Source organism: Burkholderia dolosa (genome assembly GCF_902499135.1).
Taxonomy (GTDB): domain Bacteria; phylum Pseudomonadota; class Gammaproteobacteria; order Burkholderiales; family Burkholderiaceae; genus Burkholderia; species Burkholderia dolosa.
In genome coordinates this window covers 1-42,966 of sequence record NZ_CABVPR010000050.1, presented here as the reverse complement: position 1 = coordinate 42,966, position 42,966 = coordinate 1, and the positions used below count along the sequence as shown (strand labels likewise).

At 65.6% G+C, this 42,966-nt stretch carries 38 protein-coding genes and 3 pseudogenes; 24 read left to right on the top strand and 17 right to left on the bottom strand.

All coding sequences use genetic code 11. The annotated features are described in order from the left end of the window. Positions 1–205 precede the first annotated feature (205 nt). On the bottom strand, positions 206–754 hold the full coding sequence (locus tag BUB20358_RS20605; RefSeq protein WP_006764767.1) for a GNAT family N-acetyltransferase: 549 nt from the start codon (positions 752–754) through the stop codon (positions 206–208). A 38-nt stretch (positions 755–792) separates the two neighbouring features. Continuing rightward, positions 793–1,416, bottom strand: coding sequence for a helix-turn-helix domain-containing protein (locus BUB20358_RS20600; RefSeq protein WP_035972750.1), 624 nt, complete (start codon positions 1,414–1,416; stop codon positions 793–795). 146 nt (positions 1,417–1,562) lie between these two features. Between BUB20358_RS20600 and BUB20358_RS20595 the strand changes: the two genes are divergently transcribed. After that, positions 1,563–1,799, top strand: coding sequence for a ParD-like family protein (locus tag BUB20358_RS20595; RefSeq protein ID WP_035972748.1), 237 nt, complete (start codon positions 1,563–1,565; stop codon positions 1,797–1,799). Then, a complete protein-coding gene (gene map / locus BUB20358_RS20590) occupies positions 1,799–2,605 on the top strand; it encodes a type I methionyl aminopeptidase (RefSeq protein WP_035972746.1) in 807 nt (268 codons plus the stop codon). The genes BUB20358_RS20595 and map overlap by 1 nt, the downstream gene beginning before the upstream one ends. A gap of 172 nt (positions 2,606–2,777) precedes the next feature. Here the strand turns inward: map and BUB20358_RS20585 are convergent, their stop codons facing one another. Together BUB20358_RS20585 and BUB20358_RS20580 are read right to left on the bottom strand one after the other, a co-directional pair. Next, positions 2,778–3,281 carry a GAF domain-containing protein gene (locus BUB20358_RS20585; protein WP_006764764.1) on the bottom strand — a complete coding sequence of 168 codons (504 nt, stop codon included), beginning with the start codon at positions 3,279–3,281 and terminating at the stop codon, positions 2,778–2,780. A 132-nt stretch (positions 3,282–3,413) separates the two neighbouring features. Continuing rightward, positions 3,414–4,331: a LysR family transcriptional regulator gene (locus tag BUB20358_RS20580; protein WP_006764762.1), complete on the bottom strand. Its 918-nt coding sequence runs from the start codon at positions 4,329–4,331 to the stop codon at positions 3,414–3,416. A gap of 109 nt (positions 4,332–4,440) precedes the next feature. Between BUB20358_RS20580 and BUB20358_RS20575 the strand changes: the two genes are divergently transcribed. Together BUB20358_RS20575 and BUB20358_RS20570 are read left to right on the top strand one after the other, a co-directional pair. Continuing rightward, positions 4,441–5,307, top strand: a complete 867-nt coding sequence (locus BUB20358_RS20575) for a pirin family protein (protein WP_035973394.1) — start codon at positions 4,441–4,443, stop codon at positions 5,305–5,307. A gap of 123 nt (positions 5,308–5,430) precedes the next feature. Further along, on the top strand, positions 5,431–5,922 hold the full coding sequence (locus tag BUB20358_RS20570) for a GNAT family N-acetyltransferase (protein ID WP_035972745.1): 492 nt from the start codon (positions 5,431–5,433) through the stop codon (positions 5,920–5,922). 24 nt (positions 5,923–5,946) lie between these two features. Here BUB20358_RS20570 and BUB20358_RS20565 read toward each other — a convergent pair whose 3' ends face one another. From BUB20358_RS20565 to BUB20358_RS20555, 3 genes are read right to left on the bottom strand one after another with little or no spacing between them, the layout of a single operon-like run. Further along, the gene (locus BUB20358_RS20565; RefSeq protein WP_006764760.1) at positions 5,947–6,816 is read right to left on the bottom strand and encodes a cytochrome c oxidase assembly protein; all 870 of its coding nucleotides are present in this window, start codon (positions 6,814–6,816) and stop codon (positions 5,947–5,949) included. Positions 6,817–6,826: 10 nt separating this feature from the next. Beyond that, on the bottom strand, positions 6,827–7,267 hold the full coding sequence (locus BUB20358_RS20560; protein ID WP_006764759.1) for a copper chaperone PCu(A)C: 441 nt from the start codon (positions 7,265–7,267) through the stop codon (positions 6,827–6,829). 8 nt (positions 7,268–7,275) lie between these two features. After that, entirely contained in the window at positions 7,276–7,911 is a 636-nt protein-coding gene (locus BUB20358_RS20555) for an SCO family protein (protein WP_035972744.1), read from the bottom strand. Between the two features lie 292 nt (positions 7,912–8,203). Here BUB20358_RS20555 and otsB point away from each other — a divergent pair, with 292 nt between their 5' ends. Both otsB and otsA read left to right on the top strand, forming a co-directional pair. Continuing rightward, the gene (gene otsB / locus BUB20358_RS20550; RefSeq protein WP_006764758.1) at positions 8,204–8,956 is read left to right on the top strand and encodes a trehalose-phosphatase; all 753 of its coding nucleotides are present in this window, start codon (positions 8,204–8,206) and stop codon (positions 8,954–8,956) included. Next, positions 8,953–10,332, top strand: coding sequence for an alpha,alpha-trehalose-phosphate synthase (UDP-forming) (gene otsA / locus BUB20358_RS20545; RefSeq protein WP_006764757.1), 1,380 nt, complete (start codon positions 8,953–8,955; stop codon positions 10,330–10,332). The genes otsB and otsA overlap by 4 nt, the downstream gene beginning before the upstream one ends. Before the next feature lie 208 nt (positions 10,333–10,540). Here otsA and BUB20358_RS20540 read toward each other — a convergent pair whose 3' ends face one another. Then, positions 10,541–12,373 carry an ABC transporter ATP-binding protein gene (locus BUB20358_RS20540; protein WP_035972743.1) on the bottom strand — a complete coding sequence of 611 codons (1,833 nt, stop codon included), beginning with the start codon at positions 12,371–12,373 and terminating at the stop codon, positions 10,541–10,543. A 568-nt stretch (positions 12,374–12,941) separates the two neighbouring features. On the opposite strand from BUB20358_RS20540, the gene BUB20358_RS20535 reads away from it, so the two are divergent. The 3 genes from BUB20358_RS20535 to BUB20358_RS20525 all read left to right on the top strand — a co-directional run bounded on the left by BUB20358_RS20535 (position 12,942) and on the right by BUB20358_RS20525 (position 15,557). Then, positions 12,942–14,006: a glycosyltransferase family 4 protein gene (locus BUB20358_RS20535; protein WP_006764755.1), complete on the top strand. Its 1,065-nt coding sequence runs from the start codon at positions 12,942–12,944 to the stop codon at positions 14,004–14,006. A 245-nt stretch (positions 14,007–14,251) separates the two neighbouring features. Then, the gene (locus BUB20358_RS20530) at positions 14,252–15,055 is read left to right on the top strand and encodes a hypothetical protein (protein WP_006764754.1); all 804 of its coding nucleotides are present in this window, start codon (positions 14,252–14,254) and stop codon (positions 15,053–15,055) included. A gap of 37 nt (positions 15,056–15,092) precedes the next feature. After that, positions 15,093–15,557: a DUF2214 family protein gene (locus tag BUB20358_RS20525; RefSeq protein ID WP_006764753.1), complete on the top strand. Its 465-nt coding sequence runs from the start codon at positions 15,093–15,095 to the stop codon at positions 15,555–15,557. 152 nt (positions 15,558–15,709) lie between these two features. Here BUB20358_RS20525 and gudD read toward each other — a convergent pair whose 3' ends face one another. Continuing rightward, positions 15,710–17,062, bottom strand: coding sequence for a glucarate dehydratase (gudD, locus tag BUB20358_RS20520; protein ID WP_006764752.1), 1,353 nt, complete (start codon positions 17,060–17,062; stop codon positions 15,710–15,712). Between the two features lie 420 nt (positions 17,063–17,482). Here gudD and BUB20358_RS20515 point away from each other — a divergent pair, with 420 nt between their 5' ends. Further along, entirely contained in the window at positions 17,483–18,244 is a 762-nt protein-coding gene (locus BUB20358_RS20515; RefSeq protein ID WP_035972741.1) for a FadR/GntR family transcriptional regulator, read from the top strand. A gap of 225 nt (positions 18,245–18,469) precedes the next feature. On the opposite strand, the gene BUB20358_RS20510 is transcribed toward BUB20358_RS20515, so the two are convergent. The 3 genes from BUB20358_RS20510 to pdxY all read right to left on the bottom strand — a co-directional run bounded on the left by BUB20358_RS20510 (position 18,470) and on the right by pdxY (position 23,245). After that, entirely contained in the window at positions 18,470–19,618 is a 1,149-nt protein-coding gene (locus BUB20358_RS20510; RefSeq protein ID WP_006764750.1) for a branched-chain amino acid ABC transporter substrate-binding protein, read from the bottom strand. Positions 19,619–19,984: 366 nt separating this feature from the next. Continuing rightward, a complete protein-coding gene (locus BUB20358_RS20505) occupies positions 19,985–22,126 on the bottom strand; it encodes a phosphocholine-specific phospholipase C (RefSeq protein ID WP_035972739.1) in 2,142 nt (713 codons plus the stop codon). 258 nt (positions 22,127–22,384) lie between these two features. Further along, positions 22,385–23,245, bottom strand: coding sequence for a pyridoxal kinase PdxY (gene pdxY / locus BUB20358_RS20500; protein WP_006764747.1), 861 nt, complete (start codon positions 23,243–23,245; stop codon positions 22,385–22,387). Positions 23,246–23,419: 174 nt separating this feature from the next. On the opposite strand from pdxY, the gene BUB20358_RS20495 reads away from it, so the two are divergent. Further along, positions 23,420–24,481 carry an alpha/beta fold hydrolase gene (locus BUB20358_RS20495; RefSeq protein ID WP_006764746.1) on the top strand — a complete coding sequence of 354 codons (1,062 nt, stop codon included), beginning with the start codon at positions 23,420–23,422 and terminating at the stop codon, positions 24,479–24,481. 57 nt (positions 24,482–24,538) lie between these two features. Here BUB20358_RS20495 and BUB20358_RS20490 read toward each other — a convergent pair whose 3' ends face one another. Next, on the bottom strand, positions 24,539–25,537 hold the full coding sequence (locus BUB20358_RS20490) for an LLM class flavin-dependent oxidoreductase (protein WP_174905108.1): 999 nt from the start codon (positions 25,535–25,537) through the stop codon (positions 24,539–24,541). A gap of 630 nt (positions 25,538–26,167) precedes the next feature. Here BUB20358_RS20490 and hpnI point away from each other — a divergent pair. From hpnI to BUB20358_RS20445, 9 genes are all read left to right on the top strand, one after another. Continuing rightward, entirely contained in the window at positions 26,168–27,343 is a 1,176-nt protein-coding gene (gene hpnI, locus BUB20358_RS20485) for a bacteriohopanetetrol glucosamine biosynthesis glycosyltransferase HpnI (protein WP_035972735.1), read from the top strand. 160 nt (positions 27,344–27,503) lie between these two features. Further along, positions 27,504–28,925, top strand: a complete 1,422-nt coding sequence (gene hpnJ, locus BUB20358_RS20480; protein WP_035972733.1) for a hopanoid biosynthesis associated radical SAM protein HpnJ — start codon at positions 27,504–27,506, stop codon at positions 28,923–28,925. Positions 28,926–28,928: 3 nt separating this feature from the next. Then, on the top strand, positions 28,929–29,813 hold the full coding sequence (hpnK, locus tag BUB20358_RS20475; RefSeq protein ID WP_035972731.1) for a hopanoid biosynthesis-associated protein HpnK: 885 nt from the start codon (positions 28,929–28,931) through the stop codon (positions 29,811–29,813). Next, on the top strand, positions 29,810–30,847 hold the full coding sequence (locus BUB20358_RS20470; protein ID WP_035972729.1) for a lysylphosphatidylglycerol synthase domain-containing protein: 1,038 nt from the start codon (positions 29,810–29,812) through the stop codon (positions 30,845–30,847). Before hpnK ends, BUB20358_RS20470 begins: the two co-directional genes overlap by 4 nt. 108 nt (positions 30,848–30,955) lie before the next feature. Further along, positions 30,956–31,513, top strand: coding sequence for a hypothetical protein (locus BUB20358_RS20465; RefSeq protein WP_006764740.1), 558 nt, complete (start codon positions 30,956–30,958; stop codon positions 31,511–31,513). 274 nt (positions 31,514–31,787) lie between these two features. Then, on the top strand, positions 31,788–32,477 hold the full coding sequence (locus BUB20358_RS20460; RefSeq protein ID WP_035972727.1) for an ABC transporter permease: 690 nt from the start codon (positions 31,788–31,790) through the stop codon (positions 32,475–32,477). After that, positions 32,474–33,187, top strand: coding sequence for an ABC transporter permease (locus tag BUB20358_RS20455; protein ID WP_006764739.1), 714 nt, complete (start codon positions 32,474–32,476; stop codon positions 33,185–33,187). Before BUB20358_RS20460 ends, BUB20358_RS20455 begins: the two co-directional genes overlap by 4 nt. 21 nt (positions 33,188–33,208) lie before the next feature. Then, complete coding sequence (locus BUB20358_RS20450; protein ID WP_006764738.1) at positions 33,209–34,003, top strand: ABC transporter ATP-binding protein; 795 nt, start codon at positions 33,209–33,211, stop codon at positions 34,001–34,003. A gap of 22 nt (positions 34,004–34,025) precedes the next feature. After that, positions 34,026–35,066: a GlxA family transcriptional regulator gene (locus BUB20358_RS20445; RefSeq protein WP_006764737.1), complete on the top strand. Its 1,041-nt coding sequence runs from the start codon at positions 34,026–34,028 to the stop codon at positions 35,064–35,066. 117 nt (positions 35,067–35,183) lie between these two features. On the opposite strand, the gene BUB20358_RS20440 is transcribed toward BUB20358_RS20445, so the two are convergent. Continuing rightward, positions 35,184–35,447, bottom strand: a complete 264-nt coding sequence (locus BUB20358_RS20440; protein WP_123806848.1) for a hypothetical protein — start codon at positions 35,445–35,447, stop codon at positions 35,184–35,186. 544 nt (positions 35,448–35,991) lie between these two features. Here BUB20358_RS20440 and BUB20358_RS20435 point away from each other — a divergent pair. The 3 genes and pseudogenes from BUB20358_RS20435 to BUB20358_RS20425 all read left to right on the top strand — a co-directional run. Continuing rightward, positions 35,992–36,804 carry a hypothetical protein gene (locus BUB20358_RS20435; protein WP_146187090.1) on the top strand — a complete coding sequence of 271 codons (813 nt, stop codon included), beginning with the start codon at positions 35,992–35,994 and terminating at the stop codon, positions 36,802–36,804. 322 nt (positions 36,805–37,126) lie between these two features. Further along, positions 37,127–37,722: pseudogene (locus tag BUB20358_RS20430) on the top strand (transposase). Positions 37,723–37,870: 148 nt separating this feature from the next. Next, positions 37,871–38,002, top strand: a pseudogene (locus tag BUB20358_RS20425) (IS630 family transposase); the annotation flags it as partial. A 461-nt stretch (positions 38,003–38,463) separates the two neighbouring features. On the opposite strand, the gene BUB20358_RS20420 reads toward BUB20358_RS20425, so the two are convergent. After that, positions 38,464–39,662, bottom strand: a protein-coding gene (locus BUB20358_RS20420; protein ID WP_165802994.1) for an IS3 family transposase whose coding sequence is annotated in 2 segments (ribosomal slippage) — positions 38,464–39,347 and positions 39,347–39,662 — 1,200 coding nt in all. Because the reading frame shifts where the segments join, the coding sequence is not laid out codon by codon here. A 128-nt stretch (positions 39,663–39,790) separates the two neighbouring features. After that, a complete protein-coding gene (locus BUB20358_RS20415; protein ID WP_134220897.1) occupies positions 39,791–42,319 on the bottom strand; it encodes a hypothetical protein in 2,529 nt (842 codons plus the stop codon). 95 nt (positions 42,320–42,414) lie between these two features. On the opposite strand from BUB20358_RS20415, the pseudogene BUB20358_RS20410 reads away from it, so the two are divergent. Next, positions 42,415–42,582 (top strand): annotated as a pseudogene (locus BUB20358_RS20410) (SOS response-associated peptidase family protein); the annotation flags it as partial. 21 nt (positions 42,583–42,603) lie between these two features. Here the strand turns inward: BUB20358_RS20410 and BUB20358_RS28080 are convergent. Continuing rightward, positions 42,604–42,966: hypothetical protein (locus BUB20358_RS28080; RefSeq protein WP_207771227.1), on the bottom strand; the 363-nt coding region annotated here is incomplete at its 5' end.

Here is a 42,966-nt window from a genome sequence, read left to right as displayed (position 1 = left end):
TTTCTTCTTCATTGGCATATCCATGACTTTTACACCTCATGATATGCCCCGCCCACGAAATCACGGATAGGCCCGGCCGGTTCGCCTCCGGCTCGCGCCTCCAGAAAAAGCCCCGCTTCGGCGGGGCTTTTCTTTTGTGTCGACGCGTATGCGTGTCGCGCGCGATGCCGTTGCGCACGCAACCGCGTGGCGCAACGGCATCGCGTCAGCCGTCCACCGGCTGCATCGGGGTGTCGAGTCTGAGCTGATAAAACGCCGCATCGAGCCATCGGCCAAACTTGAATCCGGCTTCCGCTACCGTGCCCGAATGCACGAACCCGAGCCGCGTATGCAGCGCGATGCTGCCCGCGTTGGTCGCGTCGATGCAGCCGACGAGCACATGCACATCGGCATCCCGCGCACGTCGGATCAGTTCACGCAGCAGCAGCTCGCCGAGCCCGCGGCCGCGATGGTCGCGATGCACATAGACGCTGTGTTCGACCGTGTACTTGAACGCAGGGAACGCGCGGAACGTGCCCCAGCTCGCGAAGCCGAGCAGCGTGTCCGCTGCGTCGACTGCGCCGATCACCGGAAAGCCGCCTGCGCGCTTCGTCGCGAACCAGGCGGCCATCGCTTCGGGCGGGCGCGGCCGGTAGTCGTACAGCGCGGTCGAATTCACGATCGCGTCGTTCAGGATCTCGAGGATGGCCGACGCATGCTCGGCTTCGCTGCAATCGATCAGGCGGACGTCGTCGCGTGGTTTCGGGGAATTCATGGAGGCTCCTTTGGAGTTCGAGCGGCATCGTGCGCGCATCACACGATGCGTACGCCGACCGCGGCCGCCGCATCGCAGATCGCGACGACGTAGCGCGCCGAGTGCGACGACGGATTGCTGAAGATCAGCGGCGCATCGAGCCGCATGGCCAGACAGTCGCCTTCGCGAAGTTCGTGAAGTTCGCTGCCGCACGTGACGTCGATGCGCCCGCGGATCACCCACACTTGCTGATGCATCACGCTGTCGCGGCCGCCCGTGTCGTATGCGACGCGCGCGCCCGGCGGGAAATCGACTTCGACCAGCTGAATCGGCGACGGCCAGCCGGGCGGCGACAGATTGCGCCGCACGTAGCCGGACGCCGGATCGCGCCACTCGGCCTGTTCCGCGCGACGGACAAGCGGCAGCGTCGGCGTGTCGTTGCGATCGCCACTGAACAGCGCGGCCAGCGACACGCCGAGGCCTGCCGCGAGCTTGTCCAGCACGACCGCGGTCGGACTGGCCGACGCGCGCTCGACGAGCGAGATCATCGAGCGGCTGACGCCCGAGCGTGCGGCCAACGCGTCGAGCGTGTAGCCCCGGGTTGCCCGCAAGTCGCGCACGCGGCGCGCAATGCGCTCGTTGATGCTTGCGTCGCCGCCGGGAGGTGTCGTTTCCTCTTGCATAATGAACGCATTTTCCAGCAAGCTGGAATTTGCTGTCAACGACGCAGGCCGAGCGGCTCTCTTTGCCGATCGCACGCCAGCGCTTGCTGCCGCACATCCCGATGTGTAGTATACGAAACGACTACATTTCGTTTAATTGGTGGCATATGGGAATCATCAAGATTTCGGAGAACATGCACGAGCGGCTGCGCTCGACGAGCACGGCGCTCAGCCGTTCGATCAACGCGCAGGCCGAGCACTGGCTGCGCGTCGGGATGCTGGCGGAGTTGAATCCGTCGCTGTCCTACGGCGACATCTGCCGGATGCTGATCGAAGCCGAAGCGCGCGGCGAGGACTTGAGCCCGACCCAGTCGGCCACGCACGGCATCGAGCAGGTGGCGTAATGGCGAAGCGCGGAATCCCGATCCGGAACGACGAAGAAATCGCGAAGTCGCGCGACGCAGCGAAGCTCGCGTCGCAGGTACTGACGATGATCGCCGAGCACGTGAAGCCCGGCGTTACCACCGACGAACTGGACGCGCGCTGCCGCGACTACATCGTCGACGCGCTCGGCGCGATCCCGGCGAACATCGGCTACCACGGCTATCCGAAGACGCTGTGCGCGTCGGTCAATCACGTGGTCTGTCACGGCATCCCGTCGTCGCGGCCGCTGCGCGACGGCGACATCGTCAATCTCGACGTCGCCGTGATCAAGGACGGCTGGTTCGGCGACACGAGCCGCATGTACTTCGTCGGCGAGCCGGCCGAGCTCGCGCGGCGCCTCGTCGCGACGACCTACGAGGCGATGCACGCGGGCATTCGTGCGGTTCGCCCCGGCGCGACGCTCGGCGACGTCGGCTATGCGATCCAGCAGGTCGCACATCGCGAAGGCTTCAGCGTGGTGCGCGAATATTGCGGGCACGGGATCGGCGACATCTACCACGACGAGCCGCAGGTACTGCACTATGGCCGGCCGGGCACCGGCGTGCCGCTGCGGCCGGGGATGATCTTCACGATCGAGCCGATGCTCAACGCGGGCAAGCGCGACACGCACGTGCTGGCGGACGGCTGGACGGTGGTGACGAAGGACCGTTCGCTGTCCGCGCAATGGGAGCACATGGTCGTGGTGACGGAGCAGGGCGTCGACGTGCTGACCGACGACGTGAAGCCGCAGCCGTTCGCCGTGCTGTCCGGCGCGCACGCGGCCTGACGGCAGCGCGAGCCGTATCGCGGTTCGCCGTATCGGGCAGCGCAGCCGGCGCGTGCCCGGCGCGTGCAATCGACAGCCGTGCCGGCGCTTCGCTTCCTTTGCACGCGAGATCCGCGCAACCGCGAACCGCGGCCGCACCACCGCTCGCGGCGGCGCTACCGGTTACAGCAGCTCACCCGCGTGCCTTCTGCCACGCGTGTCCGACGAACACGCGACACAGCGCTTCCATCCCTTGCCGGTCCTCGTCGTCGAAACGCGCGGCGACGGGACTGTCGACATCCCACACGCCGATCAGCGTGCCGTCGTCCGCGATCAGCGGCACGACGATCTCCGACTCCGACGCCGCGTCGCACGCGATGTGACCGGGGAATTCGTGCACGTCGCGCACGACCTGCGTTGCACGCGTCTGTGCGGCCGTCCCGCACACGCCTTTGCCGAGCGCGATCCGCACGCATGCGGGCTTGCCCTGGAACGGTCCGACGACGAGCTCCGTGCCGTCGAAGAAATAGAAGCCGGCCCAGTTCAGGCGGTCGAGCGAGTGGAAGACGAGCGACGAGAAATTCGCGGCGTTCGCGATCAGGTCGCGTTCGGACTCGACGAGCGAGCGCGCCTGCTCGACGAGCGTCGCGTAATGGTCGGCCTTGGAGGCGTGTGGTGCGTTGGACAGCATGAACATGGCTGGAAAGCGTGAAGGTTGTGAGAACGCGCGACGCGCGTACCGAAGTCTACGGCACGCGCGTTCGCTCTGCAGCGTACGACCGCACCCGTCGCGCCGAATGCGATGCATGCGAAAACGGCGGCGATGCGCTCAATCGGGTTCGAGTTCGGCAAACCGCTCGGCGAGAAAATCGAGCAGCGCCCGCACCGCGGGCAGCAGACCGCGTCGCGATGCGAACACCGCGTGCACGATCTCGCGGCGCGGCGCCCAGTCCGGCAGCACGGTCGTCAGTTCGCCGCGTGCGATCTCGTCGCGCACCATCATCGTCGGCAGCTGCACGACGCCGACGCCCGCGATTGCCGCCGCGCGCAGCGCGAGCATCCCGCCGGTCACGAGGCGCGGCTGATGGTGAATTTCGGCCTGTGCGCCGTCCGGACCGCGCAGCCGCCACACGTGCGCGGCCTGCGGCATGCCGTGATCGAGGCTCGGCAGACGTACGAGATCGGCCGGCACGACGGGCACGCCGTGCTCGCGCAGCAGCGCCGGGCTCGCGACCAGGCATTGGCCGCGCTCGGCGAGCACGCGCAGCGCGAGGTCGCTGTCCTCGAGTGGCGGCGGGCGCACGCGCAGCGCGACGTCGATCCCTTCGCCGACCACGTCGACACGCCGGTTCGTCGCTTCCAGATGGATCTCGACGCGCGGGCACGCGGCCATGAACGCGGCGATCATCGCGCCGACCAGCGAGTCGAGCAGCACGATCGGGCAACTGACGCGTACGATCCCGCGCGGCTCCTCGTGCATCAACGCGACGGCCTCGTCGGCGGCGTCGGCCTCGACGAGCATCGCGCGGCAGTGCGCGTAATAGGTCTGCCCGACATCGGTGACCGTGAAGCGGCGCGTCGAACGCTGGATCAGCCGCATCCCGAGTCGCGCCTCGAGCAGCGCGATGCGGCGGCTCAGCTTCGATTTCGGCATGTTCAGCGCGCGCCCGGCCGGTGCGAAGCCGCCGTGTTCGACGACCTGCACGAAGTAGTAGAGATCGTTCAGATCCCGCTCTTTATCGTTCATGAAATGGAACGCTGAGTGCGATTTCCGCAGTCTACCGGACGGTTCGTTCCATCTCTATATTGCTATCCAGGATGCGAAACACGCGTTTCGCCGCAATTCGGAGAAGGCGATGAAGAAGATTCACGGTGTGTACAGTGCGCCGCGCGGGCATTGGGTCGGCGACGGTTTCCCGGTGCGTTCGATGTTCAGCTACCAGTCGCACGGCGCGCATCTGAGCCCGTTCCTGCTGCTCGACTACGCGGGCCCGGCGACGTTCGAGCCGGCATCGGCGCCGCGCGGCGTGGGCCAGCACCCGCATCGCGGGTTCGAAACGGTGACGATCGTCTATGACGGCGAGGTCGCACACCGCGATTCGACCGGCGCGGGCGGCGTGATCGGCCCCGGCGACGTTCAGTGGATGACGGCCGCAAGCGGGATTCTGCACGAGGAATTCCACTCGGAAGCGTTCACGAAGCGCGGCGGGCCGCTCGAAATGGTGCAGCTGTGGGTGAACCTGCCGGCCGCCGACAAGATGGGCGAGCCCGGCTACCAGACGCTGCTGAACGCCGACATTCCGGTGGTCGAACTGCCGGACGGCGCGGGCCGCGCGCGGATCATCGCGGGCGAGCTCGACGGGCGGCGCGGCCCGGCGCGCACGCACACGCCGATCGACGTGTGGGACGTGCGGCTCGTCGCGGGCGGCCATGCGCGGTTTCCGGTCGCGGAAGGGCGGACGCTGGCGGTCGTCGTGCTGAACGGCACGGTGCTCGTGAACGGCGAGACGATCGCCCGCGACGCGCAGTTCGTGCAGCTGAGCCGCGACGGGCGCGACGTCGAGATCGAAGCGAACGGCGACGCGAAGCTGCTGATCCTGAGCGGCGAGCCGATCGACGAGCCGATCGTCGGCTACGGCCCGTTCGTGATGAACTCGCAAGCGGAGATCCGCGCCGCGATCGACGACTTCAACAGCGGCCGCTTCGGACGGATGCCGGCGTGACGGACAGGCCCCGCGCAATGCGGGGCCTTTTCGCATGCGGCGTCGGCTCGCGCGCCGCGCGCGCTTCGGGGCATAATCGTCGGCTGTCGCGCGCCGGCCGGCGTGCCCGAATCAGGACCGCACATGAACGCTTCCGTCCCCGCCGCATCGCCGGGCGCCGCCGATCTCGAATGGCGCTGGAAACCTTTCGACGCGCTGAGCGCGCGTGAAATCTACTCGATCCTCGAAGCGCGCAGCGCCGTGTTCGTCGTCGAGCAGAACTGCGTGTATCGCGACATCGACGATGCCGATCAACACGCATGGCATCTGGCCGCATACGACCGCGCCGGCCGGCTGGCCGGCTATCTGCGCGTGCTGCTGCCCGACGCGCAGCATCCCGACGTGCGGATCGGCCGCGTGCTGACGACCGCCGCGTTCCGTGGCGCCGGCCTCGGCAATGCGCTGCTGTCGCGTGCGCTCGAGCACATTCGCGCGCAATGGCCCGACACGCGCGTGAGCCTGCATGCGCAGGCGCATCTGCAGCGCTTTTACGGCGCGTTCGGCTTCACGCCGAGTTCGGACGTGCACGACGAGGACGGCATTCCGCATGTTTGGATGAGCAGCGAGCGCGCGTGACGCGCGACGCCGGATGCGGCGCGTTCAGCGCGCGGTATGTGCGAGCGCCGCGTCGGCACCGCGCTTCGCGGCCCGCTCGCCGGCCAGCCGCCCGCGCGCGGACAGCCGCAGCCAGTGCCGCAGCGCGATCAGCGCGCCGATCACGCTCATCATCGAACCGGGGATCCACAGCAGCAGCCCGCCGATCTGCTGATCGCGCAGCGGGCTCAGCCACGTAAACGCGCGGCCGCAGATCGAGTAGATCGGATACAGCTCGTGCGGCGTGAAGAAGATCAGCGCGCCGAGCGCGATCTGCGGTGGAATCGCGGCGACGACGATCAGGATCCGCCGGCCCGGCGACAGCCGCGCGGGCGGCGCCGGACGCGGATCGACGACGAGCCACCAGAACAGCAGCCCGTCGATCACCATGCTCCAGTTCATCACGCGGTACAGCCGCCAGTCGAGCATCGCGACGAAGTGGATCGGCGACAGCAGCCAGAAGTAGATGAGCCCGACGAACAGCACGACCGCGACGACCGGATGAAACACGACGTCGAGCGTCGCGCGCAGCGGCGCCCACGCGAGCGCGGGGCGCACGAAGCGCTGCCGCCAGCGAAACGGGATGCCCGCGCGGATCGCGGCGCCCGGGTACGCAAGCGCGATGAAGAACGGCCCGAGATGATGGAGCACGAGATGCTGCGCGCGGTGCATGAAGAACTCGTGCTCGAAGAAGTAGTCGAGCCGCGTGTGCAGCGCGACGTACAGCGCAGTCAGCCCGAACCAGAACGAGAATTGCCGCAGCGGCGACACCTTCGCCTTCTTCACGCCGCGCGCGAACAGCACGGCGGCCGCGAGCACCGCGACGACGACCGTCGGCGACGGTTCCCACGGCTCGAGCCAGTACAGGACGTTCATCGCGCGTGCATTACTTCGCCTGCGCGGGCGACTTCACGGCGAACGGCGCATCGACCGTTTCGCCGTCGGAGAACTTGAGCCGCAGATGCACGGTGTCGCCCGGCTTGATCGCGTGCTTCGGCTCTTCGAGCATGAAGTGATAGCCGCCCGGCGCGATGTCGACCTTGCCGCGCGCGGGAATGGTCAGCTTGTCGACCATCTCCATCTTCTGCGTCGAGCCGTTCGAGACGGTCTGGTGCAGCATCGCCATTCCGTAATCGGGACTGTCGACGTCGACGAGATCGACCGGCTTGTCGCCAGCGTTCACGAGCGTCACATAGCCGCCCGCGGGCAGCTTGTTCGGCAGCCAGCGCACCCACGCATTCTGCGCGGTGATCGCGCCGGCCGCGTAGACGGGAGCGCCGGCGCACAGTGCGGCGAGGAGGGCGAACGTCTTCAGTGTCGTCTTCATGTCGGAAATCAGGTAGTGGGACGGGTGTCGATGATCCGGCGCACATCGGTGGCGATGGCGTCGGGCGAATCGCGGTCGGTCGCGAGCAACCGCGCACGGCCGTTCGCATCGAAGATGTAGACGGCCGAGCTGTGCGTGACTTCGTAGCCGCCGGACGGATCGCGCTTTTCCATTTGATATGCGACGCGATAGCGTTTCGCGAGCGATTCGATCTGGCGCTCGGTGCCGGTCAGGCCGCGCGCGTGCGCGGCGTCGAATGCATCGACGTACGACTGCATCGCCTGCGGCGTGTCGCGTGCGGGATCGACGGACACGAACAGGATGCGCACGTCGTTTGCCTGCGGGCCGAGTTTCGCGAGGACTTCCATCAGCCGCGCCATCGTTTCCGGGCACACGTCCGGACAATGCGTGTAGCCGAAGTAGACGAGCGCGACCTGGCCGCGGAACGCGCGCGCGTCGACCGGCCGACCGTCGCCGCCCGTCAGCGTGAACGACAGGTCCGGCAGGTGGCCGGTCACGTCGGTCAGGTGCCAGCGCGGTTCGTCGCGCGTGCACGCGGCCAGCGCGACGACGGCGGCGAGCGTCGCGGCCGTGCGGATGAAGCGGACGAAGCGCCGGTGCGGCGCGGGACGGGCAGACGGCATCCTGGGGCTCGATCGGACGAAACGGTCGCCGGCCGGCGCGGCGCCATCTGCCGCGCGGCCGGCGGTTGCGACTGTAGCGCAATTCGCGCGCCCGCGTCCTTTCGAAACCCGTACGGCGCGGGTCGACGGGGCAATATGTCGCAGTTCGCGCGCATCGCGGCACGATGCGTGCGGCGAGCCGGTTTCGGCCGGTTTCGCCCATCGCGAAGCGCAGGCGCGGTAAGATGCGCACAATTCCATTCGCACCGCCGCGGCCCTGCCTTCGCGGCCCGTCCCTCACACGATCGAATCGATGCAATCCGTCCCGGCTTCCCTCTCGTTGACCGATACCGCGTTCTTCTTCGACTTCGACGGCACGCTCGTCGAGCTGGCGCCGACACCCGACAGCATCGACGTTCCGCCGTCGCTGCTCGCGCTGCTCGACGCGTTGCGGCGCCGCTCGCACGGCGCGGTCGCGATCGTGTCCGGGCGCGGCATCGACAACATCGACACGTTCCTGAAGATGCACGACCTGCCGGTCGCCGGTCTGCACGGCGCGGAGCGCCGCGACGCGAACGGCGACGTGCAGCGCATCGGTTTCAACGACGAACGGCTGCTGCGCATCGAGCGCGAACTCGCCGCCGTCGTCGATCGTCATCCGGGCATGCTGCTCGAGATCAAGGGGGCAGCGGTCGCGCTGCACTACCGCAATGCGCCGGAGCGCGAGGCCGCGGCTCGCGAGGCGGCCGAGCGTCTCGTCGCCGAGTACGCGGACGCGTACGTACTGCAGCCCGGCAAGATGGTGTTCGAGATCAAGCCGAAGGGCGTCGACAAGGGGCGCGCGCTCGCCGCGTTCCTCGACGAGCCGCCGTTCGCCGGCCGCGTGCCGCTGTTCGCGGGCGACGATCTGACCGACGAGAAGGGCTTCGCGGTCGTCAACGCGCGCGGCGGCCTGTCGATCAAGATCGGCGCGGGCGAGACGTCGGCGCGCATGCGGCTCGACTCGGTGGACGCGCTGCATCAGCAGATCGCGCGTTGGCTCGGCGCAGGGCAGCCGGGCGCATGAGCCGGCTCATCATCGTTTCGAACCGGGTCGCACCGATCTCGGAAGGCGAACCGGCGGCGGGCGGTCTCGCGATCGGCGTCTACGATGCGCTGAAGGAGACGGGCGGCATGTGGTTCGGCTGGAGCGGCGAAGTCGTTGCGGCCGGCGCGCCGCAGATCCGCATCGAGGAGCGCGGGCCGGTGACGTTCGCGACGATCGGCCTGTCGCGGCGCGATTACGACCAGTATTACCGCGGCTTCTCGAACGCGACGCTGTGGCCCGCGTTCCACTACCGCGCGGACCTGATCCAGTACGACCGGCACGAATTCGACGGCTACAGCCGCGTGAACGTGTGGCTCGCGCAGCAGCTCGTGCCGCTGCTGCAGGACGACGACGTGATCTGGGTGCACGACTATCACCTGATCCCGTTCGCGCGCGCGCTGCGTGCGGCCGGCGTGAAGAACCGGATCGGCTTCTTCCTGCATATCCCGTTTCCCGCCGCGCAGGTGCTCGTGAACGTGCCGCCGCATCGCGAGCTCGTCGAGTCGCTGTGCGCGTTCGACCTGCTCGGGTTTCAGACCGAGCCGGACTTGCGCGCGTTCTGCGACTACGTCGAGTTCGAGGCCGGCGGCGGCGTCGTGCGCGACGGCGGCACGGTGCACGTGAGCGCGTTCGGCAAGACGCTGCGCGCGGCTGCGTATCCGATCGGCGTGTATCCGGACGAAATCGCGTCGCTCGCGGAAGCGGGCCAGCATGGCAAGGCGGTGCGCACGCTCGCCACGTCGCTGCATGGGCGTCAGCTGATCATGAGCGTCGACCGGCTCGATTATTCGAAGGGGCTCGTCGAACGGTTCCGCGCATTCGAGAAGCTGCTCGAACATCAGGCGTCGTTCCGCAACCGCGTGTCGTTCCTGCAGATCGCGCCGTCGACGCGCGCGGATCTGCGCGCATACCAGGACATTCGGCTGCAGCTCGAAGCGGAGTCGGGGCGCATCAACGGACGCTATGCGGAGCTCGACTGGGCGCCGATCCTCTACATTCACCGCCAGTACGATCGCCAGCTGCTCGCCGCGCTGTACCGGCTCGCGCGTGTGGGTTTCGTGACGCCGCTGCGCGACGGGATGAATCTGGTCGCGAAGGAATACGTGTCCGCGCAGAATCCGGACGATCCGGGCGTGCTGGTGCTGTCGCGTTTCGCGGGCGCCGCGCGCGAGCTGAACGGCGCGCTGATCGTCAATCCGATCGACATCGACGGGATGGCCGATGCGCTGGCGCAGGCGTTGACGATGCCGCTCGCCGAGCGGCGCGCGCGTTATGCCGACATGATCGCGCAGCTGCGCGAGAACAACGTGTCGGTGTGGCGCGATAACTTCCTGCGCGATTTGCAGCGCAGTTGATGCGCGACACCGGGCCGCGACCGATGCTGCGTGCCGGCGCGGCCACTAAGAGCGGTTAAGAGCGGGCTGCGGACGTGCTTTCGTGCATCCGTCGGCAGGTGCGTCGCGATCGCGATCGCGTCCGATGCCGGCGCTCGGAAGCCCACAATGAAAAAGGCGCGGTGCATTACGCACCGCGCCTTTTCTACGCACGTCGCGCGTATGCGCGTCAGGCGACGCGTTCGCCGGTCGGCGCGGCGCCGTCCGGCGCGACGTGATGGCGGCCCTGCTGCTTCGCGAGCAGATCGCGGTACAGGCCCGGGCGGTTGCGCAGCACCTCGGGCGAGCCGTCGTCGATCACCTTGCCGTTGCTCATCACGATGATCCGGTCGAAATTGCGCAGCGTCGACAGCCGGTGCGCGATCGCGATCACCGTGCGGCCGATCATCAGCCGGTCGAGCGCGCTCTGGATCGCTTCTTCGGACGCGCTGTCGAGCGCCGACGTCGCTTCGTCGAGCAGCAGGATCGGCGCGTCCTTCAGGATCGCGCGCGCGATCGCGATGCGCTGACGCTGTCCGCCGGACAGCTTGACGCCGCGGTCGCCGACGATCGTGTCGTAGCCTTCCGGCATCGCTTCGATGAACTCCGCGCAGCGCGCATCGCGCGCGGCGGCGAGCACTTCGTCGCGCGTCGCGTCCGGACGGCCGTACGCGATGTTGTCGTAGATCGTCCGGTGCAGCAGCGAGATGTCCTGCGGCACGAGCGCGATCGCCTGGCGCAGGCTGTCCTGCGTGATCGTCTTCACGTCCTGGCCGTCGACCTTCACCGCGCCTTCCTGCGTATCGTAGAAGCGCTGCAGCAGCGCGAGCACGGTCGACTTGCCGGCGCCCGACTTGCCGATCAGGCCGACGCGCTGGCCCGGTTCGATATGAAGATCGAAATGGTCGAGGATCGGCCGGCGGTGCGGATACGCGAACGTCACGCGTTCGAAGTCGACGCGTCCGCCCTTCGCCGCCAGCGGCACCGCGTCGGAGCGGTCCGGCATCCCGTGCGGCTCGAGCAGCGTCTTCACGGCCTCGGACAGCCGCGCGATGTGCTGCGTGACGTCGACGAGCGCGACCGCGAGATCGCGCGTGCCGTGCAGGATCGTGAAGCCGAGCGAGCTGACGAGCACGATGTCGCCCGATGTCGCGCGACCCTGGTCCCACAGCCACAGCGCCCAGCCGAGCAGGCCGGCGGACAGCATCGCGGTGATCACCGCGTGCAGCAGGCGCAGCTTCTCGAGATACAGCAGGCTCTGCTGGCGCGCGTCCATCTCGGCCTTCACGGTCGCGCTGAAGCGCTTCTGCTCGCGCAGCGTCATCCCGAACGCGCGCACGAGCCCCATGTTGCCGATCACGTCGACGAGTTCGCCGTCGACGGCCGCCGCCTTCGCCGCGAACGCATGATGGCGGGCGGAGCCGCGGCCCGCGAGCTTGAACAGCACGATCGCGAGCACCGCCGAGCAGCCGAGCAGGCCGGCCGCCATCAGCGGGTTCACGACGATGATCATCAGAATCGCGCCCATCACCGCGATGCACGGCGGCAGCACGTTCCACGCCATCGTGTTCTCGGACGTATAGACGGCGTTCGACGTCGCGGTGATGCGGCTCGCGAGCGTGCCCGGCTGCTTTTCCGCGTAATACGTCGGCGAATGGCCGATCAGGTACTGGAACAGGTCGCGCCGCAGGTCGCCGGTGACCGCGACGAACGCGTGCGCGGCAACCCAGCCGCCGACGCGCCACAGCAGGTTGTCGGCCGCGATGAGCCCGACGAGCAGCGCGAACGCGCTCCACAGCGGGCCCGGATGATGACGCCCGGTCGCCAGCACGTCGATCAGATGCTTGATTGCATATTGCGAACCGAGTGCGCAGCCGACGGCAGCCAGCACGCTGAACAGCACGACGAGGTGCGCGACGGGGTGCAGGCGGATGTAGCGGAACAGGAACGCGAGCGGCCGGTGCGCGTAGCTCGACAGTTTCGCGTTGTGGGCGTTGCGCTGGGCTGGAGTGAGAGATTCCAAAATATGCGTGCGGTGATTCGGTGAGTGAGCATGGCGGCCCGGCTGCGCGGCGACCTTCGCTCGGACTGGCTAATCCGGCATTGTAAACAAGGCCGCGCCTCGCGCTGCGCGAAACTTGCGGCGGCCGGGGGCGCGCGATCGATTTTGGGATAAAATCCGGCATCCCGTCCCGCGTCGCGGGCACCGCAATCTCGATGCCGCGAGCGCCGCAGGAAGACTGGAACGCCGGAAGGGCCTTCCACTCTAGAACGGACGCCCGAGTCCGCGCGTTGCAAAGTGTTGCGCCTTTGTAACAAAGTAAAGAGTTTGAAATGGTGTGGCCCGTATCGGGATAAACCCTAGATAATCAGCTCGGGTTCGATTCCAGGTCTTTTTTACGAACCCCTGTCAACGGGTCTTCGTTTCAAACGTTCTAAGCCTGTCGCGTCGCCGGCGCTCCCTGTCCAGCGCGGTTCGACGTATGCGGCAGGCCGGTTCGTCCGATGATCGGACGACACGCAGCCGCGCCGTTCGTCGGCAGGCTGCCGACCCCATGCCTGGTTTTTAGCCGATTTTTTAGGAGTTACGCATGCGAATCGCCCAAATCGCTCCATTGCACGAAGCGGTTCCCCCGAAGCTTTATGGCGGTACCGAACGAGTGGTGTCCTATCTCACCGAAGCACTCGTCGAGATGGGGCATGACGTCACGCTGTTCGCGAGCGGCGATTCGCAGACCTCGGCCAAACTCGAAGCGGTGTGGCCGCAGGCGCTGCGCCTCGACCCGACGATCCGCGACGTGATGGCGCCGCACATGCTGCTCCTCGAGCAGGTGCGCCGCCGCGCGGACGAGTTCGACGTCCTGCACTGCCATATCGACTATTACCCGTTCTCGCTGTTCTCGCGCCAGCCGGTCCCGCATCTGACGACGATGCACGGCCGTCTCGACCTGCCGGAACTGCAGCCGATCTTCAACGCATTCAGCGACGTGCCGGTCGTGTCGATCTCCGACAACCAGCGCATCCCGCTGCCGCAGGCGAACTGGCTGTCGACCGTGTATCACGGGCTGCCGGAAAACCTGCTGAAGCCGATCCCGAACGTGAAGCCGAGCTATCTCGCGTTCCTCGGCCGCATTTCGCCGGAAAAGCGCGTCGACACCGCAATCCGTATCGCCGAGCAGGCCGGTCTGCCGATCAAGATCGCCGCGAAGCTCGACAAGGCCGACCGCGCGTACTACGAAGAGAAGATCAAGCCGCTGTTCGCGCTGCCGCACGTCGAGTACATCGGCGAAATCAGCGAAGCCGAAAAGACGGAATTCCTCGGCAACGCGCATGCGCTGCTGTTCCCGATCGACTGGCCGGAGCCGTTCGGCCTGGTGATGATCGAAGCGATGGCATGCGGCACGCCGGTGATCGCGTTCAAGCGCGGCTCGGTGCCGGAAGTGATCGACAACGGCGTGTCGGGCTTCGTCGTCGAAGACGAACTGTCGGCCGTCGCTGCGCTCAAGCGTCTGGACACGCTGCCGCGCGAGAAGGTGCGTGCGGCGTTCGAAGCACGCTTCTCGTCGAAGGTGATGGCGCAGAACTACGTGAAGGCTTACGAGGAACTGCTGCGCCAGAAGCGCCGTACGGTGCTGCGCGAAGTGAACGCAAGCTGATTGCGAGCTGCGTGCCGCGGCCGCGCTGCGGCCCGCGGCCCGTCCAGCGACGCCCCGCCGGGTTTCCGAGCGGGGCGTTGTCGCATCTGCAGCGCCGATCTGTTGTATTCTCGCCGCGCCCGGCGCCGTGAACGGGCCGGGAAGCGGTCCGGCACACCATGCTGCCGTCTGTCCAGACGGTAATGTCCCTATAATGGCCGTGCCGCGAAATCCGGCCCCGCACGATCATCGAGAGGAGAGCAGTCTTGGCGAGAACGAAAACCACGCGCGCAGCGCCGGCTCCCGGCGCCGGCGTGATCTTCGCGTTGCGCGCGATCGGTCTCGTGCTGCTGGCGCGCTGGCTGTTCTCGATGTCGCAGATGGGCTATCGCGCGTCGTTGTCCGCGATGGTGTCGTCGCCGTGGGCGTTCGTCTATCTCGTGCTGATCTTTCTGCTGCTCGCGCTGCCGGGCGCCGCCGCGCGTGCGGAGCGGCCGTTCCATCCGCTGCCGCAGTGGCTGCGCCAGGCGCTGCGTTTCTTCGCGCTGATCGGTTTCCTGTTCGCGGTGTGGTCGATCGGCGCGTTCGCGTGGGCGGCCGGCTGGCGCCGCGTGCTGCATGCGGTGACGACGACCAACGGCTGGCTCGTCGCCGCGCCGACCCTCTATGCGGCGATCGTATGGATCTGCCGGCCGCGGCCGCTGTGGCGGACCAACGTGGCCGCGCGCCGTTTCGCGGTCGGCCGCTATGCGATCTCGCTCGACACGCTGACGCGCACCGCGATCGTCTGGATGGAAAGCCGCAAGGTCGGCCAGTACGACGCGCGCGAGCTGTCGGTGCGCTGGCCCGGCCACGCCGCAGCGGGTGCCGGCGAGCCGTCGCGCGGGCAGCCGGCGGCCGTGCCGCCGCGTCGCGGCAACCTGTTTCGGCGACCGAAAGTGGAACTGCTGTGGGATTCGCCGGCAGCCGTCGGGCATAACCGGCAAATCGTGATGCGCGCGCCGCTCGCGACCGAAGGCGACCGCGTCGCCGTGCTCGCGCTCGACGCGGCGCTCAAACAGATCGTCTGACACGGCCTGCGCACGCGCGGGCGACAAGGAGGCTTCGATGATCGTCCGTTGGCTGCTGGCCGCCATTCACCTGAGCGCATTCGGCGTCGCGTTCGCGGCGATCGCCGCACGCAACCGCGCGTTGCGCAGACTCGCCGCATCCGCGCAGGCGGTCGATCTCCGCGGCGTATTCAGGGCCGATACGGTATGGGGACTGTCGGCACTGGTGCTGATCGCGACCGGCGTTGCACGTGCGTTCGGCGGCTTCGAGAAGGGCACCGCGTATTATCTGCACGAACCGCTGTTCCACGCGAAGATGACCGCGCTCGTGCTGATCCTGCTGCTCGAGATCGTGCCGATGGTCGGGTTGATCCGCTGGCGCATCGCCGCGCGGCAGCAGCGGATGCCCGATATCGGCCGCGCGCCTACGTATGTGCGGATCGGCCATTGGCAGGCCGTCCTCGTGATCGTCATCGTGTTTGCCGCGTCGGGGATGGCGCGCGGGATCGGACTCGCGGGATAGCCGGCAGGGCCGGATGCGGCCGGTCGAAGCGCGTATCCCGCGCAAGCTTCGATCAGCCGCGCAGGTGCGGTATCGCGCACGCCGTATCGATACACGCATCGCGCACGCGGTCCGGCGACGCGCCCGCACGCGCGTCGCCCGGCACCCCGAGTTCAGCGCACGAGGCAAGGACGCTTGTTGTCGAATTTCCAGCCCGGAATCAGATACTGCATCGCCGCCGCATCGTCGCGTGCACCGAGCCCGTGCTGCTTGTACAGCTCGTGTGCGCGCGCCACCGCATCCATGTCGATGTCGATGCCGAGCCCCGGACGCTTCGGTACGTCGACGAGCCCGTTCTCGATCTTCAGCGGCTCGCGCGTGAGCCGCTCGCCGTCCTGCCAGATCCAGTGCGTGTCGATCGCGGTGACCTGGCCCGGCGCCGCAGCGGCGACGTGCGTGAACATCGCGAGCGATACGTCGAAGTGGTTGTTCGAATGCGAGCCCCACGTCAGCCCCCAGTCGCGGCACATCTGCGCGACGCGCACCGAGCCCTGCATCGTCCAGAAGTGCGGGTCCGCGAGCGGGATGTCGACCGCATGCAGCTGGATCGCATGACCCATTTGCCGCCAGTCCGTCGCAATCATGTTGGTCGCGGTCGGCAGCCCGGTCGCCCGGCGGAATTCCGCCATCACTTCGCGGCCCGAGTAGCCGTTCTCGGCGCCGCACGGATCTTCCGCGTACGCGAGTACATCGTGCAGATCGCGGCACAGCCGCACCGCTTCGTCGAGCGACCACGCGCCGTTCGGGTCGAGCGTCACGCGCGCGCCGGGGAACCGCTCAGCGAGCGCCGTCACCGCGTCGACTTCGCGCGCACCTTCGAATACGCCGCCCTTCAGCTTGAAGTCGTTGAAGCCGTAGCGCGCATGCGCAGCTTCCGCGAGGCGCACGACGGCGTCCGGCGTCAGCGCGGGCTCGTCGCGCACGCGCGTCCAGTCGTCGGTCGCGTCGCGGCCGTCGCGATAGGGCAGCGCGGTCTTCGTGCGGTCGCCGACATAGAACAGGTAGCCGAGCATCTCGACGCGCTCGCGCTGCTGACCTTCGCCGAGCAGCGCGGCAACGGGGACGCCCAGATGCTGGCCGAGCAGATCGAGCAGCGCCGCTTCGAGCGCGGTCACCGCGTGGATCGTCGTGCGCAGGTCGAAGGTCTGCAGCCCGCGGCCGCTGGCGTCGCGATCGGCGAACGTGCGGCGCACGTCGTTGAGCACCGCGTGGTAATTGCCGACCGGCTGCCCGACGACAAGTGCGCGCGCATCGTCGAGCGTGCGGCGGATGCTTTCGCCGCCCGGCACTTCGCCGACGCCCGTGCGTCCCGCGCTGTCCTTCAGGATCACGAGGTTGCGGGTGAAGAACGGCCCGTGCGCGCCGCTCAGATTGAGCAGCATGCTGTCGTGGCCGGCGACCGGAATCGCTTGCAGGTCGACGATGCGCGGCGTGTCGTGGGAAGGCGAGGCAGTGACGGCGTTCATGGCGGCGATGGCAAAAGTGTGGGCGATGCCGTGCGGCAAAAGCTTTGCCGCGCGCGGCAGGAGGTGCGATCATTCGACAACCGACGTGCGGACTTTGCACTGTCCGCGCGTCGACGGCAACCCGCAGCGGGTAGGGCGACAGGTTCGATGCCGATGGCGCGTCCGCAGCGAAGACGCCGACAACGTGCTTCGAGCGACCGACCATCGCGCGCCGGCAGAACGCTGGACTGCGGACGTCGACGATCACGGCGACGGAGACCGCCACGCGCTCGGCCGCGTGCATGTGTGTCCAGGAGAACCGTCTCGCGATCATCAGTCATCGGATGACTTGTGACGCAGTATAATGAAACATCGGCTTTCGCTCAAACCCCGCGTAAACCCTCGGCTCACATTACGATCATTCAAAAAGGAACCGGCCTCATGTCCGTGCCTACGCTTCCCGCAGTGCCGCGCCGTCGCGCACGCAGCCTCGCACAAGACGTCGTCGACGCGCTGACCGCGCAGATCGAAAACGGCACGCTGCGTCCCGGCGACAAGCTGCCGACCGAAACCGAAGTCATGGCGGCGCAAGGCGTCAGCCGCACGGTCGTGCGCGAAGCGATCTCGCGGATGCAGGCGAGCGGCCTGATCGAGACGCGTCACGGCATCGGCAGCTTCGTGCTCGAGCCGTCGCGTCGCCAGCCGCTCGGCATCGATCCCGCGACGATCACGACGCTGCGCGACGTGCTCGCGGTGCTCGAACTGCGGATCAGCCTCGAAAGCGAATGCGCGAGCCTGGCCGCGCAGCGCGCGAACGACGCGGATCTTGCCGCGCTGCGGCGCGCGCTCGACGCGATCGCGACCGGCTCCGGCGGCGGCCGCGACACCGCGCAGCTCGACTATCAATTCCATCTGCAGATCGCGCAGTCGACCGGCAACCGTTATTTCGTCGACATCATGACGCAGCTCGGCGCGTCGATCATTCCGCGCACGCGCGTGAATTCGGCGCGCTTTGCCGGCGACGATCTCGAGCGCTATGTCGGCCGGCTGAACCACGAGCACGAGGACATCTACGAGGCGATTGCGCGCCACGATCCGGAGGCCGCGCGCGCCGCGATGCGCACGCACCTGACGAACAGCCGCGAACGGCTGCGCCGCGCGCACGAAGCGGCGGAAGCGGAACGCGATACGCAGGCAGGCTGACGCGCAGGCGTGCGCGGACCCGGCCGCATCGGCGATCGCAAAATATCAGTCGTCGTATGAGGTCCGATCCAGTTCAATGCTTCGTGACGCGGCGGCTACACGACGTGTTCCCGCCGGACTTCGATCGATCGGCGCGGGCGGAAAACCCCGCAATGTTCCGCAACGGCCGGCGAGCCGGCCGGCGTTCCCGCCGCGGGCTACCGGCCGCCACGATCGCGCAGCCGATCAGCCGCCCTTCGTTACGATCGTCTTCCACGCGCCGTTCTTCACCTGATACAGCGTCGACATCCCGCTCTTCAGCGAGCCGTCGTTCGAGAACGAAATGCGGCCGGTGATCCCTTCGAAGTCGATCTTCTTCAGCGCCGGACGATAGACCTTCGGATCGGTCGAGCCGGCCGCCTGCATCGCCTTGATCGCGGCCCACGTCGCGTCGTAGCCGAATTGCGCATACGACAGCACGTCGACGCCGAAGCGCTTCTTGAAGCGCTGCTCGAAATCCTTGCCCTGCGGCAGCTCGTCGAGCGGCCGCCCGTATTCCCACGCCATCGCGCCTTCGGCCGCCGGGCCGGCGATCTTGAGGAACTCGTTGTCCTTCACGCCGCCGCCGCCGACGAACTGCGCGTTCAGCCCGAGCTGCCGCATCTGCTTGATGAAGTTCGCGGCGAGCGAGTCGAGCCCGCCGAAGAAGATCAGGTCCGGATTCTTCGCCTTCAGGCTCGTGATCTGCGCGCGGAAGTCCACCGCCTGGTTGCTTGTGAACTCGCGCCCGATGATCGTGCCGCCGGCCGCTTTCACCGCCTTTTCGAATTCGTCGGCCTCGCCCTGGCCGAACGCGGTGCGGTCGTCGATGATCGCGATGCGCTTCGCCTTCGTCACCTCGACCGCGTACTTGCCCGCGTTGCCCGCATTCTGCCCGTCGGTCGCGATCACCATGAACATGTTCGCGAGCCCGCGCGACGTCAGCGTCGGGTTGGTCGCGGCCGGATCGATCACCGGAATGCCGGCCTTGTCGTAGACGACCGAGGCCGGAATCGTCGTGCCCGAGTTGAAGTGGCCGACCACCACCGACACGTTCTGGTCGACGAGCGCCTGCGCGGCTTGCACGCCGATGCGCGGGTCGGCCTGGTCGTCCTGCACGACGAGGTTGAAGCGCGCGGGCTTGCCGGCGATCTGCACCTTCTGCGCGACGGCGTCGTCGAGCGCGAGCTGAACGCCGTTCTGCAGGTCCTTGCCGTAGCCGGCGTTCACGCCCGTCAGCGGCGCGGCGAAGCCGACCTTCACGTCGGTCGTGTCGGCCGCGTGCGCGGCCGGTTGCGACAGGAGAGCAAGTGCGGAGGCAATGGACACCGACAGCAGGGAATGACGAAGTTTCATGTTCGTTCCTCTTGTTCGACATCAGCGGGTGGGTAGCGCACGCAGCCGGACGGGCCGGGCGCGTGCGACGGGCGGGCGGTTCGACCGCTTCTCGGAATCGGGCGGGGAGGTCGGCGTGAAGATCCTCGGAAGCAGCTCCCGTCAGGCCCCGCGAGGAGCCCCGATCGCTCGATATATAGGTCGCCGATATGTGCGGGTCTTGGAGATTTGCCGCGCATTCGATGCGGATTTCCGCATAGCTTCCGCGTGTGCGCGCGCAGCCGGTATCGGGATATTCCCGTCGCGAGCGCGACGGGGGCGGGATGTCGGAGATCGGCGACGGCGGACGGCGCGGCCCGGTGAAAGCCGCGCCGTCCGCCGTGCCGGTCAGTCGGCCAGCGCGTCGGACGCGGCCTGCACGTCGTCGCTCGACGCGCTCGTGCGAATCAGCGGATCGCTCGTGCTCGGGCGGCCCGTCTCGACGTGACCCGCGAAGCGGCGCAGGAAGCCGAGCGGGCGGCCGTCGCTGACCGTCAGGTCGTACCAGCCGTGGCTGCCGCGCAGGTTCCAGTAGTCGTCGACGCGCTCGCCGGGCGCGAGGTCGAACGTGCGCGTGCGGCCGTGCCCGTACGCGTTCGTCACGGTCAGGCGCACGGCCTTGTGGCCGCGGTTCGTCAGGCGCAGCGTGATGTTGCCGTTCGCGACGTCGTAGCCGTAGAGCACTTCCGGATTCGGATTCGCGCCGATGCCCGCCGCGAACGACCCGCGGAAATGGCAGTAGAAGCCGTTCGGGCCGTACACGTCGAGGTCGTACACCCCGAGCGACGGCGCGGCGCTCCACGTGTCGGCGAGCCGCTTGCCGGCCTCGACCGTATACGTCCACGGGCCGTCCGCACGGTTGCGCGACTGCACCTGGAACGCCGCGCCCGCGCGGCCGGTGTTCGCGAAGCTGAGCCGGAACTGGCCGTTCGCGGCTTCGACGCGGCCGTGCACGAACAACTCGTACGGCAGCGCGCGCGCCGGCCGCAGCCCGGGCTCCTGTTTCGGCAGCGCCTGCACGAGCGGCGGCACCGGCACGTAGTCCGGATGGCGATCGCGGTCGGGCGGCGCGTAGCCGCTCGTGTCGGGCAGCTTCGGCCAGCCGGCGTCGGCGTTCGCGAAGTCGAACGCGGACGTGAGGTCGCCGCATACCGTACGGCGCCACGGCGACACGTTGGCCGCGTTGATCGCGTACTGCGCACCGAAGCGCGCCTCGATGAATTGCAGCAGCGACGTGTGATCGAAGGTCTGCGAGCAGACCCAGCCGCCCTTGGTCCACGGCGACACGACGAGCATCGGCACGCGCGGCCCGAGCCCGTACGGGCCGGCCATGTGCGACGCGTCGCCGGCGAACACCTCGTTGGTCGTCGCGACCGTCGACAGCCCGTTCTCGCGCGACTGCGGCGCGAACGGCGGCGGCACGTGATCGAAGAAGCCGTCGTTCTCGTCGTACGTGATGAAGAGCGCGGTCTTGCTCCATACGTCCGGGTTCGACACGAGCGTCTTCAGCACCTGCTCGATGTACCACGCGCCGTAGTTGGCCGGCCAGTTCGGGTGCTCGGAGTACGCTTCGGGCGCGCAGATCCACGATACCTGCGGCAGCGTGCCGTTCTTCACGTCCTGCTGCAGTACGTCGAACAGCGTGCCGCCCGCGCTGACGTTGGTGCCGGTGCGCGCCTTGTCGTACAGCGGGCTGCCGGGCAGCGCGGTGCGGTACTGGTTGAAATACAGCAGCGAGTTGTCGCCGTAGTTGCCGATGTACGGGTTCTGCGTCCAGCCCCACGAGCCGTTCGCGTCGAGTCCCGTGCCGACGTCCTGGTAGATCTTCCACGACACGCCGGCCTGCTCGAGCACTTCCGGATAGGTCGTCCAGCCGTAGCCCTTTTCTTCGTTGCCGAGCACCGGGCCGCCGCCGACGCCGTCGTTGCCGATGTAGCCGGTCCACATGTAGTAGCGGTTCGGATCGGTCGAGCTCGGAATCGCGCAGTGGTACGCGTCGCAGATCGTGAACGCGTCGGCGAGCTGGTAGTGGAACGGGATGTCGTCGCGTTTCAGGTACGCCATCGTCGTCGTGCCCTTGTTCGGCACCCACTGATCGTAGCGGCCCTTGTTCCACGCGGCGTGCATGTCCTGCCAGCCGTGCGGCAGATCCTGCAGGAACTGCATGCCGAGCTTGTCCGCGCCCGGATGGAACGGCAGCAGCTCGGCCGCGCCGGCCGGCTGATGGAAGACCGACTTGCCGTTCGCGAGACGCAGCGGCCGCGGATCGCCGAAGCCGCGCACGCCGCGCATCGTGCCGAAGTAATGGTCGAACGAGCGGTTCTCCTGCATCAGGATCACGATGTGTTCGATGTCGCGGATCGTGCCGGTGCGGCGGTTCGCGGGAATCGCGAGCGCATCGCGGATCACGGGCGGAAACAGGTTCAGCGCGGCCGCGCCGGCGGTGCCGGCGGCGACGCGCAGGAAATCACGACGGTTCGATCGGGTCATGGTCGTTATCGTGCGGAAAAGGGGGGAGCCGATTGGCGGGACATGCGCGGTGCGCGCCCGGGCCGCGCGCACGTCGCGCGACCGAAGGCGAGCCGCGGCGAGCATAGCGGGGATTCGGTGTCATTCATGTGAAGCCGGAAACGTTTGCATGCGAGCCGTATGGCGGCGGGCGTTCGCTGGCCGTGGCCGCATGCGCGCACGCGCCGCGCTGCCCGCTGCGACACGCGGCCCGCGCGGCGCGACGGCTGCGCGGGTGCGTCAGACGTCGGTCACCCACGCGCCGAACCATTCGCTCGGTCGCGCGATCTCATCCTGCGCGGCGATCAGTTCGAGCTCGTAGCGGCGCGCGTCGTAGGTGGCCTTCACGACCGCGTGCACGGCCGCGAGCGTGTGCTCGAACGCGGCGCGCACCGAATCGCCGCGCAGCCTGCGCGCGACGAAGATCGCGCTGGTCAGGTCGCCGACGCCGACCGGATGGCGCGGAAATGCATACAGCGGGCGCTGGCCGATCCACGCTTCGGTTTCGGTGACGGCGAGCATGTTGAAGCGGTCGGCGGGGCTGTTGCGGTCGTGCAGATGCTTGACGAGGACGATCTTCGGGCCGCGGCGGATCAGCGCGCGACACGCGTCGACGGCTTCGGCGACCGTCTCGATGCGGCGCCCGGCGAGCTTCTGCAGCTCGGTATGATTCGGCGACATTCCGTCGGCGAGCGCCGGCATCTCCTGGACGATGAATTCCTCGACGCCGGGCTCGGGCCGCACGCCGCCCGTCTGACCCATCGCCGGATCGCAGAAGTACCACGCGTTCGGATTCATCGCCTTCACCGCGCGCACGATGTCGACGGTCGCGCGCGCCTGCGCCGGCGAGCCGACGAAGCCGGACAGTACCGCGTCGCAGCGCTTGAGCGCGCCGATCGCGGCGATGCCGTCGACGAGCTGCTCCATCTTCGCGGCATCGATCGCGCTGCCGGCCCAATGGCCGTACTGCATGTGGTTCGACAGCTGGACGGTATTGAGCGGCCAGACGTTGACGCCGAGGCGCTGCATCGGGAACACGGCCGCGCTGTTGCCGGCGTGCCCGTAGATGACGTGCGACTGAATGCTGAGGACGTTTTTCATGGGAATTCGCCTGCACGCGTTTCAGGGTCACGTCACACGATACCCGAGTTCGTCGCGCGCGCGGAAGGTGCGCGGTGGCCGACTGTTGCGCGCCGCCGTCAGCACGACCGCGTAGAATCGCGGTGCGCGGCGCGCTTCGGCCGTCCGCGCTCGTGTCCAATCACCGTGATCGCCATGCTTTCGATCTGCAAGATGTTGTCCGTCGTGCGCGCCGCGCTGCTCGGCGCGAGCGTTGCCGCCGCGTGCGCGGCGCCTGCCGCGGCGGCCGCGCCGACGCCCGTCGGCAACGACGGGCCTGCGTACGGCCCGCGGCTGGAAGGCTTCACCTATCCGGAGCCGGTGCGCCGCTACCCGTTCGTGTCGCAACGCGAAACGCTCGAGATGATGTACATGGACGTGCAGCCCGTCCGTCCGAACGGCCGCACCGTCGTGCTGCTGCACGGGAAGAACTTTTGCGCGGCGACGTGGGAGGACACGATCGGCGTGCTGAGCCGCGCCGGCTATCGCGTGATCGCGCCGGACCAGATCGGCTTTTGCAAGTCGTCGAAGCCCGAGCGCTATCAGTACAGCTTCCAGCAGCTCGCGCGCAACACGCATGCGCTGCTCGAGTCGATCGGCGTGAAGTCGGCGACGATCGTCGGGCATTCGACCGGCGGGATGCTCGCGATGCGCTACGCGCTGATGTATCCGAAGGCGACCGACCAGCTCGTGCTGGTGAACCCGATCGGCCTCGAGGACTGGAAGGCGCTCGGCGTGCCGCCGCTGTCGGTCGACTACTGGTATGCGCGCGAACTGAAGACGACGGCGGACGGCATCCGCCGCTACGAGCAGGCGACGTACTACGCGGGCAAGTGGTCGCCGTCGTACGAGCGCTGGGTGCAGATGCTCGCCGGCATGTATCGCGGCCCCGGCCGCGACGCGGTCGCATGGAACTCCGCGCTGATCTACGACATGATCCTTACGCAGCCGGTCGTCTACGAGCTCGGCGCGATCCGCGTGCCGACGCTGCTGCTGATCGGCGACAAGGATACGACCGCGATCGGCAAGGACGTCGCGCCGCCCGACGTGCACGCGAAGCTCGGCCGCTATCCGGAGCTCGCGAAGCGCACGCAGGCGGCGATTCCCGGCGCACAGCTCGTCGAGTTTCCGACGCTCGGACACGCGCCGCAGATCCAGGATCCGGACGCGTTCCACAAGGCGCTGCTCGACGGACTCGAAGCCGTGCACGCGCAGTGACCGCGCCGCCGGCACGTGCCGCGGCGCGTGCCGCCGCGTGCATCGCCGGCGGAATCGTCAGCGCGCTTCGCCCGCGAGTTCGTCGCGGATTTGCGCGGCGAGCTCGAACGAGCGTAGCCGCGCCGCGTGATCGTAGATCTGCGCGGTGACGATCAGTTCGTCGGCGCCGGTCCGCGCGATCCGCTCGCGCAGCTGGTCGCGCACCGTGTCGCGCGAACCGACGGCCGCGAACGACAGCGAGTGCGCGACGCTCGCGAGTTCGAGCTCGCTCGCGTCGAGCACGTCGACCGGCGGCGGCAGCTTGCCCGGCGTGCCGCGCCGCAGGTTGATGAACTGCTGCTGCAGCGACGTGAAGAGCCGCCGCGCTTCTTCGTCGGTATCGGCGGCAAAGACGTTGACGCCGACCATCGCATGCGGCTTCGGCCAGGCGGCCGACGGCCGGTACTGCGCGCGGTAGAGTTCGAGCACGCGCATCAGGTAGTCGGGCGCGAAATGCGACGCGAACGCGAACGGCAGCCCGAGCATCGCGGCGAGCTGCGCGCTGAACAGGCTCGAGCCGAGCAGCCAGACCGGCACGTCGAGCCCGGCGCCGGGCACCGCGCGCACGCGCTGGCCGGCGGCCGGCTCCGCGAAATAGCGCAGCAGCTCGGCGACGTCGTCCGGAAACGCGTCGGCGCTGCCGATCAGATCGCGGCGCAGCGCGCGCGACGTCGTCTGGTCGGTGCCCGGCGCGCGGCCCAGGCCGAGGTCGATGCGCCCCGGATACAGCGACGCGAGCGTGCCGAACTGCTCGGCGATCACGAGCGGCGCGTGATTCGGCAGCATGATCCCGCCCGAGCCGACACGGATCGTCTTCGTCGCGCCCGCGACGTGGCCGATCACGACCGCGGTCGCCGCGCTCGCGATACCGGGCATGTTGTGGTGCTCCGCAAGCCAGTAGCGCCGGTAGCCCCAGCGTTCCGCGTGCTGCGCGAGGTCGACGGTGTTGCGAAACGCCTGGGCGGCGTCGGCGCCGTCGGGAATGGGGGCAAGATCGAGTACGGAAAACGGAATCATCGGAATGGCCTTCGAACGGGAGGGGCGCGGTGATGCGCGTACGCAACAGATGCCGCCGATTTTGCCAAAGGGTTCCCGAACGCGCTGGCGACGCACCGATACCCATGCGCGTGTCAGGGGCGGAAGAGGTGGTCGGGCGATCGTTGCAAAAATCGTGCTAATCGCCGATTAATGATCAATCTTCACGGCGATTGAACGTGTAACCGCATCGACGCACAAATTTGCACGAAACGTCTGATTTTCAACACTGCAATACGCCTGCAAAGTGCTTACGCTAACGTGAACGTCGGGGTGCCGACCCGATCGGCGGACGCCGCAGCTTTGCTGGAATCGCACCAGTCCGTTTCGCACACTACCGAGCGCCAGGTTTCGCGGACTGTTAAAATCCGGCGCCTGTCCATGTTGCGCCGATGTCGGCCATTCGAATCTTCCCGCATCCGCTCAGGGTGTCGCGCGAGGATCTGCGCCCCGCGAAGCCGGGCATGGCCGCTTTCGGAGAAGGGGCCGTGCCTGCCCCTTCACAGACACTGCTGGAACAAGGAGTCGGGTCGTGCCCGCGTTCGTCGCTGTCCGAATACTTCATCACGCTCAATCAGGCTCGGCCGACCGGCGCGCCGGGAGACGTCGCGCATGACGCCGGTTCCGTCGTTCGCCGACTGGCTGCTGATCGCGTTCACGCTCGCGGCGGCCGGCTATGCGCTCGTCGCGGCCTTCGCGCCGCGTCCGCGCACGCCGCGCACGGCCGCGCGCGACGGCTTCGCGCCGGTCAGCGTGCTCAAGCCGCTGTGCGGCGCCGAGCCGCATCTGTACGAGAACCTCGCGACGTTCTGCGCTCAGCGCCATCCGCGCTACGAAGTGCTGTTCGGCGTCGCATCGGCCGCCGATCCGGCGGTCGCGGTCGTCGAACGGCTGCGTGCCGACTACCCGGCGTGCGACATCACGCTCGTGGTCGACGCGCGCGTGCACGGCAAGAACCTGAAGGTCAGCAACCTGATCAATCTCGCCGCGCGCGCGAAGTACGGCCGCATCGTGATCGCCGACAGCGACATCGCGGTGCAGCCCGACTATCTGGAGCAGGTCACCGCGCCGCTTGCCGACGAATCGGTCGGTGTGGTCACGTGCCTGTATCACGCACGCAGCGTCGGCGGCTTCTGGACGCGCATCGGCGCGCAATTCGTCGACGCGTGGTTCGCGCCGTCGGTGCGCATCGCGCATCTCGGGCAGTCGAGCCGTTTCGGCTTCGGTGCGACGCTCGCGCTGACGCGCGACACGCTCGAGCGGATCGGCGGCCTCGTCGTGCTGAAGGACGAGCTGGCCGACGATTTCTGGCTCGCCGAACTGCCGCGCCGGCTCGGGCGGCGCACCGTGCTGTCCGAAGTCGAGGTCGCGACCGACGTGATCGAGCCGTCGTTCGGGCCGCTGTGGGATCGCGAGACGCGCTGGCTGCGCACGATCCGCTCGCTGAATCCGGGCGGCTTCGCGTTCCTGTTCATCACGTTTACCGCGCCGTGGCTCGCGACCGGCGCGGCGCTCGCATGGCGTCTGAACGGCACGGCCGCCGGCACGGCGGCCGGCGTCGCCGTGGCGGCCGGCGCGTTCGGGCGGCTCGTGCTGCATGCGCGCGGCGCGCGCAGCTGGCGCGCATACTGGCGCGACCTGCCGCTCGTCGCGGTGCGCGACACGCTGCTCGCGCTCGAATGGCTCGCGGCCGTGTTCGGCTCGCATGTCGTATGGCGCGGCGCAAGGATGACGGTCGTCGGCGGCGAGCGCGCGACGGCGGCCGTGGAAGGAGGCGACGGCCGCTAGCGCCGCTGCCGCCCGACCGAACCCGGCCCGACGGCCGGCACGCGCCGCGCGAAGGCATCGCGGCGCGACATGACGAAGAGACGCGGGCGCCGCAGCGCGGCCGCGATTGTTTGACCGAATCGTTGAAAAGAATCGAACTATGCAGGCTACCGGAGCATTCATGAAAACGCTGTTCTTGCAGGCCCCTTCGTATGACGGGTTCGACGGCGGAGCCGGCTCGCGCTATCAGGCGAAGCGGGAAATCCGTTCCTTCTGGTACCCGACGTGGCTCGCGCAGCCGGCCGCGCTTGTGCCGGGCAGCCGTGTCGTCGATGCGCCGGCCGACGGCCTGTCGGTCGAGGAAACGCTGAAGATCGCGAACGACTACGACCTCGTGATCATCCACACGAGCACGCCGTCGTTCCCGACCGATGCGCTGTTCGCGCAGGACCTGAAGAAGATGAAGCCGTCGATGCTGGTCGGCATGGTCGGCGCGAAGGTGCAGGTCGATCCGCACAATTCGCTGACGGCCACCGACGCGATCGACTTCGTGTGCCGCGAGGAATTCGATTTCACGTGCAAGGAGATCGCCGAGGGCAGGCCGCTCGCCGAGATCAAGGGGCTGTCGTGGCGCGCGAAGGACGGTTCGATCGAGCACAACGAGACGCGGCCGGTCCTCGAGGACATGGACGCGCTGCCGTTCGTCGCGCCGATCTACAAGCGCGACCTGAAGATCGAGAACTACTTCATCGGCTATCTGAACTATCCGTACGTGTCGATCTATACGGGCCGCGGCTGCAAGTCGCGCTGCACGTTCTGCCTGTGGCCGCAGACGGTCAGCGGCCATCGCTATCGCGTGCGCTCGGTCGAGAACGTGCTCGCGGAAGTGAAGTGGATCCGCGACAACATGCCGGAAGTGAAGGAGATCATGTTCGACGACGATACGTTCACCGACGACGCGCCGCGCGCCGAAGCGATCGCGCGCGGTCTCGGCAAGCTCGGCGTCACGTGGTCGTGCAACGCGAAGGCGAACGTGCCGTACAAGACGCTGAAGGTGATGAAGGAAAACGGCCTGCGGCTGCTGCTGGTCGGTTTCGAATCCGGCGACGACCAGATCCTCGTGAACATCAAGAAGGGCGTGCGGACCGATTTCGCGCGCCGCTTCAGCGCGGACTGCAAGAAGCTCGGGATCAAGATTCACGGCACGTTCATCCTCGGCCTGCCGGGCGAGACGAAAGAGACGATCAAGAAGACGATCGAGTACGCGAAGGAAATCAATCCGCACACGATCCAGGTGTCGCTCGCCGCGCCGTATCCGGGCACGACGCTGTACAAGCAGGCCGTCGAGAACGGCTGGATGGAAGAGAACAAGACGATCAACCTCGTCAGCAAGGAGGGCGTGCAGCTCGCGGCGATCGGCTATCCGCATCTGTCGCGCGACGAGATCTATCACCACCTCGAGCAGTTCTATCGCGAGTTCTACTTCCGGCCGTCGAAGATCTGGGAGATCGTGCGCGAGATGCTGACGAGCTGGGACATGATGAAGCGCCGTCTGCGCGAAGGCGTCGAGTTCTTCCGTTTCCTGCGCGCACACGAGGCCTGATTCGTGGCGACCGGGCGGGCGGCGCGGGCGCTCATCTTCACCGCGGACGACTTCGGGCTGCATCCGCGCGTGAACGCGGCGGTCGAGCGCGCGCATCGCGACGGCGTGCTGAACGCGGCGAGCCTGATGGTCGGCGCGCCGGCCGCGCACGATGCGATCGAACGCGCGCGCCGGCTGCCGTCGCTCGCGGTCGGCCTGCATCTCGTGCTTGCCGACGGGCCCGCTACGCTGCCCGCGCACGAGATTCCGGCGCTCGTCGGGCCGGACGGCCGGTTCGGCGACGCGATGGCGAAGGACGGCTGCCGCTTCTTCTTCCTGCCGCACGTGCGCGCGCAGCTGCGCCGCGAGATCCGCGCGCAGTTCGACGCGTTCGCGGCGAGCGGGCTGCCGCTCGACCACGTGAACGCGCACAAGCATTTCCATCTGCATCCGACCGTGCTGTCGATGATCGTCGAGATCGGCCGCGATTACGGGCTGCGCGCGGTGCGGCTGCCGTACGAGACGAGCGCGCCCGCGTGGCTGAAGCCGTGGATCGCGCTCGTGCGTGCGCGGCTCGACCGCGCGGGGCTCGCGCACAACGACTACGTGGTCGGAATCGAGCACACCGGCGCGATGGACGAGGCCGTGCTGCTCGACGCGCTCGCGAAGCTGCCGCCCGGTGTCGGCGAGATCTACTGTCATCCGGCCGAGGCCGGCGACGGCCCGATCACGCCGACGATGGCCGGCTATCGCCCGGCGGACGAACTCGACGCGCTGCTGTCGCCGCGCGTTGCGGCCGCGTTGAACGCGGCGGGCGTCGCGACCGGCGGCTTCGCCGACGTATTCGGCCTGCGTCCGGTGCCGCGCACCGCGCGCGCGTCGCGCAAACCGGGGGTGCAGCCGTCATGACGAAGTGGATCAAATGGCTCGGCTGGCCGATCGGCATCGGCATCCTGCTCGCGCTGGGGCTGCACGACGGCGTCGGCGACGTGTCGCAGATGCTCGCGCGTGCCGGCTACGCGCTGCTGTGGCTCGTGCCGTTTCACGCGCTGCCGCTGCTGCTCGATGCATATGCATGGCATCTGCTGCTCGGCCGGCGCGGTTCTCTGCCGTTCCTGTGGTGGATCGCGACCGTGCGCGAAGCCGTGAACCGGCTGTTGCCCGTCGTCGGCATCGGCGGCGAGCTGGTCGGGATCCGGCTCGCGCGCTGGCAGGTGCCCGATGCGAGCCGCGTGACCGCGTCGGTGATCGTCGAGGTGCTGGTGACGATCGTCGTCCAGTATGCGTTCGCCGCGCTCGGCCTCGTGCTGCTGCTCGCGGGCACGCACGATATGAGCGGCGGCACGATCGGCGTCGCGCTGCTGCTCACGCTGCCGCTGCCGGTGCTCGGCGTCGTGCTGATGCGGCGCGGCGGGATTTTCCACGCGATCGAGCGCTTCGCGGGGCGGCTGCTCGGCGATTCGCACCGGCTGCTGCAGGGCGTCGACGGCCGCCGGCTCGATGCCGACATCGATGCGCTGATGTCGCGCACCGGCTTGCTGTTCGGCGCGTTCTTCTGGCAGCTCGCCGGCTACGTGCTCGGCGCGCTCGAGATCTACTGGGCGCTCGCGCTGCTCGGCCACCCGGTGTCGATCGGCGGTGCGATCGCGATCGAGGCGATGACGCAGGCGGTCCGGCATGCCGCATTCATGGTGCCGGGCGGCCTCGGCGTGCAGGAGGCGACCGTCGTGCTGCTCGCGCAGATGTTCGGCGTCGATCGCGAGACGGCGCTGTCGCTCGCGCTCGTGAAGCGCGGCCGCGAGGTGCTGTTCGGCTGCCTGTCGCTCGGCTCGTGGCAGCTCGCCGAACTCGTGCGCACGCGGCGCAGGATGCGCGCGGCACCGGCCGCGCCCGGCGCCGCGCAGCCCGCGCGCCGTGCGCCGGAAACCGAAACGACGCACTAGCGCGCGTTTTCCGGCCGCAATGGATGCGACGCGCGCGGTACGCGCGTCTCGCGCTTTCGGCGCGGCGCGGGTATCCTTGCCGCGTGTTTTCTCGACGCGTTTCTTCCGATGATGTTCCGTTTCCGGCTGCTTCCCGTGACGATGCTGGCCGCCGCGCTGGCGCTCAGTGCGTGCGACGACCAGCAAGGCGAGTTCAACGTGCAACGTATCAGGGACTTCTTCAATGCGATCAAGCCGGCGCCGCTGCTGCTGAAAGGGCTGAAGGTCGGCGAGTCGACCGAGGCCGACGTGCGCGGCACGATGGGCAAGCCCGAGATCGAGCGCGTATTCACCGACGGCTCGAAGCGTCTCGAATATCCGCGCGGGCCGATGGGCAACCAGACGTGGTTCGTCGATCTCGACGCGAACGGCCGCTACACCGGCGCGACGCAGGTGCTGACCGCCGAGAATTTCGCGAAGGTCCGCCCCGGCATGACCGAGGACGAAGTGCGGCGCCTGCTCGGCAAGCCCGGCGACATCGCGCAATATCCGCTGAAGCCCGAGACGGTGTGGAGCTGGCGCTGGCTCGAGGACGGCGTGAACACCGACGCGTTCTTCAACGTCCATTTCGGCCCGGACGGCATGGTCTACACGACGTCGCGCTCCGACATCCTGAAAGGGCGCTGAGCGCCGTTTTCCCGCTCCGGCGCTATATCGAAAAAGCGACCGGAAAATTGCAAAAAGTCCGCTTCCGCGACTGTCATCCGACTGTCAGCAAGCGGCTTTTTTCCTTTCGAAACAGCGCGGTAGCCGGCTGTCGCAAATGATGGGACGATTTGCTGCGACGCAGCAAAGCGACGCCCGGTGATTTGAGGCAAACAATTTCGCTTGCGACTATCCGCGTCACCCCGGCGCGGCGCACGCATGCGCGCCGGCATTCATTCCCACTCTGGAGACGCGCGTGTTTCTTTACGGCTTTGGTCCCGTCCTGTGGGCCGGCACCGTGCAGACCATCGAGCTGTCGGTGCTGTCGCTCGCCACTGCGGTGGCGCTGGGGCTGATCGGCGCGGTGGCGAAGCTGTCGCACAACCGGGTACTGCGATCGATCGCGACCGGTTATACGACGCTGATCCGCTCGGTGCCCGATCTCGTCCTGATGCTGCTGCTGTTCTACAGCATTCAGATCTGGCTGAACCAGTTCACCGACCTCGTCGGCTGGGAGCAGATCGACATCGATCCGTTTGTCGCCGGCGTGCTGACGCTCGGCTTCATCTACGGCGCGTACTTCACCGAGACCTTCCGCGGCGCGTTTCTGTCGGTGCCGCGCGGCCAGCTCGAGGCCGGCGCCGCCTACGGGATGAGCGGGATGCGCGTGTTCGTGCGGATCATGTTTCCGCAGATGATGCGCTTCGCGCTGCCGGGCATCGGCAACAACTGGCAGGTGCTCGTGAAGGCGACCGCGCTCGTGTCGATCATCGGCCTCGCGGACGTCGTGAAGGCCGCGCAGGACGCCGGCAAGAGCACGTTCAACATGTTCTTCTTCATCCTCGTCGCGGCGCTGATCTATCTCGCGATCACGACCGTTTCCAACCTCGTGCTGATCCAGCTCGAGAAGCGTTATTCCATGGGCGTGCGGCACGCAGAACTATGATCGAGATCCTCCAGGAATTCGGCAAGGCGTTCCTTTACTGGGACGGTCAACGCCTGTCCGGCCTCGCGGTCACGCTGTGGCTGCTCGTCGCGTCGGTGTCGCTCGGCTTCGTGTGCGCGGTGCCGCTCGCGGTCGCGCGCGTATCGAAGAAGAAGTGGGTGTCGATGCCGGTGCGGTTCTACACGTACGTGTTTCGCGGCACGCCGCTCTACGTGCAGTTGCTGCTGATGTACACGGGCATGTACAGCCTCGAGTTCGTGCGTTCGCATTCGCTGCTCGACGCGTTCTTCCGCAGCGGGTTCAACTGCGCGATTCTCGCGTTCGCGCTGAACACCTGTGCGTACACGACGGAGATATTCGCGGGCGCAATTCGCGCGATTCCGCACGGCGAAGTCGAGGCTGCGCGCGCATACGGGATGACGCCGTTCACGATGTACCAGCGCGTGATCCTGCCGTCGGCGCTGCGCCGTGCGCTGCCGCTGTACAGCAACGAGGTGATCCTGATGCTGCACGCGACCACCGTCGCGTTCACCGCGACCGTGCCCGACATCCTGAAGGTCGCGCGCGACGCGAACTCGACGACGTACATGGCGTTCCAGTCGTTCGGGATCGCCGCGCTGATCTATCTTGCGGTATCTTTCGCACTCGTCGCGGTGTTTCGCCGCGCGGAGCGCCACTGGCTCGCATATCTCGCGGCCGGCCGTCATTGATTTCACTTCGAGGAGAGCCAGTTGGCCGAGATCACTCAAACCAGCGCTTCCAGCAAGCTGGTGGCGCACGACATCCACAAGCGCTACGGCGATAACGAGGTGCTCAAGGGCGTGTCGCTGGACGCGAAGGCCGGCGACGTCATCAGCATCATCGGCGCGAGCGGCTCGGGCAAGAGCACGTTCCTGCGCTGCATCAATTTTCTCGAGCGGCCGAATGCGGGGCAGATCGTCGTCGACGGCGAGACCGTGCGCACGAAGGTCGACCGCGCGGGCAACCTCGAAGTCGCCGATCACAAGCAGCTGCAGCGCATCCGCACGAAGCTCGCGATGGTGTTCCAGCACTTCAACCTGTGGGCGCACATGAACGTGATCGAGAACGTGATGGAAGCGCCCGTGCACGTGCTCGGCATTTCGAAGAAGGAAGCGGAGGAGCGCGCGCGCGAGTATCTGGAGAAGGTCGGGCTCGCGCCGCGCGTCGAGAAGCAATATCCGTCGCACCTGTCGGGCGGCCAGCAGCAGCGCGTCGCGATCGCGCGCGCGCTCGCGATGCATCCGGACGTGATGCTGTTCGACGAGCCGACGTCGGCGCTCGATCCGGAACTCGTCGGCGAAGTGCTGAAGGTGATGCAGAAGCTGGCGGAGGAAGGCCGCACGATGATCGTCGTCACGCACGAGATGGGTTTCGCGCGCAACGTGTCGAATCACGTGATGTTCCTGCATCAGGGGCGCACCGAGGAAGAGGGCGATCCGAAGGAGGTGCTCGTGCGCCCGCAGAGCGAGCGGCTCAAGCAGTTCCTGTCGGGCAGTCTGAAGTAACGCGTCCGCGCAGGTTTCGATCGTGGTACCCGTATCCCGTCCGGCAGGCGCCGCGCGCACGACGCAGGTAGCGATCGTTGCGTTGCCGCCCGTGTCGATGTCGGGCGTCGGGCCGATCGTCGATGCGCTGAATCTGGCGAACGAGATCGACGGTCGATTGCTGTATCGCTGGCAAGTGTGTTCGTGGGACGGCCGGCCCGTGCCGCTGGCCGGCGGCGCGCAATGGCATGCCGACGCGGCGTTCAACGATGCGATCGCATGCGACTGGCTGATCGTCGTGTCGGAGCGCTTTCAGCAGTTCGCCGATTACCGGCTGTTTCTCGCGAGCCTTGCGCGGGTCGGGCAGCGCACGCCGCTCGTCACCGGCATTCACCATGGCGTGTGGTGGCTCGCGATGGCCGGACAGCTTTCCGGGTATCGGGTGAGCGTGAACTGGGAGACGTATCAGCAGTTCGCCGAGCAGTTCGAGCGCTCGATCGTCACGCAGCAGATCTTCGAGATCGATCGCGATCGGGCGACCTGCGCCGGTGGGCAGGCGACCGTCGATTTCATGCTCGCGATGATCGGACGCGAGCACGGGCCCGAGCTCGCGGAGCGGATTGCCGATGCGCTCGGGGCCGGCACGCTGCGCAGCGGCGAGGAGCGGCAGCGGATTCCGTTCGTGACCGCGCCGGGCGAGCGGCATCCCCGGCTCAACGATGCGCTGCTGCTGATGGAGGCCAATATCGAGGATCCGCTCACGACCGACGAGATCGCCGGATTGGTCGGCGTGTCGCGGCGGCAGCTGGAGCGGCTGTTTCGCCAGTATCTCGGCGCGATGCCGTCGAAGTATTACCTCAATCTTCGGTTGCTGAAGGCGCGTACGCAGCTGCAGCGGACCAGCAAGTCGGTCGTGCAGGTCAGTCTCGCATGCGGGTTCTCTTCTGCTGCGCACTTTTCCAATGCTTACCGGGAGCGGTTCGGCGTGACGCCGCGGGAGGATCGGCGCGCGTGGCTCGAGAAGCAGACCGGTGGCGGAAGTGAGCCTCGGGGTGGGGCGCTCGTCGAGCGCGGGAAGGATTGACGGTTTTTTGTTCGGGGTTGTTTGGGTTGTTTGGTTCGTTTCGTGGTTGGTGGGCGGTTTCGTAAATTGCCTGTGATGTTGTTGGTTTTTTAGCGTTGCCCCTGCGCGGGGCGGCGGTTACTTTTCTTTGTCTTGCCAAAGAAAAGTAACCAAAAGAAAGGCGCTGTGAAAACGCAAGACTTCCCGGTGCCGTCGTTGCAGTGAGCCGCGCGCTAATGTGCGCGTCAGCATGAACGCCGGGCCGGTGCGGCAATGGCTCGGATGCATCGCACTGCGGTCCTGTTCGACATTCATGTCCGGCTGATCGAAACAGAAGCCGATAAGCGGCTCGCTCGACGATTCAGCTTTCTCCGCGCCGTGCAGCGGCGACGTCCTCGGCACGCAGGGCGCTACTCGTGCGGTTGTCGAGCGTCGTGACCGGAGCGTACCGACGGCGCGCCGCGCATTCGAACCAATAGACGGCTGATTGGCACGATAGATATCCGTGGGGCTTTCCGTCGTCCCGTAGCGCGCAGCCGAAAACGATCGTATTTTGAATGCGGCAACCTGGGGCCCGCCATACAGTGATGTCGCCGATGCACGGCACGCAGCGGTTCTGATTCGCCGATGTCGGCGTCATGCGTCTCTTGCGATGCCGTGGCGCTTTGTGTTCAAGGGGGCGCCAGGCGAAAAGCCGTTGGCAAGCCTGCTACGCAGAAGTCCTGATACAGCGGAATGCGGGACGCGACAGCAGGCATGTCGCGTCGCCCGAACTGCGCGACGACGAAGCGGCCAGGCTGTCTGTCATGCGGGTGTTCGCTGTGCGTCGTCTCTGTCGCGAGAAGCTCGTCGACGGCGAAGTTTCGATGGATGTCGACAGGGCGGACCGGTACGGCGACGCGCTTACATTGAGAAAAAACTTGCTTGAACTCCTGGGAATTGAATCATGGAATTGACGCCGCAAAATAATCTCGGTCAGCATCATGCAGTGGGGTATCTTGTCGACGCCTCTTCCAAGTCGGGCGGCCGTCGCGCAATTCAACCCGGGGTTGCCGAGAATCTTGTACGTGCATCGACGGGCCGCGATTCTTATCTTGGCTTGCGTGGTAATGCGGGCGGGGCTTCGGCGCAAAAGAAATCGGTTTATAACCCGCTGAATCGTCACGGGAACGCTTTCGCCGGGATCGATCAAAAGACGGATTGGACGCGGCCGGGCACGGTGCGCTCCGCTGCGTCGGCTGCGGGGCTGGCGCCGCAAGCGCCTCGGACGCAAAAGAAATCGGTTTATAACCCGCTGAATCGTCACGGGAACGCTTTCGCCGGGATCGATCAAAAGACGAACTGGACGCGGCCGGGCACGGTGCGCTCCGCTGCGTCGGCTGCGGAGCTGGCGCCGCAAGCGCCTCGGACGCAAAAGAAATCGGTTTATAACCCGTTGAATCGCCACGGGAACGCTTTCGCCGGGATCGATCAAAAGACGGACTGGACGCGGCCCGGCGTGACCCGCGACGTTGCTTCGCTCGCCGAACCGGTGTCGGCGCGATATCGAAAACAGCCGGAATGCGATCGTGGCGGCGATGACGGTTACGAATCCGACATGGAATGGGATAAGTCTGCTGACTATTTACCGCCATTCCCTTCGCGACGCGGGGCAAGCGACGAGGTCGATTTCGTTGAGGGCGCACGCATTCGTGCCGACGACCATTCACTTTATGCGCCGGTTTTCGCCGCGGTCGAACTCGGACCGAGTAAGCGATGAACGGCGGGCTGAACCGGCCGCCGGCGGCGAGCGATGCCTCGACTGGCGGCGAAGTGCCACTTTTATGTCACGCAAACGCAACGAAGAAGTGACGATTGAACCGGGCGGGGCTTGAACTGGGCTCGGAACCCATCACGAAATTGGTACCCGCAGCCCGGATTGCGCCACGAGCAACGAGCGGCTCGCGGCGATCGGGAAGGCGCTCGTGGACCGGACACTGGGCGGTGAATCGACGGATCGTCTCGGCTGCGGCAAGCGTGATGCAAAGCGGGCCTGTCAGGAATTTTGTGTTTAACGCATAACATGCTCCCAACGAGAGTTTATGCCTCGCAAACCGAAAGCCCAGCCGGCGGCTCTGCCCGCGATTCCGGCCGAGCTGCTTGAGCAGTTCGGCAACGGTCCGATGACGGCTGAAGCCATCAGTGCCGCGACGCTGGCGCTCAGAAGGCGCTGATCGAACGGCGCTGGGCGGCGAGATGAACCATCATCTCGGCTACCCTGCCGGTGCAGCCAAGCCGGCCAACGCCACGAATCAGCGCAACGGCAAAGGAGCCAAGACGGTCCTGACCGAAGACGGCCCGATTCGCATCGAGGTGCCTCGCGACCGCGACGGCAGCTTCGAACCCATCCTGATTCCCAAGCACGAACGGCGCTTCACGGGCTTCGACGACAAGATCGTCGCCATGTATGCCCGAGGCATGGGATCGCGTGATCCCGTTCTTTGCGTTTCCGCCGAGTGTGCGCAAGATCATCAAGACCCGTGGTCACTTCCCGAGCGACGAGGCCGCCACCAAACCCATCTGGCTGGCCTTGCGCAACATCACCGCGAATTGGGGACGTGCCGCGCGCGACTGGAAGACGGCCATGAACCAGTTCGCTAGCCTTTACGCAGATCGATTCGTTCGGCCTTCCGTGTAATTACAACCTGTCTTGAACACGGAAATCCTGACACCCCCGGTGCCCCTGTCGGCCGAGCGCAGCGAGGACGGAGCTAGTGTCCCGTTCCGTTGTTAACTGATCTATGTTCACGTAGCATGTTGACGTCAACGGAACGGGAGACATCAGCATGGCGATGGGACGACCGAAGGTGGAACTGGTGCTGAGCGAAGACGAACGCTCGCAATTGATGTCGATAGCACGTTCTCGTTCGATTTCGGCTGCGCTGGTCGCGCGGGCGCGCATCGTGCTGGCGGCTGCGGGCCTATCCGCCTTCTGCAGCATACCCGCGCTCTCCGAATTGATGTTCTATCGACGCCGTATTCTAGCGCCTCATTTGCGAGCGCTCGCGCACGCGCCAGGTCCGCAATCACGTATCAATTAACTGCCCAGAAGAATATCGGATCGAAAGCATCACAAGACGCGTATAGACCGCCTCTTCAGCGATGACGTCTGGGCCGCTATCGAACGCAACGCGCTAGAGAAGCAAATCACCTAAAGAAAGAGTTCACGCCGAAGATCGTGTACTTCGGTTAGATCGTAATCGATGCTGCGCCGGCAAGACCAACGCAGCCGCTTTGCTAGCAAAGGTTGTAGCGGACACGACTTCGACCGACGCGTCCGATCCCTACAGTACGGTCTTCACGGGGTTGTTTTGGGTCTTTCCAGCACCGCCAGCCACTAACTGGAGTTGCCCCTGTAACTCAGGACAGGCGGACACCGTTAGGTTGATGACACCGCATTACGCCTGAACTCGCGAGGCGAGCGGTATTTCAGGGCTTTGTGCGGGTGGCGCTCATTGTAGTGTTCAAACGCGATTGCCAGACGCGAGAGCGCTGTTGGTGCGTCAGGCTTGTCCATATAGGCGACGTAATCGTGCTTCATGGTCTTCACGAACGATTCGGCCATGCCATTGCTCTGCGGCGAACGGACCGGCGTGGTCAGCGGCTCAAGACCCAGTTCGCGAGCGAAGCTGCGCGTGCGGTGGTCGATGTAGGCGCAGCCGTTGTCCGTCAGCCATTCGATGGACTGCGCGGCCTGCGTGGTGCCGAAGCGCTGTTCGACGGCGGCCAGCATTACGTCGCGCACCACATCACCGCTATGCCCGCCGGTCGTCGCTGCCCAGCTAATCGCCTCGCGGTCGCAGCAGTCCAACGCAAACGTCACGCGCAGCGGCGTACCATCGTCGCACCGGAACTCGAAGCCATCGGAGCACCAGCGGGTGTTGCTGCGGTCCACGGCAACGCGACCGTCATGCCGCCGCTTGTCTTGCCGCACGCCGGGGCGGCGCAGCAGCAACTGATGCTCCCGCATGACCCGATACACGCGCTTGACGTTGATGCACGGCGCACCGGTCTGCTCCCGACTGCGGCGCAGCAACGCCCAGACACGCCGGTAGCCGTAGGTAGGAAGGTGCGCCACATGGGCCTGAATCGCCTCGACCAGCCCGGCATCATTGGTCACGCGGGCACGGCGACCATCGCGCCAGTCGGACGAGCGAACTCGCTTCACCGCCACGGCAGCGCGCGCCACGCCGAGAACTTCGCAGACCGTCTTCATCGGTCGTCCCCCGGCAGCAAGGGCGAGCGCGCAATCAGGTTTTTTGAACGGCCCCATTCCACGGCTTCTTTCAGGATTTCGACCTCCAGCGTCTTCTTCCCGAGTAGCCGTTGCAGTTCCTTGATTTCCTTGATGGCGGCGGCCAGCTCAGATGCCGGCACAACGGTTTCACCTGCCTTCACCGCCGCCAGACTGCCTTCCTGGTATTGCTTGCGCCAGCCGAACACCTGGTTGGCATTGACGCCGTGCCGACGTGCAACGGCCGACACCGACGCTCCCGGCTCCAATGTTTCCTGCACGATGGCGATTTTTTCTTGCGCCGTGCGCCGACGACGGCGCTCCGGCTCGGTCAGAATTTCGATGCTTTCCACGTAATGACTAGGCTTACTGATAGGCACAAGACTATCCCTTATTTTAAGAGAGTCCTCGTGTCCTCAGATACGTGGGGCCGCTCCAGTAGGCCCGATGGTATTATCGCGCCTAGATTGCACTAGTCCTTTTTCAACGGCGGCGCAAGTTCCTTCCGGATATGCTGTGTAGGTATTCGATCTTCGCGAAGCCGCAAAAACCGCTCCGAAAGCTCGCGCTCGCTTGGAATGTCGGGCATCCTCACTCTATTGAGCCACTGTTCCAATTCTTCGACTGACGGGATGCTCGACGACGGAGTCGAAACGGGCAAAGAATGGTGCTTAGAGATGCCGCTGCTGTGTCCTTCGCCTGATGCGGCTAAGTGTTGGTTTTCAATATCGGGACCCGCTGTTGGGGCGTGGGCTTCAGAAATAGAGGTGCTCGCCTGTTTAAACTTCTTTCGCTGCACGTTCTGCTCATAATTATCTATTTTTCTTGATCTATTTGTTCGGCTTATATTCTCATTTTGAGAGATTAGATTGAGAAGGCTTGTCGTGGCGTCAGTCATTGCATTCTGATTTGCCTCTTTGTCTATGGTGGCTTGTTCTTTTAGCTTTGCCATTGTTGATTCTTTGATTCTGTTCATATCTTTAATTTCGAAATTTTTTACTTTTTCGGTGAGGATGACTTCGGGAATGTGTTTATTGAGCGTGGTTGCCAATAGGTATCCAACGGATTCGTCAAATTGTGGTGTAGCGGTTGGTGTGAGTGTTTGTGCTATTTTGCTTAATTCTCGATTACTTGGTATTAATCCGCCTTTGTGGAGTAGCTGTAGTGCTGTCATGTTTTCGTTTTTCTGGTGCGCACGCTTCGCAAGTTTGTAAAAATCGGCGGGCAAGGAAAGGTGGGTGTGTTTGAATGAATAGCCGGATTGATTGAGGGAGAGGCGAAATGCGATTTCTGATGCCGCAATTTCATTATTCTTTGAAAGTTGGACTAATAATGCGGCCAGACGGGATGTGGGTTCGGAGCGCCAAGCTGCACCTGTTATTGCGTGGGATAGCCATTTGAATTTGTCATGAGGCTTTGGGGGCAGGAGAATCGAGATTGCGTCGAGGTGATCGAGCGCCTTTTGTTCGTAAAGAAATTTTACGAGAGAAATATACGCGCCGGCGAGGCTAGTAGCTGCCCCTTGTTCTGTCAATCTTGCGATTTGATTGCCGACTTTCTCGCCATCAGAGTTTTCTAATTTAATTAATTGTGCTGCTCTCTGTGGATCTATGCATGCGACTGAGATCAGTTCGGCGAGTATCCGTGCAGCGTGGCTCGGAGTTGATGCTTTCGGATGCGGCATCGAGGCGCATCCGAGCGTATAATCGATTTGTTCAGTCGTTAGTCCGAGTTTTCGCGCCGTGGAGCGGAGTTCTGCCATAGCGTCGGGGTAAAGCGCGGTCAAAGCCGAAAATAGGCTCGAGTTACAATTCGAATCATCAGACACCAAAAACTGGAAAATTTGATCACGGGTGAGGGCGGAGTGTCGCAGGGCTTGTCCTAATTCCATGATTTCCTCAGGGTTCCAAGCTCGGAGGAGTACTTCCTTTAGATCGGCTACTGCCGAGACTCCGGGCGCAGCGGGTGTCGCCTCCTTGGTTGACGAGGATCCCACGGGGGGCAGCATCGTTTTGTCGAGATTGTGCATCGATATGATGCTGTTTCGTATCGTGTCTTGATAGTGAGGCAGTGAATAATTGAGCGACAGCGTTGCGACGTCTGTTGTTATATATGTCGGGTTTCCAGAGTATACGTTTTTTGCGATTTCCTGCCGATGAACTTGTGTAAGTACGACAGCGACGCGATTTTTAAATAAATCATCGGTTGCAGATAGGGGCTGCGCAATGGAAATCGCGTCTACTCGAAAGCAAGAGTCTCGAGGAAAAAGAATTTCATTTTCATTTGAATGGGTTAGGGCGCCACGAAAAATCGGAGGTGCGCCGATTTCCATATTTATTTTGTATATACACATGGTGTCGGTATGATTGGGATTTGTCAGAATTCCATCGAGGGTTTGCTTTGCATAGTCCGTGGTCTGCGATGCACTCATGTAGAGTGGGAAGTTGGTAACAATATCCCCTATTTTTATTTTCGTTCCCCAGGGGTGAGGGTGATTTCTGGAGTATTCGCAGACGCGAAGGGCATCGCCGTGTGTTGTGGGTAACTTTTGAAGCGCACTATCCATCGATGCGATGAATTTTGCTTCTTCCGAGTTAAGGGGAATTCCTTGTGATAAGGTTTGGTTGATCTCGTAATTTATACTTTGCTCAATGGTCGGCGTGTTGTCACTATATTGTCTATCGTTGAGCTCCGGTTCGGTGTCAACGGCGGACCAAGTTCGGAGCGCAGCACGCTCATTTTCTTCGAGTCGGGCAATTGATCGCTCATAATTTGATGCATCCATCCAGACATGAGTCATGGCTGTTTGTTCAGTTGGAAACAGATAGCGCTCCGCAGCGGTACTCCCAAGATTGACTACGCTATGTGTACGCGGTGTTCCGCCGTGTGAGGTGCTGGATCGACGCGATTCGGCCGCAGGGATGTCCGTATGACGTGTTTGTTGAGAGCTAATGGGTAGCATTGGCGCCTCCTTCGCGCTTCGGTTGATGAGAGTTCCCATACGGACGTTATGCATTTGGGGCTGACGGCGCTATCGAAAAACGTTCGTGAGCTTTGGCGCGGACCCCAGCACGAACTTTTCACATCCGACGTGCTGGGCATCCGATCATGCGGCACATGCACCGGCCGGGCGAGGAAAAGCGTTCGGTCGTGATTCTGCGGCCGGAAGACTGGGAGGAATGGCTCATGACGTCGAACGTCGAGGCTGCGCGCGCGATGCTGCGGCTCTATCCATCTGAAGATATGGTTGCCGAGCCTAAATAGCGCGGCGGTCCAAGAGGACGCTTACGATTGATCCGTTTTCACAATCCTAAATCGAGTTGCGGCGGACTTTGCTGCCGACGCTGTTGGCGCAGCCGATGGTGAATTGGATTGAGATGACGAAGACTGCGGTGCTGCCGGTACAGCCGGAGATTGGGACGTGCCCGCGAACTTCGGCAGCGGGGTGCCGATTTGTTGGTTCGAAAGCAGGGCAGGGATATTCTGGGCGGCAGTCAAATTGACATTCGCTTCGACCTGGTCAATTGATTGACTGGGTTCGTAGTCGGCTTTGATGCGCGCGGAGTGGTGGTGACCTTCCCCCTCCAAAGTATCCCACTGTAAAGTTAGTGGCGAGGCCGCAGGAGAAACCTTGTCATGAAGAAATCG

Excerpts from the sequence above, each read along its gene's own strand:
- hpnJ (WP_035972733.1), top strand. The coding sequence starts at position 27,504 with ATGAAAACGCTGTTCTTGCAGGCCCCTTCGTATGACGGGTTCGACGGC.
- BUB20358_RS20575 (WP_035973394.1), top strand. The coding sequence starts at position 4,441 with ATGAAGAAGATTCACGGTGTGTACAGTGCGCCGCGCGGGCATTGGGTC.
- BUB20358_RS20510 (WP_006764750.1), bottom strand. The coding sequence starts at position 19,618 with ATGAAACTTCGTCATTCCCTGCTGTCGGTGTCCATTGCCTCCGCACTT.
- BUB20358_RS20555 (WP_035972744.1), bottom strand. The coding sequence starts at position 7,911 with ATGCCGTCTGCCCGTCCCGCGCCGCACCGGCGCTTCGTCCGCTTCATC.
- BUB20358_RS20490 (WP_174905108.1), bottom strand. The coding sequence starts at position 25,537 with ATGATTCCGTTTTCCGTACTCGATCTTGCCCCCATTCCCGACGGCGCC.
- BUB20358_RS20515 (WP_035972741.1), top strand. The coding sequence starts at position 17,483 with ATGTCCGTGCCTACGCTTCCCGCAGTGCCGCGCCGTCGCGCACGCAGC.
- otsB (WP_006764758.1), top strand. The coding sequence starts at position 8,204 with ATGCAATCCGTCCCGGCTTCCCTCTCGTTGACCGATACCGCGTTCTTC.
- BUB20358_RS20585 (WP_006764764.1), bottom strand. The coding sequence starts at position 3,281 with ATGTTCATGCTGTCCAACGCACCACACGCCTCCAAGGCCGACCATTAC.
- BUB20358_RS20465 (WP_006764740.1), top strand. The coding sequence starts at position 30,956 with ATGATGTTCCGTTTCCGGCTGCTTCCCGTGACGATGCTGGCCGCCGCG.
- BUB20358_RS20570 (WP_035972745.1), top strand. The coding sequence starts at position 5,431 with ATGAACGCTTCCGTCCCCGCCGCATCGCCGGGCGCCGCCGATCTCGAA.
- BUB20358_RS20535 (WP_006764755.1), top strand. The coding sequence starts at position 12,942 with ATGCGAATCGCCCAAATCGCTCCATTGCACGAAGCGGTTCCCCCGAAG.
- BUB20358_RS20435 (WP_146187090.1), top strand. The coding sequence starts at position 35,992 with ATGGAATTGACGCCGCAAAATAATCTCGGTCAGCATCATGCAGTGGGG.
- BUB20358_RS20595 (WP_035972748.1), top strand. The coding sequence starts at position 1,563 with ATGGGAATCATCAAGATTTCGGAGAACATGCACGAGCGGCTGCGCTCG.
- otsA (WP_006764757.1), top strand. The coding sequence starts at position 8,953 with ATGAGCCGGCTCATCATCGTTTCGAACCGGGTCGCACCGATCTCGGAA.
- BUB20358_RS20580 (WP_006764762.1), bottom strand. The coding sequence starts at position 4,331 with ATGAACGATAAAGAGCGGGATCTGAACGATCTCTACTACTTCGTGCAG.
- map (WP_035972746.1), top strand. The coding sequence starts at position 1,799 with ATGGCGAAGCGCGGAATCCCGATCCGGAACGACGAAGAAATCGCGAAG.
- BUB20358_RS20455 (WP_006764739.1), top strand. The coding sequence starts at position 32,474 with ATGATCGAGATCCTCCAGGAATTCGGCAAGGCGTTCCTTTACTGGGAC.
- BUB20358_RS20600 (WP_035972750.1), bottom strand. The coding sequence starts at position 1,416 with ATGCAAGAGGAAACGACACCTCCCGGCGGCGACGCAAGCATCAACGAG.
- BUB20358_RS20505 (WP_035972739.1), bottom strand. The coding sequence starts at position 22,126 with ATGACCCGATCGAACCGTCGTGATTTCCTGCGCGTCGCCGCCGGCACC.
- pdxY (WP_006764747.1), bottom strand. The coding sequence starts at position 23,245 with ATGAAAAACGTCCTCAGCATTCAGTCGCACGTCATCTACGGGCACGCC.
- BUB20358_RS20525 (WP_006764753.1), top strand. The coding sequence starts at position 15,093 with ATGATCGTCCGTTGGCTGCTGGCCGCCATTCACCTGAGCGCATTCGGC.
- BUB20358_RS20415 (WP_134220897.1), bottom strand. The coding sequence starts at position 42,319 with ATGGGAACTCTCATCAACCGAAGCGCGAAGGAGGCGCCAATGCTACCC.
- BUB20358_RS20470 (WP_035972729.1), top strand. The coding sequence starts at position 29,810 with ATGACGAAGTGGATCAAATGGCTCGGCTGGCCGATCGGCATCGGCATC.
- hpnI (WP_035972735.1), top strand. The coding sequence starts at position 26,168 with ATGACGCCGGTTCCGTCGTTCGCCGACTGGCTGCTGATCGCGTTCACG.
- gudD (WP_006764752.1), bottom strand. The coding sequence starts at position 17,062 with ATGAACGCCGTCACTGCCTCGCCTTCCCACGACACGCCGCGCATCGTC.
- BUB20358_RS20495 (WP_006764746.1), top strand. The coding sequence starts at position 23,420 with ATGCTTTCGATCTGCAAGATGTTGTCCGTCGTGCGCGCCGCGCTGCTC.
- BUB20358_RS20605 (WP_006764767.1), bottom strand. The coding sequence starts at position 754 with ATGAATTCCCCGAAACCACGCGACGACGTCCGCCTGATCGATTGCAGC.
- BUB20358_RS20560 (WP_006764759.1), bottom strand. The coding sequence starts at position 7,267 with ATGAAGACGACACTGAAGACGTTCGCCCTCCTCGCCGCACTGTGCGCC.
- BUB20358_RS20565 (WP_006764760.1), bottom strand. The coding sequence starts at position 6,816 with ATGAACGTCCTGTACTGGCTCGAGCCGTGGGAACCGTCGCCGACGGTC.